The sequence below is a fragment of the Leptospira wolbachii serovar Codice str. CDC genome (genome assembly GCF_000332515.2).
GTDB classification, from domain to species: Bacteria; Spirochaetota; Leptospiria; order Leptospirales; family Leptospiraceae; genus Leptospira_A; species Leptospira_A wolbachii.
Window position 1 is genome coordinate 114,266 of sequence record NZ_AOGZ02000008.1, and the last position, 57,671, is coordinate 171,936.

At 36.4% G+C, this 57,671-nt stretch carries 55 protein-coding genes (2 of these 55 running past the window's edge); 48 read left to right on the forward strand and 7 right to left on the reverse strand.

Annotation, left to right across the window (positions count from 1 at the left end):
• The 4 genes from LEP1GSC195_RS02325 to LEP1GSC195_RS02340 form a co-directional block, all read right to left on the reverse strand.
• Positions 1-652, reverse strand: the 5' portion of a protein-coding gene (locus tag LEP1GSC195_RS02325; RefSeq protein WP_015679838.1) for an NHL repeat-containing protein. It extends 608 nt beyond the left edge of the window; 652 of the gene's 1,260 nt are visible here — the first part of the coding sequence; the start codon lies at positions 650-652; its stop codon lies off the left edge, out of view.
• 143 nt (positions 653-795) lie between these two features.
• Positions 796-1,491: a hypothetical protein gene (locus tag LEP1GSC195_RS02330; RefSeq protein WP_015680087.1), complete on the reverse strand. Its 696-nt coding sequence runs from the start codon at positions 1,489-1,491 to the stop codon at positions 796-798.
• Positions 1,492-1,539: 48 nt separating this feature from the next.
• Positions 1,540-2,913, reverse strand: a complete 1,374-nt coding sequence (locus LEP1GSC195_RS02335) for an Lcl C-terminal domain-containing protein (protein WP_015680133.1) — start codon at positions 2,911-2,913, stop codon at positions 1,540-1,542.
• A 97-nt stretch (positions 2,914-3,010) separates the two neighbouring features.
• On the reverse strand, positions 3,011-5,311 hold the full coding sequence (locus LEP1GSC195_RS02340) for a PP2C family protein-serine/threonine phosphatase (RefSeq protein WP_015680038.1): 2,301 nt from the start codon (positions 5,309-5,311) through the stop codon (positions 3,011-3,013).
• A gap of 136 nt (positions 5,312-5,447) precedes the next feature.
• Between LEP1GSC195_RS02340 and LEP1GSC195_RS02345 the strand changes: the two genes are divergently transcribed.
• Together LEP1GSC195_RS02345 and LEP1GSC195_RS20150 are read left to right on the forward strand one after the other, a co-directional pair.
• Positions 5,448-6,206 (forward strand): SDR family NAD(P)-dependent oxidoreductase, encoded by a 759-nt coding sequence (locus LEP1GSC195_RS02345; RefSeq protein WP_015679840.1) that lies wholly within the window; start codon positions 5,448-5,450, stop codon positions 6,204-6,206.
• A gap of 120 nt (positions 6,207-6,326) precedes the next feature.
• The gene (locus LEP1GSC195_RS20150) at positions 6,327-8,906 is read left to right on the forward strand and encodes a PAS domain-containing protein (protein WP_408605918.1); all 2,580 of its coding nucleotides are present in this window, start codon (positions 6,327-6,329) and stop codon (positions 8,904-8,906) included.
• Here the strand turns inward: LEP1GSC195_RS20150 and LEP1GSC195_RS02355 are convergent.
• Positions 8,903-9,319: a response regulator gene (locus LEP1GSC195_RS02355; RefSeq protein ID WP_015679901.1), complete on the reverse strand. Its 417-nt coding sequence runs from the start codon at positions 9,317-9,319 to the stop codon at positions 8,903-8,905. The two genes, LEP1GSC195_RS20150 and LEP1GSC195_RS02355, sit on opposite strands and share 4 nt — an antisense overlap.
• A gap of 78 nt (positions 9,320-9,397) precedes the next feature.
• Between LEP1GSC195_RS02355 and LEP1GSC195_RS02360 the strand changes: the two genes are divergently transcribed.
• Positions 9,398-11,413, forward strand: a complete 2,016-nt coding sequence (locus LEP1GSC195_RS02360; RefSeq protein ID WP_040506223.1) for an oxidoreductase — start codon at positions 9,398-9,400, stop codon at positions 11,411-11,413.
• An 8-nt stretch (positions 11,414-11,421) separates the two neighbouring features.
• Positions 11,422-12,249, forward strand: coding sequence for a TrmH family RNA methyltransferase (locus LEP1GSC195_RS02365; RefSeq protein ID WP_015680118.1), 828 nt, complete (start codon positions 11,422-11,424; stop codon positions 12,247-12,249).
• Between the two features lie 27 nt (positions 12,250-12,276).
• Here the strand turns inward: LEP1GSC195_RS02365 and LEP1GSC195_RS02370 are convergent, their stop codons facing one another.
• Positions 12,277-12,471: a hypothetical protein gene (locus LEP1GSC195_RS02370; protein ID WP_015680034.1), complete on the reverse strand. Its 195-nt coding sequence runs from the start codon at positions 12,469-12,471 to the stop codon at positions 12,277-12,279.
• Positions 12,458-13,582 carry a lysophospholipid acyltransferase family protein gene (locus LEP1GSC195_RS02375; protein WP_015679875.1) on the reverse strand — a complete coding sequence of 375 codons (1,125 nt, stop codon included), beginning with the start codon at positions 13,580-13,582 and terminating at the stop codon, positions 12,458-12,460. The genes LEP1GSC195_RS02370 and LEP1GSC195_RS02375 overlap by 14 nt, the downstream gene beginning before the upstream one ends.
• Positions 13,583-13,779: 197 nt before the next feature.
• Here LEP1GSC195_RS02375 and LEP1GSC195_RS02380 point away from each other — a divergent pair, with 197 nt between their 5' ends.
• The 44 genes from LEP1GSC195_RS02380 to wecB form a co-directional block, all read left to right on the forward strand.
• Positions 13,780-14,136, forward strand: coding sequence for a MarR family EPS-associated transcriptional regulator (locus LEP1GSC195_RS02380; protein WP_408605913.1), 357 nt, complete (start codon positions 13,780-13,782; stop codon positions 14,134-14,136).
• A gap of 47 nt (positions 14,137-14,183) precedes the next feature.
• Complete coding sequence (fcl, locus tag LEP1GSC195_RS02385; RefSeq protein WP_015680127.1) at positions 14,184-15,134, forward strand: GDP-L-fucose synthase; 951 nt, start codon at positions 14,184-14,186, stop codon at positions 15,132-15,134.
• Between the two features lie 2 nt (positions 15,135-15,136).
• Positions 15,137-16,144, forward strand: coding sequence for a phosphoglycerate dehydrogenase (locus LEP1GSC195_RS02390; protein ID WP_015680039.1), 1,008 nt, complete (start codon positions 15,137-15,139; stop codon positions 16,142-16,144).
• Between the two features lie 34 nt (positions 16,145-16,178).
• On the forward strand, positions 16,179-17,903 hold the full coding sequence (locus LEP1GSC195_RS02395) for an ABC transporter ATP-binding protein (protein WP_015679836.1): 1,725 nt from the start codon (positions 16,179-16,181) through the stop codon (positions 17,901-17,903).
• A gap of 17 nt (positions 17,904-17,920) precedes the next feature.
• Positions 17,921-18,802, forward strand: a complete 882-nt coding sequence (locus tag LEP1GSC195_RS02400) for a hypothetical protein (protein WP_198012756.1) — start codon at positions 17,921-17,923, stop codon at positions 18,800-18,802.
• A gap of 93 nt (positions 18,803-18,895) precedes the next feature.
• Positions 18,896-20,077, forward strand: coding sequence for a UDP-4-amino-4,6-dideoxy-N-acetyl-beta-L-altrosamine transaminase (gene pseC / locus LEP1GSC195_RS02405; protein ID WP_015680062.1), 1,182 nt, complete (start codon positions 18,896-18,898; stop codon positions 20,075-20,077).
• Positions 20,074-20,775 (forward strand): pseudaminic acid cytidylyltransferase, encoded by a 702-nt coding sequence (pseF, locus tag LEP1GSC195_RS02410; RefSeq protein WP_040506224.1) that lies wholly within the window; start codon positions 20,074-20,076, stop codon positions 20,773-20,775. Before pseC ends, pseF begins: the two co-directional genes overlap by 4 nt.
• Positions 20,776-20,831: 56 nt before the next feature.
• Positions 20,832-21,845 (forward strand): methyltransferase domain-containing protein, encoded by a 1,014-nt coding sequence (locus LEP1GSC195_RS02415; RefSeq protein WP_015680041.1) that lies wholly within the window; start codon positions 20,832-20,834, stop codon positions 21,843-21,845.
• A 14-nt stretch (positions 21,846-21,859) separates the two neighbouring features.
• Complete coding sequence (locus LEP1GSC195_RS02420) at positions 21,860-22,990, forward strand: N-acetyl sugar amidotransferase (protein ID WP_040506225.1); 1,131 nt, start codon at positions 21,860-21,862, stop codon at positions 22,988-22,990.
• A gap of 20 nt (positions 22,991-23,010) precedes the next feature.
• Positions 23,011-23,613, forward strand: a complete 603-nt coding sequence (gene hisH, locus LEP1GSC195_RS02425) for an imidazole glycerol phosphate synthase subunit HisH (protein ID WP_269571206.1) — start codon at positions 23,011-23,013, stop codon at positions 23,611-23,613.
• Between the two features lie 3 nt (positions 23,614-23,616).
• Positions 23,617-24,483, forward strand: coding sequence for an imidazole glycerol phosphate synthase subunit HisF (hisF, locus tag LEP1GSC195_RS02430; protein WP_015679958.1), 867 nt, complete (start codon positions 23,617-23,619; stop codon positions 24,481-24,483).
• Complete coding sequence (locus tag LEP1GSC195_RS02435; protein WP_015680178.1) at positions 24,480-25,745, forward strand: N-acetyl sugar amidotransferase; 1,266 nt, start codon at positions 24,480-24,482, stop codon at positions 25,743-25,745. The genes hisF (LEP1GSC195_RS02430) and LEP1GSC195_RS02435 overlap by 4 nt, the downstream gene beginning before the upstream one ends.
• A 64-nt stretch (positions 25,746-25,809) precedes the next feature.
• Positions 25,810-26,958, forward strand: coding sequence for an N-acetyl sugar amidotransferase (locus tag LEP1GSC195_RS02440; RefSeq protein ID WP_015679918.1), 1,149 nt, complete (start codon positions 25,810-25,812; stop codon positions 26,956-26,958).
• Entirely contained in the window at positions 26,955-27,584 is a 630-nt protein-coding gene (gene hisH, locus LEP1GSC195_RS02445) for an imidazole glycerol phosphate synthase subunit HisH (RefSeq protein ID WP_015679984.1), read from the forward strand. The genes LEP1GSC195_RS02440 and hisH (LEP1GSC195_RS02445) overlap by 4 nt, the downstream gene beginning before the upstream one ends.
• The gene (gene hisF, locus LEP1GSC195_RS02450) at positions 27,572-28,348 is read left to right on the forward strand and encodes an imidazole glycerol phosphate synthase subunit HisF (RefSeq protein ID WP_015680032.1); all 777 of its coding nucleotides are present in this window, start codon (positions 27,572-27,574) and stop codon (positions 28,346-28,348) included. Before hisH (LEP1GSC195_RS02445) ends, hisF (LEP1GSC195_RS02450) begins: the two co-directional genes overlap by 13 nt.
• 2 nt (positions 28,349-28,350) lie before the next feature.
• On the forward strand, positions 28,351-29,235 hold the full coding sequence (locus LEP1GSC195_RS02455; protein ID WP_015680107.1) for a hypothetical protein: 885 nt from the start codon (positions 28,351-28,353) through the stop codon (positions 29,233-29,235).
• Positions 29,226-29,687 (forward strand): GNAT family N-acetyltransferase, encoded by a 462-nt coding sequence (locus tag LEP1GSC195_RS02460; RefSeq protein WP_015679980.1) that lies wholly within the window; start codon positions 29,226-29,228, stop codon positions 29,685-29,687. The genes LEP1GSC195_RS02455 and LEP1GSC195_RS02460 overlap by 10 nt, the downstream gene beginning before the upstream one ends.
• Before the next feature lie 37 nt (positions 29,688-29,724).
• A complete protein-coding gene (gene pseI, locus LEP1GSC195_RS02465; protein ID WP_015679806.1) occupies positions 29,725-30,774 on the forward strand; it encodes a pseudaminic acid synthase in 1,050 nt (349 codons plus the stop codon).
• A 16-nt stretch (positions 30,775-30,790) separates the two neighbouring features.
• Positions 30,791-32,545 carry an LIC12162 family transferase gene (locus LEP1GSC195_RS02470; RefSeq protein WP_015679944.1) on the forward strand — a complete coding sequence of 585 codons (1,755 nt, stop codon included), beginning with the start codon at positions 30,791-30,793 and terminating at the stop codon, positions 32,543-32,545.
• Between the two features lie 8 nt (positions 32,546-32,553).
• The gene (pgl, locus tag LEP1GSC195_RS02475; RefSeq protein WP_156827624.1) at positions 32,554-33,213 is read left to right on the forward strand and encodes a 6-phosphogluconolactonase; all 660 of its coding nucleotides are present in this window, start codon (positions 32,554-32,556) and stop codon (positions 33,211-33,213) included.
• Positions 33,210-34,082, forward strand: coding sequence for an NAD-dependent epimerase/dehydratase family protein (locus LEP1GSC195_RS02480; protein WP_015680175.1), 873 nt, complete (start codon positions 33,210-33,212; stop codon positions 34,080-34,082). Before pgl ends, LEP1GSC195_RS02480 begins: the two co-directional genes overlap by 4 nt.
• Positions 34,083-34,094: 12 nt before the next feature.
• Entirely contained in the window at positions 34,095-34,934 is an 840-nt protein-coding gene (locus LEP1GSC195_RS02485) for an FkbM family methyltransferase (RefSeq protein ID WP_040506228.1), read from the forward strand.
• A gap of 30 nt (positions 34,935-34,964) precedes the next feature.
• On the forward strand, positions 34,965-35,573 hold the full coding sequence (locus LEP1GSC195_RS02490; RefSeq protein ID WP_269571207.1) for an HAD family hydrolase: 609 nt from the start codon (positions 34,965-34,967) through the stop codon (positions 35,571-35,573).
• Positions 35,570-36,304, forward strand: a complete 735-nt coding sequence (locus LEP1GSC195_RS02495) for an acylneuraminate cytidylyltransferase family protein (RefSeq protein ID WP_015679985.1) — start codon at positions 35,570-35,572, stop codon at positions 36,302-36,304. Before LEP1GSC195_RS02490 ends, LEP1GSC195_RS02495 begins: the two co-directional genes overlap by 4 nt.
• Positions 36,305-36,309: 5 nt before the next feature.
• A complete protein-coding gene (locus LEP1GSC195_RS02500; RefSeq protein WP_015679899.1) occupies positions 36,310-37,485 on the forward strand; it encodes a radical SAM/SPASM domain-containing protein in 1,176 nt (391 codons plus the stop codon).
• A gap of 56 nt (positions 37,486-37,541) precedes the next feature.
• Positions 37,542-38,552, forward strand: coding sequence for a pyridoxal phosphate-dependent aminotransferase (locus tag LEP1GSC195_RS02505; RefSeq protein ID WP_198012758.1), 1,011 nt, complete (start codon positions 37,542-37,544; stop codon positions 38,550-38,552).
• 3 nt (positions 38,553-38,555) lie between these two features.
• Complete coding sequence (locus LEP1GSC195_RS02510) at positions 38,556-39,305, forward strand: class I SAM-dependent methyltransferase (protein ID WP_015680166.1); 750 nt, start codon at positions 38,556-38,558, stop codon at positions 39,303-39,305.
• A gap of 9 nt (positions 39,306-39,314) precedes the next feature.
• A complete protein-coding gene (locus LEP1GSC195_RS02515; RefSeq protein ID WP_015680045.1) occupies positions 39,315-41,147 on the forward strand; it encodes a hypothetical protein in 1,833 nt (610 codons plus the stop codon).
• A gap of 13 nt (positions 41,148-41,160) precedes the next feature.
• Positions 41,161-42,255, forward strand: coding sequence for a CDP-glucose 4,6-dehydratase (gene rfbG, locus LEP1GSC195_RS02520; RefSeq protein WP_198012763.1), 1,095 nt, complete (start codon positions 41,161-41,163; stop codon positions 42,253-42,255).
• 2 nt (positions 42,256-42,257) lie between these two features.
• Positions 42,258-42,677 (forward strand): dTDP-4-dehydrorhamnose 3,5-epimerase, encoded by a 420-nt coding sequence (locus LEP1GSC195_RS02525; protein ID WP_408605914.1) that lies wholly within the window; start codon positions 42,258-42,260, stop codon positions 42,675-42,677.
• Positions 42,678-42,735: 58 nt separating this feature from the next.
• The gene (locus tag LEP1GSC195_RS02530) at positions 42,736-43,680 is read left to right on the forward strand and encodes an SDR family oxidoreductase (RefSeq protein WP_015679965.1); all 945 of its coding nucleotides are present in this window, start codon (positions 42,736-42,738) and stop codon (positions 43,678-43,680) included.
• A gap of 18 nt (positions 43,681-43,698) precedes the next feature.
• Entirely contained in the window at positions 43,699-44,595 is an 897-nt protein-coding gene (locus LEP1GSC195_RS02535) for a glycosyltransferase family 2 protein (RefSeq protein WP_015679991.1), read from the forward strand.
• Positions 44,596-44,637: 42 nt separating this feature from the next.
• Positions 44,638-45,777, forward strand: coding sequence for a glycosyltransferase (locus tag LEP1GSC195_RS02540; RefSeq protein ID WP_015680017.1), 1,140 nt, complete (start codon positions 44,638-44,640; stop codon positions 45,775-45,777).
• Positions 45,778-45,793: 16 nt separating this feature from the next.
• Entirely contained in the window at positions 45,794-46,828 is a 1,035-nt protein-coding gene (locus tag LEP1GSC195_RS02545; RefSeq protein ID WP_015679926.1) for a polysaccharide biosynthesis protein, read from the forward strand.
• Positions 46,829-46,944: 116 nt separating this feature from the next.
• Positions 46,945-47,928 (forward strand): FkbM family methyltransferase, encoded by a 984-nt coding sequence (locus tag LEP1GSC195_RS02550; protein WP_015679874.1) that lies wholly within the window; start codon positions 46,945-46,947, stop codon positions 47,926-47,928.
• 9 nt (positions 47,929-47,937) lie between these two features.
• Complete coding sequence (locus tag LEP1GSC195_RS02555) at positions 47,938-48,771, forward strand: NAD-dependent epimerase/dehydratase family protein (protein WP_015679810.1); 834 nt, start codon at positions 47,938-47,940, stop codon at positions 48,769-48,771.
• The gene (locus LEP1GSC195_RS02560; protein ID WP_015680028.1) at positions 48,768-49,706 is read left to right on the forward strand and encodes a glycosyltransferase family 2 protein; all 939 of its coding nucleotides are present in this window, start codon (positions 48,768-48,770) and stop codon (positions 49,704-49,706) included. Before LEP1GSC195_RS02555 ends, LEP1GSC195_RS02560 begins: the two co-directional genes overlap by 4 nt.
• 59 nt (positions 49,707-49,765) lie before the next feature.
• The gene (gene rfbF / locus LEP1GSC195_RS02565; protein WP_015679951.1) at positions 49,766-50,539 is read left to right on the forward strand and encodes a glucose-1-phosphate cytidylyltransferase; all 774 of its coding nucleotides are present in this window, start codon (positions 49,766-49,768) and stop codon (positions 50,537-50,539) included.
• A 120-nt stretch (positions 50,540-50,659) separates the two neighbouring features.
• Positions 50,660-51,229, forward strand: a complete 570-nt coding sequence (locus LEP1GSC195_RS02570) for a dTDP-4-dehydrorhamnose 3,5-epimerase family protein (RefSeq protein ID WP_015679885.1) — start codon at positions 50,660-50,662, stop codon at positions 51,227-51,229.
• The gene (locus tag LEP1GSC195_RS02575; RefSeq protein ID WP_015680088.1) at positions 51,226-52,449 is read left to right on the forward strand and encodes a class I SAM-dependent methyltransferase; all 1,224 of its coding nucleotides are present in this window, start codon (positions 51,226-51,228) and stop codon (positions 52,447-52,449) included. The genes LEP1GSC195_RS02570 and LEP1GSC195_RS02575 overlap by 4 nt, the downstream gene beginning before the upstream one ends.
• A gap of 19 nt (positions 52,450-52,468) precedes the next feature.
• Positions 52,469-54,370: a hypothetical protein gene (locus tag LEP1GSC195_RS02580; RefSeq protein WP_015680072.1), complete on the forward strand. Its 1,902-nt coding sequence runs from the start codon at positions 52,469-52,471 to the stop codon at positions 54,368-54,370.
• A gap of 4 nt (positions 54,371-54,374) precedes the next feature.
• Positions 54,375-56,318: an acyltransferase family protein gene (locus LEP1GSC195_RS02585; protein WP_015680001.1), complete on the forward strand. Its 1,944-nt coding sequence runs from the start codon at positions 54,375-54,377 to the stop codon at positions 56,316-56,318.
• 218 nt (positions 56,319-56,536) lie between these two features.
• A complete protein-coding gene (wbjC, locus tag LEP1GSC195_RS02590) occupies positions 56,537-57,646 on the forward strand; it encodes a UDP-2-acetamido-2,6-beta-L-arabino-hexul-4-ose reductase (RefSeq protein ID WP_015680095.1) in 1,110 nt (369 codons plus the stop codon).
• Positions 57,643-57,671: the start of a non-hydrolyzing UDP-N-acetylglucosamine 2-epimerase gene (gene wecB / locus LEP1GSC195_RS02595; protein WP_015680020.1), read on the forward strand. It continues 1,102 nt past the right edge of the window; 29 of the gene's 1,131 nt are visible here — the first part of the coding sequence; the start codon lies at positions 57,643-57,645; its stop codon lies off the right edge, out of view. Before wbjC ends, wecB begins: the two co-directional genes overlap by 4 nt.

Consider the following 57,671-nt stretch of genomic DNA (forward strand, 5'->3'; position numbering starts at 1 on the left):
AACTTGGTACAAAGTATATCTTTCCATTGGGAGCATACATGGCACCATTATAGGCAGCACCTACCAATGTTTTATTCCCAACGATCGACAATGAATTCTGAAATGTATCTAAAGCATAAAAATTTAAATTTTGATGTGGTGAAAAATAAATGATACCCGCAGGGCCGAGAGAACCACCGATAAAGTCAACGGTTCCCGGAACCGTTCCGGCATTAGAATATATTTTAGAACTAGGATTGATGGCTAAAATTTTGGTGGAATCGTAAGGTAAAAAATAGATATCTCCATTGGGAGCATTTAAGGCACCTTGGAAAGCTGGATAGGATGTGCTTATTACAGAAGCCACTGTTTCCGGTCTATATTGAATTAGAGTTTCTGGAGCACCAGATCCCAAAGCAAACTGAGTTTCCATTTCCTTTTTAACAGCAGGCCAATTGGCATCCAAATGGGTTTCTTCGTAAGTCAATTCACAGGCAGGGGGATTGGAATTCAGGCGATACCCGCACTGGTTACTTTTGTCCTTTGAAATGAGCCTAAAAAGAATGTTTGGAAGGAATAGCGAGTTCTCAGCATCGCAAGTGTTGTTTACCTTTGGATCGGCACAGGAAATAAAAATAGTAAAAGCTAAAAAGGAAATTAAGAAACGGTTCATAAATCTTTCGTTATAGATGCTACAAAAAACTGGATGGCAAAAGCAAGTCGAATCTAATTAGGAATGCTACGGAAGAGTCCGTAGCGAAAAGTCGGCGGTTTATTTTTTTGTTCAAAAATCTGTTCAAACTTTATAAATTGAATTTAATCTTTGTTAAAGTGTATGAGCGTTTCTTGTCGGGTTAGGATTTTTTTCCCCGTAGTGGTAATGACTGGAAAAAAGTTTGGATCCCTGTTTGGGTCTGTAAGCAGAAGTTTTACGTCCCGAATTTTTTCGTAACATTCTTTCATAAAGAGTTGGTGGCCACATCCGAGTAGGTGGTATCCTTCATGGATGAGAGTGGATTTGGGACTGGTAAACAAAATTTGGATGGTGGAAATGTATTTTGCTTTGATGTACCCTCTTGTGTTGGTTTGGCCTTCGACGGCTCCTTGGACTTCGAGTTTTAGACCCACTCCCACAAAAAGGCCCAGTGTCAATACTTCAAAGGTTATATCTCCCCAAGTCCTTCCTTTTAGATAAAGCAACCGATCGCAATCTATTGTTAGTTGGCGATCCATCAAATAACCCAGAATGTCTGTTCCCCAAAATCCGGGCCTTTCCATGACATCTAGTAGAATTGGTTCAGCTTTTAGGTTGTAGAGAGAAAGTTCTTCATTCCAGGCAAAAAACAATTCTTCTGTTTCTTTTGGTGTGATGTCAGGTTCCCTAAGAATACAGACTCGAAAATTTGCTTCTGGTCCAAAGGAAATTCCTTCACGAACTTTTGTTTCATGAAAGCCAATGGTCGTACATTGGAAAAGAATAAGGATGAGAAGATAAGGAAAAATTTTTAGCATTTTCAATGGAAAGTTCTACTTTTTAAATTTTCCCTTTTTCGCCAAACCTTAAAAATCGGAGACACATCGAGTTCTGTTTGTATTATTTCCTTTGGCATCGTTTCCACCGCTCGAGCTTCCGAAAATGGCAACAAATGCATTTGCTGGTGTCGATAGTTGGGTGGTGGATGTCCAGTAGTATTCTCCACCTGCAATTGCTGTGTTTGGAAAGTAGATAGGATCAACTCCAGGACTACCGTAAGTGATGTAAAAGTCAATGAGGCTTCTTATTTCGCTCGCATTCGGAAGTCGCCAGGTTTTTCCCGCTAGGTTTAAATTTTGGCAATAACCGAGTGCACCCGACCAATTGCTGAGGAGATCCGTTCCGCCAGCACAAGTACTTAGGTTGGTTTGTCCTGCTGTGCACCTTTGCCAGACAAGAGAGGTGTCTAGGTCCAGAATGGTTCCATCATTGTTATTGATAAGTCGTTTGGCAGTTGTGGGAGGGGAATTGGAAACACAGCGCAAATTATGTAGGTCCCCCACGGAATTGGCTCCAATGGTCGATTCAATAATCGTGGCATAGAAAGCGTTTGCGGCGGATCCACTCAAGGTATTGCTTTTATAATTCCAAGCATCAGTTCCTGGAAAATAAGTTTGGTTGATTGATGGATTGGTAAGTGAATAATCATAAGTACTAATGTATTCCTCTATTTCAGGGACTCTCCAATCGGTGCGATTGGCATATCCAGATCCGGAATTGAGACTGGCACATTCGGTCTGGGCAGACAATAATGTAAACGTTGTTGTACCAGTAGGCGTGCACCCAACTCCTGTTTCTCCTCTTAGACAACTAGTCCAGATAAGTCCCGTAGTTGAGTCGGTTGTGATCTCTACACCAGCGACCGTGTTTGGGCCAGAAAAACTCTGTGCGATCCCTCTCTGGAATTGACCATCTTGCCCGGGAATCGCTGAGCAACTTGGATCCGGAACTGGGGTAGGTGCGGTTGCATCATAACAAGTGGTGCTATTTGTTTTGAGAGGAAGTTTTCCCATCCATGCTGGAGTGTACGAACAACTTGCGGAACCTTTCGGGTTGCTGGCCGTGATGGTGTAAGATTGCCGGTTTGCCTTCCATCCCGAATAACGCCCCTCTAACGATAAAGAAAAGGGAGAAAAGGCAATCCCTTCTGGGAGTGGGGGATTTGCGGACAAACTCAAACGGTCACCATCGGATTCGAAATTTTCTAGAAAGAAATTTCCATTCAACTGCGGTTTCAAAGGAGGACAGTTTAAATAGCTCGGCGGGGTTACTTTTAAGACCAGTCCACAGTGCGGAGATTCATCAAAATTTATATAACGAACGAGAAGGCTTTCTAAGTAGGAATTAGATTTGGGATCACAAAGATTATTGAAATCAGATCTCCGACAATAAGATGACACAAAAAGAACCCAAAAAATACATATAGCGTTGAAGGTTCTGGGTCGCATAGATTCTGATTCTCAGATCAGATGATCCTTCCTCTGATTCTTTAGGGATTTAATCAAGAACTTTCTTTCGTAGGTCGTCGATCTGTATTTTAAAGTTTTCCATACGTTTGAAATCGGAGGTAAGTAAGGAAGCAAGGGCCAGAGTTTTTTCTGCTTTAGGCAAATTGTTTACTAAGAGGTAAAGTTGCACAAGACGTATTAGGTTGGATAAATGCCCTGGGTTTCTCAATCGGATCCTTTCTGCCATATCGATGGCTTTCCCGTATTCTTTTGTTTGTTTGTAAGTGAAGGATGCTAAATAAATGAGATCGGTATCACCGGGAAATTCTTCAATATAGGAATTGAATTTTTCAGAAGCGGATTGGTAGTCTTTCATTCTCACTAATAGGCGGATTAGAGCTTTTAGGATCTCTTGATTTTCAGGGTTAATTTTGTTTGCCTCTAATAAATTGTTTTTTGCTTTCTCTAATTGGTTTTCTTTTATATTCGACCTTGCCTTTCTCATCAGTTCATAGGATTCTTTTCGGATCGATCTTGGCGGTTGGGTTAAGTGTTCTTTAAAAGAAATCCGCATCAAACTCAAATCATCTGTAAGTTCTCCTGTTTCTAAAATGGATTGGTAAATTGCCTTTAAGTCCCCATTTCCTTTTTCTACATGATGTAAAAATAATTCTTCGTCGTGATTTATTTTTCTATAATCCGTTTGGGTAACAAATTCAATGTCATCACGACCATCAGATCCTAATATCAAAATATCACCAGTTTGCAGTTGTAAGGTGGATATTTCTAGAGCGTTTTCTTTTACAGGAGTTCCTAGTTTTCTAAGTTCCGAGTTGGTTTTAATGAATTCTGATTTTCCATTCCGAAATAAAACGGACCAAGGATGTTCTGCATTGAGATAATATACTAAACCTGTTTCATCATCGATGAGACCCATCACCATAGATACTAACATAGAACAATCGAAACTTTCGAAAATATGGTGGAGTTCTTGGAATGAATTTTTAATCCATCGTTCCGCATAAAGTAGTTTCACAGACTGCACCGCGAGAGACCTCTCTAAAATGGACTGTACGGCAGCACCCAGAACCAAAACACCACCGGCTCCTTGCAAGGACTTCCCCATAGCATCTGCGTTGAGAAAAAAAGTATAATCCTTACCACGTAAGGAAACAGTTCTTGTGATACAGATATCACCACCAATTTCGTTTTCTCTACCATGGAATGTGAAAGTCTTCTTTTGTTTGATAAAAAAATCTGTTTTGACATTGGTCCCAAGGGTTTTATTCAAACTTAAAGGTTTTATAAGTAGAGATGTAAGGAAATAATCCCCATCTTGTTGTTTTTTTAGGAATTCTACAGTTTCTAAACTGTTCCTTAACTCGGATGTTTTTGCTTCGACTAATTCTTGTAAGTTTTCGCGAATTCTTCCGACTTCTCTAGTGGCTTTTTCGAAGTTTTCTGCAAACTGAATGAATTCCTTATCGATCGATAGGATTGGAAGAGAACCCCTCCCTCCACTTGCTAAACTATTTGCCGATTCATTTATTTGTTCTAATGTTAAATTGATTGATTGGAAAAACATAAAGATGAGTATAACCGCTTCAAAAAAAGTCATAGTAATGAAGGCAGAAATTTTGATTAAACTGGCGTTTCCAAATGAGATAAAAATTGCAAGGACACTAAGTGAGAGCAAAATGAGAATTAGTAAAAAGATAAACTTACCTTTCAAACTCATAATCCCATGATTTTTGTGAATGGTCACATCACGATAGGATAGAATTTTTTTGATCTCCACCCGTTTGGCACCGGTAAAATAATCAGAGATAATATAAGAAAAACCCCCGTAAACAAAAGCAGCGGCAAGCCATCCAACAAAAATCAGAGATAATTCATACAACGGATGTTCGTAGATCAAATATGTGATGGATACAGAAATGAAGATAAAAATCGCATACCGAAAGGCGGCATACATATTCTCTTTTGGAAAATTGATAATCGTGTTTAACAAACTCTCTAATTCCAAAATATCTTTATGTCGGATCGTTTCGTTGGGTTTTAGGTTTGCATTGAGTTTTTTTGTATCGGAACGAAAGCCCATAATACCGAGAGGGGTTAGAATTCCGAATTCGACACTATGACCAATAGCAGCAAGAGCTGTGGTAATTACGAACACCCAAACTACTTGTGGGTGGTTTTCGATGGTGAATTCCGGGATTAGGGCAGATCCGAAGAAATAGGCGTAGAAGGCTCCAAAAAAGGCACCGAGAAGTGAAAAGAAGACGATGGCAAAACTATAGGAAATATACTTATAGAAGAATTTGAAAATACGTTCAAAAATGCTGCTCATCCGGATTCTCCTTTGGGAGACAAAGACTAAAGGCAAAATAGACTCAGTAAAGATTTTTATAGAATTATTCCAAAAAAAGTTAGATATCTTATTAAAAAGAACTTTATTCGGAATCTCTCCTATTTAGGTTTCACCCATGGAACTAAAAAACAAGAGAATCGTAATCACCGGTGCAGGCTCTGGAATCGGAAAAGAAACCGTTTTGCAAGCGTTAAAGCATGAGGGGGTAAAGATTCTTGCCTGTGATTTAAATGAAAAAAACATTCTAGTTCATCCGAATGTAATTCCTTACAAATGCGATGTATCCAAAAAAGAGAATTTGGATAAACTACTGAAAGATGCAGATAAAAAATTAGGTGGAATCGATATTTTTTATGCCAACGCAGGTTTTGCGTATTATGAAGTCATCGCAAATGCAGATTGGGATCGCATCGATCGAATCTATCGAACCAATGTTTACTCACCTTTGTACTGTTTGATTGCCCTCAATCTTACAAGAAAAGAGCCTTTTTTATTTATCGTTACGGCTTCTGCTATGAGTCATTTATCACTTCCTGGGTATGCTCAGTACTCCTCGACAAAAGCTGCAGTCCGTTCTTTTATTGATGCCTACAGGTATGAATTGAAACCAGGGAACCGAGTTATGGTTGTTTATCCCATTGCCACAAGAACGCAGTTCTTTGATGCCGCAGGGAAAAAAGTTCCTGTTCCTTTTCCAAGCCAATCAGCGGAGACTGTGGCAAAAAAGGTGATAAGTGGGATTGAGTCGAATGCAAAGGAAGTGTATCCATCCCTTCTTTTCCGTTTCATTCAAGTTTTGGATCGGTTTTTGTTTTTCATTCTACCGATTTACCAAAAAATCGAAGCGATGAAATTGGATTCTATAAAAAAATAAGTCTACTGGGGAGTGGATTCTAATTTAGAAAAGGGCGATGCAAAGGATAATGGAAAGCCGGTAGGACGCCGTCTTTCCGCTGAGGAAAAGTTTGTCGAAGCAGAGCTTCTGACAACCATAATGAATGTCAGCTCCACTGCTATGATGGTACTCAATCCATTAGGCCAGATTCTCTATGCGAACCCAGCTTCCGAGTCTGTTCTTGGGATCAAACTAAATGACATTTTGGTAAGGACCTATGATGCTCCAGAATGGAAAAATTCCTCGCTTGATGGTGGACCTTGGAGAGAAGAAGACCAACCATTTAATATAGTTTTAAAAACCAAAAAACCAGTCACCGACATTCGCCATGCCATAGAAGATTCTTCAGGTAATAAAAAATACCTGTCTATCAATGGCTCACCTGTCTTCAGCCAACTCGGTGAAATTTCTTACCTTGTATTTCTTATCACAGATATAACCGAAAATGTTTTAAAACAAAAAGCACTTGAGTATAACGAAATCAAGTATCGAACTATCACCGAATTATCGTTGAGTATGGTTTATGATTTGGAGATAAAAACCGGTGAGAATCATTGGGGAGGAGCCATCCAAGAAATTACCGGATACTCACCGAGTGAATACCAACAATTTGGATATCAGGAATGGTTGAATGCGATTCATCCGGACGATAGAGAGATTACCTTGCAATTGTTTGATGAAGCACTTGCAAATCACAGGAAATTTTCTGTAGAATATCGATACAAAACTAAAGCGAATGACTACGTTTATATAGAAGATAACGGTATATTTTTATACGATGAAATGGGTGAGGCCTATCGAATGTTTGGTGCCATGATCAACAGGACCAAACAAATGGAAGCAAGCCTAGCTCTTCGCGAATCGGAATCGCGATTGGTTTTGGCGCTTGATGCAGCCAAGATGGGAATTTGGAGTTGGGATATTGAAACAAGAACGATCTATTGGTCTCCTCAAACCTATAACATTTATGGATTTCCGGGTGCGAACTTTGAAGTTACGGAAGAAAAATTCATTGAATTAACTTATCAAGAAGACTGGGGTTTGTTATCGAATGAAACAAATCTTTTGATGGGTGATTTAAATCGTTCGGAGTATCGGATTCGGAATCGAATTAATCATTCCGATGGTAAATTACATTGGATTGAAGCTCGGGGAAAACTGACTCGTTCCAAGGAAGGAAAACCATTAGTACTTATGGGTACGGTTTTGGACATCACCGAAATCAAGTTAAGTGAAGAGGCTCTTCGCAAATCAGATGAACGTTTTGAAGCATTTTACCAGTTTTCTACAGAGGCCTTCCTTATTTTTGATGAAAATGGGCTGACTGTAAAAGATTCCAATTTTGCCTTCCAAAAGCTTTTTGGTTACGAATTGGCCGACATTCCGAGATTGAAAATCCGTAACCTTCTCACCGCAGAAACCCTTCGTAAAATCCGAAAGTCAATTCGCGTGAATGCAAATGACTCTTTAGAAATTGTTTGTAAAAAGAAAAATGGGGATTTGTTTCCAGCACTTGTTTCGGTGAAACGATTTCTATATAAAGACACCAATTCGATTGGTTATAGTATCTTTGATTTGAGCCCTTTAAAAGAAGTGGAAGAGTTGCGTCTTATCAATTCAGAGATCCGCGATAAAAATAAACTCATTGAAAAACAAAAGCTGGAATTGGAAGTTGCTTTCGAAAATTTAAAACGAACTCAAGAACAATTGATTCAATCAGAAAAACTTGCCGCCTTGGGACAGTTAATTGCTGGGATTGCTCATGAAATCAATAACCCAATTGGAGCCGTAAAAGCTTCCAACCAAAATATGTTGGATTGGCAAAAACGTTATGGACTTGCATCACAACTTTTTCGAGAAGCAATTCTTTCCGTCCCTGTCCCAGAACAGAAGATCGTAAAAACAATACTTTCAAACTTGGACCAACCGATAGAATTTTACACAGGAAAGGAGGAACGACTTCGTAAAAAAAGAAATAAGGAAGTGTTTTTTACCCATGGGTTTGAACTGGACTTAGCTGAAGAATTTGCTGAAGCTTGGGTAGAACTTGGGATTGGGGAAATTGATCCGAATTATTTGCCTTTATTTCATTCGCATTATATAAAAGTTTTTTTAGACTATTTGGCTTTGGAAATCCAATTTCGAAGGAACACAAGATCCATCCAACTCGCAGTAGATCGAATTTCCAAAATTATGTATGCGTTGAAGAACTTTTCTCGTTTTGATGCCACTGGCAAAAAAAACAAAGCCTCGATACCAGAGACAATTGAAACAGTCCTTACCATCTATCAAAACCAATTAAAACGTGGGATAAACTTAGTAAAGGATTTTGATGAAGTGGAACCTATTGAATGTTATCCGGATGATTTGTTGCACGTATGGACAAACTTAATTTATAATTCCTTACAAGCGATGTCGTTTGTCGGTGATTTGGAGATTGCGGTTAAGGATCGGGGAGAAAATATCCTTGTTTCCTTAAAGGATTCTGGTCCTGGTATTCCCAAAGAAATTCAATCAAAAATTTTCGAACCTTTTTTTACTACGAAAGCTCCCGGGGAAGGAAGTGGGCTTGGCCTTGATATAGTGAATAAAATTGTCAAACGTCATGGTGGTAGAATCGAAATGACTTCCGTACCAGGAGAAACTATTTTTTATATTTATCTGCCTAAACACAGTTAATTGTGCATAGCATGGGAAATTGTTGAGATGAGTTCTTCTTCGTCCCAAGGTTTTTTTAAACAAGAGATAGGGCCAATTTCTGAATTTAGATCTTCGATAGACTTTTGGTCCGCAAATCCTGTAATGATTACTTTTTCAATCTGTGGATAGGACTTATGAACCTTTCTTAAAAACTCATCCCCATTCATTCCAGGCATGGACCAGTCGGAGATAATGATAGAAACTGAGTTTCCTTCCTCTTCTAATTCTTGTATTAGGTCCCATGCTTCTTTTGCATTGTCAGCGGTAAGATATTTATATTGTTCACCGAAATGTTGTCTGACTTGTGATTTCATGCTCATTAAGATAATGGATTCATCATCCACAAAAAGAATTGCATTTTTCCTATTTTTATTTTCGGTTAGAATTTCCACAGGGGATTGTTATACCGGTTCTTTACTAAATTGCAAGTAAATCTTGCCAAAATCTTCCATTTTCTATTCTTGTAGCTTATGACATCTTATCCAAATCTTTTGTCCCCTTTATCTCTCGGATTCACCACGTTAAGAAATAGAACCATTATGGGCTCCATGCATACCGGCTTAGAGGAAGCCCCCAATGGATATGAACGAATGGCTGCTTTTTATGGAGAAAGAGCAAAAGGCGGAGTGGCATTGATTGTGACTGGTGGAATTGCCCCAAACGAAGCGGGTCGTGTATCTCGAGGTGGTGGGGTTATGGATACCGAAGAGGAAGCCAAACACCACCGTGTAGTCACGGAAGCTGTACACAAAGAAGGTGGAAAAATCGCCTTGCAGATCCTCCACACAGGTCGGTATGGATACCACGATAAAATTGTGGGGGCATCGAATCTAAGAGCTCCGATTAATATGTTCAAACCTCATCCTCTCACTGAAGAGGAAATTTTACAAACCATCGAAGATTTTGCACGCTGTTCCGAATTAGCAAAGTTAGCTGGTTATGATGGTGTGGAGATTATGGGTAGTGAAGGTTATCTTATCAACCAATTCATTGCCAAACGAACTAATAACCGAACCGATGATTGGGGCGGGAGTTTTGAAAACCGAATCAAGTTTCCGATTGAAATCATAAAAGCAGTTCGCAAACGAGTGGGGACTGATTTTATCATCATCTATCGTTTGTCCATGTTAGATCTTGTGGAAGATGGTGGAAATATTGACGAAGTTCTTATCTTAGCCAAAGAAATTGAAAAAGCAGGAGCTACCATCATCAATACTGGAATTGGTTGGCACGAAGCAAGGATTCCTACCATTGCGATGATGGTTCCGAGAGCTGCGTTTACTTGGGTCACTGCCAAAGTCAAAGGCCACGTAAACATTCCTCTTGTGACATCGAATCGAATCAATACTCCTGATATTGCTGAGTCAGTTCTTGCCGCGGGAGATGCAGATTTAGTTTCTATGGCAAGACCCTTCCTTGCAGATTCTTTTTTTGTCAATAAAGCTGCTGCAGGAAAAGCAGAGGAGATCAATACTTGTATTGCTTGTAACCAGGCTTGTTTAGACCATATCTTTCAAGGAAAGATATGCAGTTGTTTGGTGAATCCAAGAGCGTGCCATGAAACAGATTTAATCATAGAGAAAACAACAAAACCAAAAAAAGTAGCCGTTGTTGGTGCAGGTCCTGGCGGGATGTCTTGTTCCACAACTCTTGCAGAACGCGGACATTCGGTAACTTTGTTTGATGCCCAGGGGGAACTCGGAGGTCAATTGAACATTGCACGTCGCATTCCTGGCAAAGAAGAATTTAAAGAAACCATTCGTTACTTTGGAGAAATGGTTAAAAAACATGGAGTCCAGTTAAAACTGAACACTTATGTGTCTGCGGAAGAACTCATCAAACAAGGGTTTGATGAGGTTGTATTGGCGACAGGTGTCACACCAAGAACTCCAGAGATTCCAGGAATAGATGGAGCAAACGTTCTTAGTTATGTGGATGTTGTCCTCAAAGGTAAACCAGTGGGTAAACGAGCAGTGGTTATGGGTGCTGGTGGAATTGGTTACGATGTAAGTCTACTCTTGACGGATGCAGGCCATTCCTTTACGAAGGAAAATTATCTAAAAGAGTGGGGAATTAACCAAGAGATCACAAAAAATGGTGGCTTAGGAACTAAAGACACTCCGCGTTCGGACAGAGAAGTGACGATGCTCAAACGTTCTAATAGCAAATTTGGTGCTACCCTTGGTAAAACAACAGGTTGGATTCATAAAACTACATTAGAGGATCGTAAAGTAACACAAATTTCCGGTGTAATATACAAAGCCATCGAAGCCGATGGAATTGTGATCGAAGTGAAGGGAGAAACAAAAAAAATTCCATGCGATACTGTAGTAGTATGTGCTGGCCAAGATCCTAACCGTTCACTACTCGAACCATTGCAAAAAGCCAATATTCCTGTACATTTGATTGGTGGTGCAGATTTAGCATCCGAACTGGATGCCAAAAGGGCCATTGACCAAGGAACGAGGTTAGCAGTTACCATCTAGCCTTTGTTATGGGATTGAAACGACCTCTTAAAATCAGTGTTAAAAATGCCGAATATCAGGTTTTGCTCGCTTTGCGAACGAACCGATCCAAACGAAGCCAAGAAAAGGAAGTTTTTGTAGAAGGAACGGAAGGCATCAAACAACTGATAGAGGCTCGTTGGGAAGTCACTCGCATCCTGTATCGGGATGGTGTGACATTATCCCAATGGGGCAAATCGGTCTTAAAAAATTTCACCAAAGCAAAACAATTTGAAGTCGCACCCAATTTGTATGCGGAACTTTCTGAAAAGGAAAATCCTTCTGAGTTAATTGTTACAGCAAAAATTTACACACATTCGCTGGCTGAACTAACTTCGGTAGAGAAACCAAATCCGTTTTATGTACTCTTTGACAGACCTAGTGATTTAGGAAATTTTGGATCTCTTTTACGATCGGCCGACGCTTTTCAAGTGGATGTCGTTTTTGTTTTGGGACACTCCATTGATGTTTATGATCCCAAGGTCATTCGCTCAAGTCTAGGAAGTGTATTCCATATAAAATTGGTATTTCTGGAGTCACTTACTCAATTGGAAACGTTTCTGAAAGATGAAAAGGAAAGATGTGGGTTAACGGTGGTAGGAACTGATTCAGAGGGCTCTCAATCTTTAATGGTTCAAAATTTAAATTCTCCCATTATGATTATTTTGGGGAACGAAGCCAAAGGGATGAGTGTTCATTTACAATCCCTTTGCGATTTTATAGTCAATATTCCCATGTTAGGTGTTGTTAATTCACTAAATGTTTCCTGTGCTGGCTCTATCCTACTTTGGGAAGTGGCAAAGAACCGAGGCAAATAGCACACAGTTTAACCATGTAATTCTTTTTTATCGGCAAGTAGCAATAGTTCCGTCGGGATTGTATTTTACGCTGGCTCCCGATGTGAACTGGATGTATTTGACCCCATCCACACAAACCTCGTCATAACCGAAATATTTGGCGCAACCACGAGATATGGTTCCGCATCCCACAAAAAATAAACTAAAAAACAACAAAATACGAATGGGTTTAAGTGGTTTCATTTGGCACTCCTTGGGTTGTGAAAATTCCATTCCAGACTTCTTCTAAGTGAGTTAGATGAGCAGTGAGTTGGTTTTTATGGTACATGACAATATTCGATTTCTTTAAATTGTGAACGGATTTTGGTATGTGATAAAGGATTTCTTTCGTGTGAACGGTTTCTTCTTCCCAATCAATGAGTTTAAATTGTTTTAGTTTTGCAAATATAGATTCAAGTTGGGTGTGAAAACTTTCTTTGCGCAGTTCAGAGGCAACCGCAATTTCTGGGAATGTTGATTCAATTTGTTTTTTGAGTTTTATAAGAAGGTCAATGAATTGGTTTTTTTTGATTTTAGTTTCTTTCCCAAATTTTAATAATACATAAGAAGTTAGATTTCCCAGTGTGATGGTATAATTTTTACCAAGTTTATCTCCCACAAGACGAATCACTTGATCCGCAGTTTGGTTTGAATCAATTTGAAAAGGTTTCCCGTATTTAATGTATAGTTTCGTTTTTTGATAGGAAAGATGGTCATACGTTAGCGTGAAGCTATTGAAATGGAGATTATCGATTTTGGATTTGATATAGTAAGCTCCACGTTTGATTTGGTTTAAAAAACCGTCATGGCTATAAGTTCCTTCCGGAAACATAAATAAATCGCGCCCTCTTTTGATATTGGCTACAAGTTCGGTCCACTCACTATCTACTTTGTCTCTTAGTTCGCCTGATTTGATCAGCTCTCTTGCATTATCGCGAAAAGGTCGTTTGATGGGAACGGCCCCAATGTAACGTAACAAAAAAGGAATGATTTTTGTGGCATCAATGAATTGGAAAATCCATTTGATAATTCCTTTTGCTCGAAATTCTTTTTGCAGAAACCCCGATTGTAACATGTCTTCTCTTGCGGGAATGATCATCTTGATTTTTGGTTGGAGTCTGCGATAGACCATAGATAGAGACACAACGTCCGCTTCCGATACATGGTTGCATAGTAAGGCTGAAGGGTAGGGGGTTTCAAAATGATCCAAGTTACCTGAAAAGTTTTCTTCTATGGAATGGAAAACCACTCCTTTGCCCAAACTGACTAATTTGATTAGAAAATCATAGAGAACCGTATGTTTTTTTGGTTTCATTGCGAATGGTATGGCCCTGTTGGTCATCGGAGTCAATTGGAAAAACGGCCATCCCTCCCGGCCTGGATCTGACAAAACGAAAAAACCTGCGATTCTGACTTGACCTTGTTCAAATACTGAACACATTTTGTAAAATGAATGGGACTCAGGGGGCGAAGCTACGCCTAGTGGGTCGCATCGAGCCGCTTTGGGGATTTTTGTCCCATCCTCCTATGAAAGATAATTATCAATACAATGACCACCACCTGAAGCTCTTACAATTGCTTCAAGAAAACCCACATTTATCTCAACGGGATGCCTCCGATGTCATGGGTTTGAGTCTTGGTAAGGTAAACTATATTCTAAAAGCATTTTTAGATAAAGGCCTGATAAAAATGAATAACTTTCGAAATAATAAAAATAAACTTTCTTATACCTATTTACTAACACCTAGGGGCATTGAAGAAAAGGCTCGTATGACTCTCCATTTTTATGAAGTGAAAAAAAGAGAGTATGAGGCACTTCGTGCGGAAGTAGAAAAGTTAGGTGATAGTTTGGAAAGTTTGGAAGCTTAGGCACTAGTGCATATACAGTGGTTACTTTTCTTTAAGGTAGGAATCAATTGAATCAAGATTCAAAAATATATATAGCAGGCCACAAAGGATTGGTAGGATCAGCTTTAGTTCGCCTCCTAAATCAATCAGGATTTAAAAATGTAATCGGAAGGACCCGTGCGGAAATGGACCTAGCGGATCAAACCAAAGTTTACGATTTTTTTGCCAAAGAAAAACCAGAGTATGTTTTTTTAGCGGCGGCCAAAGTTGGTGGGATTTTTGCGAACAATACGTATCCTGCTGAATTTATTTTTTCTAACTTACAAATTCAGAACAATATCATTGATGCCGCTTATAGAAACGGTGTTAAAAAATTATGTTTTTTGGGTTCATCTTGTATTTACCCAAAATTCGCAAAACAACCAATGGATGAAGGACAATTGTTGGATGGAAAATTGGAACCAACAAACGAGCCTTATGCGGTGGCGAAAATTGCCGGAATTGTGATGTGCCAATCCTACAATCGTCAGTATGGCACTAATTATATTTCTGTAATGCCTACTAATTTATATGGACCTGGTGACAACTACCATCCTGAAAATTCCCATGTTTTGCCTGCTCTCCTTCGTCGTTTTCATGAAGCCAAAATACAAAATTTGCCTGAAGTTGTGATCTGGGGTACGGGAAAACCATTACGTGAATTTTTATATTCCGAGGACATGGCGCGGGCCTGCATTTTTCTCATGCAAAATTATGATGTTACCACTGATCCGAAAGGTGGGGAACATGTAAATGTTGGATCTGGAATTGAAGTGAGCATCAAAGAATTAGCCGAAACGATTAAGAGTGTAGTGGGGTACGAAGGTAATTTAACTTTTGATCTTACGAAACCGGATGGAACTCCGAGAAAACTATTAGATGTCTCGAAACTCCATAAAATGGGCTGGAAACACGAGGTTGAATTAAAAGACGGAGTACGTGCTGCCTATACTGATTTTCTAGAAAACGGGAAACTCTAACATTGGCTAAGGTATTTGTTTCCACTTTCCCTTTTTGTAGAACTAGTAATGCTGCGTTAAAGATTTTGGAATCTAGCGGGCATAAGGTGGAGATCAATCCCTTGGGCCGTAAAATGAAGCCGAGCGAGGTTGTCGAATTTGCCCGTAACTTCGATGCCTTAATTGCGGGCACAGAAGATCTCACAGATCTTGTAACAGAATCTAAATCACTGAAATTGATCTCTAGAGTCGGTGTGGGGCTCGATAGTGTTCCCTTGGATCTGTGTAGAGAAAAAGAGGTTTCTGTGGCTTATACACCAGATGCTGTTTCTCCTGCTGTCTCCGAACTTGCTGTTTGTTTGATCGTGGATGGGATGCGAAAGGTATCCTTTGCCGATAGAGAGATTAGATCGGGTCAGTGGACAAGACCTTATGGGGAAAGAATCGGTGGGTCAACAATAGGAATTTTAGGTTTCGGTAGAATCGGCAAACGAGTTGCCTCTCATTTACTCGGGTATCTTCCGAAAGAGATTTTAGTTTGTGATTTGATAGACCAGAAAGAATCTATCACACAGTTTCTTGGAGTATCCACTAACATTCATAAAATGAATGAAACACTGGGGAAAAACTGGGGAAAAACTACGATTAAACAAGTTGATTTAGATACCTTGTTAAAAACATCCGATGCCATTACCATCCATGTTCCTCTAACGAATGAGACTAAAAATTTGCTAAATTTTGAGAACCTCTCACGTATGAAGCGGAATGCAGTTTTAGTCAACACGGCTAGGGGTGGAATTGTTAATGAAAATGATTTATACAAAGTAATAAAGGAAAACTTAATATCCTCTGCGGCCATGGATGTGTTTGAGGAAGAGCCATACAACGGCCCTTTACGTGAATTGGAAAATGTGATTTTGACCCAGCATATGGGTTCTTGTTCCAATGATTGCCGAGAAGATATGGAAAGAGAAGCGGCAGAAAATGTTGTTGGATTTTTTAGTGGTGGGCGTTGGGAGAGGGTAGTTTAGGTGAAAGTTTTTGAATCGGGGATTCAACTTTAATATGTTGTCTACCTTTATAAAGATATTAAATTACCTGCATCCGAGAAGGAAGGTTCAATTTATTGGATTGGGTATTCTGATTTTAATCTCATCAGTTTCTGAGATCGTTAGCATAGGTGCCATTGTCCCATTTTTAGGTGTAGTTACCAATCCAGAGTCAGCTGTAGAATATTTTAATAAGATTAGTTTTGTTCGGGGTTTATTCCAAACACTTGCGCCAAGTGATTTAGTCTTATTCTTCACGATTGCTTTTGGTGCTGCTGCTCTTATTTCAGGTGTGATCCGCTTGGTTCTTCTTTATGCAACGATTCGGTTATCAAACTCAACCGGTGCCGAACTCAGTGTTGATTTGTATAAAAAAACTTTATACCAACCTTACAAAGTGCATATATCGAGAAATACAAGTGAAATCATATCTGGCATCACTCAAAAAGTAGCTTCTGCCAGTGGGGTTTTGATTTCCCTTGTTACAGTCGCTTCTTCTTTTTTTATATTTTTATCCATCATTGTATCGTTAGTTTATATCGATCCAATTTTGACTATTATGTCTGGCATTGTTTTTTCAGGCTTTTACTTAGTAATCGCTAAAGTGACCAGATCCAAAGTTTCCTTAAACGGTCAAATTATAGCCAAGGAGCAGACGGGCATTGTTAGGTCGCTGCAAGAAGGGTTAGGTGGAATTCGAGATATCATCTTAGATAATAGCCATGAATTGTATTGTCATATTTACCGAACATCCTTGTTTCGATTGACTAAGTCCAATTCCGAAAATACATTTTTGAACCAATCACCACGATTTGCATTAGAGGCAATTGGATTGGTTTTGATTTCTTTTTTAGCCTATTGGGCAACCTTAGAAAATGGAAGTTTGCAATCGGCAATACCAGCTCTTGGTGCCCTGGGGATGGGAGCGCAGAGGCTTCTACCTTTATTGCAACAGTGGTATGGAAACTGGAGTAACTATGTTTCCCTAAAACCTGCATTATCGGAGGTTTTTTTACTTTTGGATCAAAAAATTCCAGAGGAATATATATCTACAATTCCCTTAGAACCCCTCAGATTTGAGAAGGAAATCAAGATAGTTGATCTTGGTTTTTCTTATCCGGGAACCAATAAGAAGGTATTAAATTCAGTAAATTTATCAATCCCAGTTGGTGCAAGAATTGGAATCATTGGAGAAACGGGGAGTGGAAAATCTACCCTTATGGATCTTCTTATGGGTTTAGTGGAACCTACTTCTGGGAAGATATTCATCGATAACAATGAATTAAATTCTATTAATTATTTGCAATGGCGGAAAACAATCGCACATGTACCGCAGTCCATCTTTCTTGCTGATACTACGATTGCTGAGAACATTGCGTTTGGTGAAAGTCAGGAAAAAATAAATTTTGCCCAACTCGAAAAGGCCATCGAAGTCTCTCAGCTAACTACCTTTATAAAATCTTTGCCCAACGGAATTAATACCAGTGTCGGAGAGAGGGGAGTTCGATTGTCTGGTGGTCAAAGGCAACGGATAGGAATTGCACGAGCCATCTATAAAAATGCAAAGGTTATCTTTTTTGATGAGGCGACAAGTGCGCTCGATGGAGAAACAGAGCAGTCGGTTATAGCATCGATTGAATCATTGGATCGAAACCTGACGGTTGTTATGATTGCACACAGGCTCTCTACATTAAAAAATTGTGATAGGATATTTGAATTTGTCGGTGGAAAAATTACATAATGAGATTGTTGCATTTATTGAAACGTAAATTATTTACTCTTCCGTATAACTTTGTACGAAAGGCTTTGGTGTTATTCTGGAGTTCTCATCGTTTTATAATCAAGAAAAATCAGGTTTTTAAAGATAAACATATCGGTGAGACTTGTATTCTTTTGGGTAATGGTGGTTCCATTAAATATTACGATATTTCTAAATTACCTAAAGATATGCCAATTATATCCTGCTCCTATGCACTAATTGATAAGAGACTTGAAGGTTTAAATGTAAAATACAATGTTTTAACCGATACGTATTTACTATATAGAATTTTGTTTAATACATACGGGTTTATGCGGAAATTCCAAGTGAACCAAGTGCGGTCAATTTTTGAGCGATTGATTTCTCGAAATCCGCAAGTTCATTTTTTTACCAGTATCACAAACTTTTATTCTACAATCGCGCGCTCAAAGAACGTAAGTTTTTTTTATCATTTTGGTGAAAAAGAGACTTATAAACACGATCTTGCCGGAGTCTTTTCAAATTGTGCTGCTGCGGCAGATGTAATGATGGCAACAGCAAAATATTTAGGCTTTAAAAAAGCCATTATCATTGGTTGTGATTATTTCGGTGTTCCACCTATGCTCGGTCATTTTTATGCCAACTATAAACCCTTCGAGTATAACGAGGCAAATTATTCTGAATACAGAGCAAGAGTTTTGAAAGCATCTGCTGGATTGGATGTATTGGTTATTTTGCCAAAGGGAATCAAATCTCCTGATTTTAAGTATGATTCTTATGAAAGCTATTTCGGACTTCAAAGAAATTATCAAGAGAATACAGAAATTATTGATAGGGAATATATCGATAGTTTTAGTAAGGCAGCAGATTCTATTCAGACTATAATGGATTTGGATCAATAGCAATCTTTTCTGAAATCCTCTTTCAATTTATAAGAAATGATTTCGACTTTTTGACTTCACAGTAAGTAAGTTTAATTTTAGGAACGTATAAAAATGAAACAGATCCCTTATGGAAGACACTCTATCAATCAATCTGATATCGATAGCGTTTTAGATGTTTTAAATTCTGATTTCCTCACCCAAGGCCCCCAAGTGGCAGCTTTCGAGAAAGCAGTCTGTGAATATGTATCTTGTAAATATGCAGTCGCTGTGAATAGTGCAACGTCTGCTTTACATTTAGCATGCCTTGCCCTTGGCGTAAAAGAAGGTGACTTTGTTTGGACAAGTCCTATTTCATTTGTTGCTAGTTCCAATTGTGCTTTGTATTGTGGGGCGGATGTTGATTTTGTAGATATTGACCCGATCTCATATAATATGAGCGTAGACAGTTTAAGAGAGAAGCTGATAAGGGCAGAGAAAGAGGGTAAACTTCCCAAAGTTGTCATTCCAGTCCATTTAGCTGGGCTAAGCTGTGATATGCAAAAAATTTCTGAATTGGGAAAGGAATTTGGATTTAGAATCATTGAGGATGCCTCACATTCGATTGGTGGAGAATATCAGGGTAGGAAAGTAGGATCTTGTCAATTTAGTGACATTACTGTTTTTAGCTTTCATCCGGTGAAAATCATCACAACTGGAGAGGGTGGTATGTGTACTACAAATGATGCTGAACTTGAGAATACAATGTATCGGTTAAGAAGTCACGGGATCACTCGTAATCCAAAAGAGATGACAGAAGCCCCAGATGGACCTTGGTTTTACCAGCAGTTAGATCTTGGCTATAATTATAGGATGAATGATATACAAGCAGCTCTTGGTATTTCTCAAATGAAACGATTGGATCAAATTGTGAAGAGAAGGCATGAGATTAAAGATTATTATAATCAAATTCTTGCAGATTTACCGTTAAAACTTCCGCAGGAATCACTTGATTCAAAGTCATCATTTCACCTTTATATCATTCAAGTATTAGAAAAGAACCTAAAGGCTGACAGAAAGGAAATTTTTGAAAGATTGAGAGTATCAGGAATTTTAGTTAACGTTCATTATATTCCAATTTACCATCAGCCGTATTATCAAAAAAGATATAACTATTCTTATAGCAGTTTCCCCGAAGCAGAAAATTATTATAAGAATGTAATCAGTTTGCCTATTTTCCCAGAGTTGAGTACGGAAGATCAGGATAGAGTGAAAGAAGCTATCATAAAACCAATTGGTCACCAGGTATTATTTTGAGTCAGATTTGTGTGATTCCGGCAAGGGGAGGTAGTAAAAGGATACCAAGAAAAAATATAAAAACTTTTTCTGGTAAGCCGATGATTGCGCATTCCATTCATGCCGCAAAAGAAAGTCAGTTGTTTGAACGTGTCATTGTATCCACGGATGACGAAGAAATTGCCCATATTTCGCGATCCTTGGGAGCAGAGGTTCCTTTTTTACGTTCAGAGGAATTATCTAATGACTATGCGACTACAACCCAAGTGATCTCACATGCCATTGAATGGTTGATAGAGATTGGCGAAAAACCAAGTTCAGTGTGTTGTATTTACGCAACCGCTCCCTTAATACAGGTTAGCGATTTACTAAAAGCCTATGAAAAATTTTCCACAGGCAATTGGGAATTTGTCTTTGCAGCGACCTCTTTTGGTTTCCCAATATTTAGATCATTTCGTAAAGACAAAGACGATGGTGTTGAGATGTTTTTTCCTGAACATTTCAACACACGTTCGCAGGATTTGCCAGAGGCATACCATGATGCAGGCCAATTTTATATTGGAAAAGCTAGTTCTTGGTTGGAGGGGAAACGTATTTTTGAGCCTTGGTCGACAATCGTTGAACTCCCTCGATGGCGGGTTCAAGATATTGATACGTTGGAAGATTGGAAAAGAGCAGAAGTGCTATTCCAGTTGGTAAACCAAACTATTGAATCTTAGATAAGGAATTATTATGCATTTCGTTCAATTATTTAATTTAAAAAAGGATAGAGAAGATGACAAATAATAGAAAGCTCAATGAAAATGAGATAAGACCGTCTTCGCTTATGGCAGATCAAAAAATTGCCGTTTTGAAAGATGTGGCAATGCTTCTTGGTGATAGAGACAAGTTCGTTTCGGTCAATTGCCCCGCTTGCGATTCATCTGATTATCGAAAGAAATTTATTAAGTATGGTTTAGATTACTTGGAATGTATCCATTGTGATACGTTTTACATTTCTCCTCGACCAACTGACGAAACTTTAGGAAAGTTTTATGCGAATTCAGTAAACTATGAGTATTGGAATAAATATATTTTCCCTGCATCTGAAGAGAGTCGCAGGCAGAAGATATTTTTGCCAAGGGTTGATGCAGTCATAGAGTATTGTAAAAAATATAATGTCGAACCTAATTCCATATTGGAAGTTGGTGCAGCTTTTGGTACGTTCTGTTCAGAAATGCTGTCACGAAATTATTTTAAAAAAGTAGTTGGGATTGAGCCCACCCCAAATTTAGCACAAACTTGTCGGGATAAAGGAATAACCGTAATAGAGAAGCCCATTGAACAAGTCACTTTTAATGAGGACGAAAAGTTCGATGTAGTCGTAAATTTTGAAGTCATTGAACATTTATTTTCTCCGATGGATTTTATAACTAAATGTAAAAAACTTCTTAGAAAAGGTGGTTTATTTATTGTTACATGTCCTAATGGAAAGGGTTTTGATATCTCTGTGCTAGGGAATGTATCTGATACAGTTGATCATGAGCATTTAAATTATTTTAACCCTGAATCACTCGGTAATTTGTTAAAGAATTGTGGTTTTGAGATTCTTGATGTAAAGACACCAGGAAAACTTGACGCTGAACTGGTTAGGAACAAATGTTTAAGTGGTGATTTCTCTTTAGAGAATCAGCCTTTTTTAAAAGAAGTGTTGATTGATGAGTGGGATAGAGTGGGAGAAATGTTCCAAAATTTTATTCGGGAATCTGGAATGTCTTCCAATATGTGGATTATCGCAAAAAATCTGTAAAACAGTGAAATACTTTGAAATACTGTAAAACTTGCCTTCAACCTGATACGCGACCAAATTCTGTCTTTCACAATGATGGAATATGTCCTGCATGTAAATACCATGCATCTCTCAAAGAAGTTAATTGGGATGAAAGAAAGAAAGAATTACTAAAGATAGTTGAGTTTGGAAGAGCTAACAATCGTTCGGGCTACGATTGTATTATCGGAGTGAGCGGTGGTAAAGATAGTTTACGCCAAGCGCTATTCGTAAAAGAGATTTTGAAGATGAGACCACTCCTCGTATCACTTGGTTATCCCCCGGAGCAAGTGACAGAACGTGGTGTTCAAAATATATCAAATATGATCTCTCATGGTTTTGATTGTATCACTATTAATCCTGCGCCTGGAATCTGGAAAGATCTAAAACGAAAAGGATTCAAACAATATACCAATAGTTTTCGATCTACAGAGCTTGCCCTGTTCAGTAGTGTTCCCAAGTTGGCAATTGCCTATCAAATCCCACTTATTTGGTGGGGAGAAAATTCTGCCCTTCAGGTTGGCGAAACAGCGATAATGGGTAAATCTGGCAGTGATGGCAATAATCTTAGGAAAATGAATACTCTTAATGGTGGAGACATTACTTGGCTGCTTAGCGATGAAATAAAGAAAAATCAGATTTTACAATACTGCTATCCATCACCTGAGGAAATGGAGCAAGCAAATCTTCGAATCACATTTTTGGGTTATTTTTGGAAAGACTGGTCTTTGTTAAACAATGGAATATATTCAATTTTACGAGGATTGGACATTCGTGATGAAAAACCTTGGGAGATAGGCGATCCATACGGCATTACTTCTTTGGATGAAGATTTTGTTACTTTTAATCAAATGATAAAATATTTGAAATATGGATTCGGTAGAATTACGGATTACGTAAACGAAGATATTCGAAATGGTATTATGACTAGAGAGGATGGGGTTCAGTTAGTTAAAAAATATGATGGAACTTGTTCACCGAAATACATTGAAAAATTTGCTAATTATATAGGTATTACTGTAGAAGAATTTTGGGAACAGGTGGATCAGTCTGTAAACTCTGAACTATTTGAAAAAATTGGGTTAGGAAAATATAAACCAAAATTTGTTGTAGGAGTTGGTCTCTGAACGATACACAAAGAATTGGCATTGTTGACTATGGGGTGGGTAATACATTTTCGATACAAAATGCACTCACATACTTAGGTTATTCTAAAGTTTATATAACTTCGGACGAGACGGAAATAAAATCAATGGATGCATTGATTTTCCCTGGCGTTGGGGCGTTTGATGAGGCTTGTAAACAACTTGCAGCTCGAAATTTGGACAAAATTCTCACGGAAGAAGTCATCGGACGAAAAAAACCAATACTCGGTATTTGTTTAGGTATGCAGCTTTTTGCTTCTAGCTCAGAGGAAAATGGATTGCACCAAGGTCTTAACTGGATACCAGGAAAGGTTGTAAAAATAGTAACTTCTTCTCATTTGCCGGTTCCTCATGTTGGCTGGAATGATATAACAATTCAAAAAACCGATCCTTTGTTTAATAAAAATTCAAATCACGTTAACTTTTATTTTGATCATAGTTTCCATTTTGAATGTGAACCTGCGTTTGTATCATCATGGTGCGAATATGGAATTCGCCTCACAGCGTCAGTACAAAAAGAAAATGTTTTTGGGGTTCAGTTTCATCCAGAAAAAAGCCATATCAGTGGACTTAAATTATTTAGAAGTTTTTTGACTTCTGTGTAGTGTATGTTAAAGAAAAGAATTATTGCAGTTATACTGGTTAAAGATGGAGTCGTTGTCCAAAGTATTGGTTTTAGAAAGTTTTTACCGATTGGAAGACCTGAAATCGCATTGGAATTTTTAACATCTTGGGGAATTGATGAGATTATTTATTTAGATATATCAGCATCTAAAGAGGATTTATCACCTAATTACGATTTGATTCGAAAATCGGCTAGAAAATGTTATGTGCCATTAACCGTTGGCGGAGGAATCCGGAACACAAGTCAAGTAAGTGAATTAATGAATGCGGGTGCAGACAAGGTTTCGGTCAACCAAGCCTCTTTAAATGATATCAAATTGATTTCAAAAATAGCTTCCTTGTATGGAAATCAATGTGTCGTGGCATCAGTTGATGTTGTCAAAACTGAAAATGGATACAAAGTCTACGATTATGTCAATAAAAAATCAACTACTGAGTCGCCAATAGACTTCGCAAAAAAATTATCAGATAGTGGCGCAGGTGAAATTTTTCTGAATTCAGTGGACAGAGATGGATCTTACAAAGGATATGATATCGAACTCATCTGCAGCATTAGTGATGCAGTGAATATTCCTGTGATATGCTGCGGCGGCGCAAAAAATGGAAAAGATATTGAAACGGTTTTTGAGAAATCAAATGTTTCGGCAGCCGCAGCAGGTAATTTTTTCCATTTTACTGAACATAGTGTAAACATAACAAAATCAGTGGTATCAAAAAAAGAAAATATACGTTTGGAAACTTATGCAGATTATATTGACTCGAAATTTGATTCAGATCTTAGGTTAGCAAAAAAAGCTGATCGCGATTTGGAAGAAATGCTGTTTCTACGTATCGAGAAAGAAGTTATATGAAAATATGCAATCGTTGTCTCTATTCTGATTTGCATCCATTAAATATTACCTTTGATGAGGAAGGGGTTTGTAGTGGATGTCGAGTTCATGAGGAAAAGGATACAATTAATTGGAAATCAAGATTTGAAAAGCTAAAAGTAATAACGGACGCTTATCGAAACCAGTCTGGGAATAACTATGACTGCATAGTTCCTGTTAGTGGGGCTAGAGATTCTTATTTTATAGTTCATACCGTTAAAAACGTTCTTGGGTTAAATCCTCTGCTTGTAACTTATAATAAGCAGTATAATACGGATCGCGGTATTCGGAACCTAGCAAATTTAAGAGTTCAGTTTAATTGTGATATAATGACGCTTACTGTAAATCCAGATACAGTTAAAAAGATTACAAGAGCAACTTTAAGAAAGTTAGGTAGTATCTATTGGCATTGTATTGCAGGACAAACCGTTTATCCTGTACAGGTAGCTGTAAAATTTAAAATTCCATTAATCATTTGGGGTGCTCATCAAGGTATCGATCAAGTAGGTATGTATTCCCATTTCGATGAGGTGGAAATGACCCGCAAATATAGAAAAGAACATGATTTGATGGGATATGAAGCTGAAGATCTAGTAGATGATTTTGATAGTATTGAAGAGGCAGATATCGTTCAATATGCATATCCTCATGATAAGGAAATTGAGCGGATTGGAGTTAGGGGAATATATTTAAATAATTATATTCGATGGGATAGTAAGGCTCAACATGAAAAAATGATTGGTTTGTATGGTTATGAAAGTGCAGAGCAAACGCGGACGTTTGATACATACAATGATGTCGATTGTTTTAATTATTCAGATGTTCATGACTATATTAAATTCCTGAAACATGGTTATGGGAAGATAACGGATCATGTTTGTCGAGAAATCCGATTAAGAAGATTGATCAGGGAAGAAGGAATCGTTTTAATAAAGAAATATGCTAAAGAATCACCTAAACAACTTAAACTTTTTTTAGATTGGATTGGTATGACGGAGACAGGATTTAACTTTATTCTTGATCAACATAGAAATCCGAAAATTTGGTTCCGCAACGACAATTGGGAGTGGGAATTAAAAAACCCAGATCCATTTTTTAGTGAATCATTAAGTGAACGATTAATCGATAAAGTCAAATTGGAACGTGTCGAGGATCGTTGTGAGTTTAGAATATCAAAAAATAAAAGACCGGATTACAAAGACGATCATTACATTCTTATAGGTAAAGGTTGGCCTGGTAATTAATCTATCAGCTTTGATCCATTTATCAAAAGTTATATAATTGTAAGTGTATTTAGAGGACTAGGAAATGATAAAATATTGTATTCGATGCGTAATGCCCCACACAAAGCCAGACCTACATATTGACGAAGAAGGAGTCTGCAATGCGTGTAGATCCTATGAAAAACGGGTAGAAGTAGATTGGGTAGCTAGAAGGAAAGAACTTGATATCATAGTTGATAAATATCGAAGTAAAGGATCTAATTGGGATTGTATTATTCCAGTGAGTGGTGGTAAAGATAGTACTTATCAAGTTGTAAGAATGTTACAATTAGGTCTAACTCCCCTTTGTGTTACCGCAACGACCTGTGATTTATCTGATATTGGTCGGAAAAACATAGAAAATATTAAAAAATTAGGCGTCGACCTGGTTGAATTTTCTCCAAATCCAATTGTTCGTGCGCAATTGAATAAAATCGGGCTAACTGAGGTAGGCGATATCGCTTGGCCAGAGCATGTTGGTATTTTTACAATTCCCGTACGTGCTGCCGTGCAATTTAATATTCCTTTGGTAGTATGGGGTGAAAATTCACAAAATGAGTATGGTGGTCCTGCAGCAGCTGCGGAAAATAATGTTTTAACTCGGAGATGGTTGGAGGAGTTCGGAGGATTGTTAGGTTTAAGAGTATCTGACTTATCTGCTACATATGGTATTAGTGAAAGAAATTTAATTCCATATCAGTATCCAACAGATGAAGAATTAAAACGAGTTGGTGTTACTGGATTATTTTTAGGACACTATCTTCCTTGGGATGGATTAGCGAATGTTTTGATTGCGCAAGCGAATGGGTTCCATTCATATGGCGAACCTTGTGAAGGCTCTATGGTTGATTATGAAAATTTAGATAACAATTTGCACGGCATTCACGATTATTTTAAATTTTTAAAGTATGGATTTGCTAGAGCAACAGACCAAGCATCTTTACATATCCGACGAGGTAGAATTACTCGAAAAGATGGAATGGAAGTAGTTAGAAAAAGAGACGGAAAATTTCCTTGGACATATTTAGGCAAACCGTTAGAAAAAATGTTGGAAAGAATCGACGTTTCACTTCCTGAGTTTCAAAAAATATGTGATAGGTTCACAAATAAGAAAATTTTTGTTAAAGATTCTAGTGGTGAGCTTTTAAGGGACAAATACGGAAATCTAACAAAAGTTAACTACGATAACGTATGAAAGTTGGAGTAATTAACTATGGAATGGGAAATCTAGGTTCCGTAGTCAAAGCGGTCGAAGATATTGGATTCACTTGCAAAATATTAAACCATCCAAAAGATATTTGGGACTGCGCAAGAGTGATTCTTCCTGGAGTAGGTTCTTTCTTTGATGGAATGTCGAGGCTAAAAGAAGAAGGTTGGAATTCCGAACTTCATCGATATGTATTAGAAGATAAAAATGCCTTACTTGGAATTTGTCTTGGTATGCAGATGTTAGCCACTTTTGGTGAAGAAGGTGGTGGTCACGAGGGGTTAGGTTTGATTCCAGGTCGAGTAGAGCGATTTGACAAACTAGGATGTTCTGAGCGGATTCCCCATGTTGGATGGAATGAGATTGAAGAAAAGCATTCTGATCCTTTGTTTGCTAAAATTCCCGATCAAACTGATTTTTACTTTGTACATAGCTTTGTATTTAATTGTGAAAAACCAGAAAATATAACCTCAACATGTTTGTATGGAATTCATTTTCCTTCTTCAGTTCGAAATGGAAATGTTATGGGAGTTCAATTTCATCCAGAGAAAAGTTCCAAAGCGGGAAGACAGTTGTTACTTAATTTTTTAGAGCAAAAAGAATGGTCAAAGTAAGAATTATTCCAACGTTACTTTGGAAAGATTTGGGTCTGGTGAAGGGAGTTGGCTTTAATAGTTGGAGAAGAATTGGATCATTACTTCCTGCTATTAAAGTTTTTAATGCAAGAGATGTGGATGAGTTAATTCTAAATGATATCTCGGCAAGTGTCTCTGGCCAATCGCCCGACTTCGATACTTTAGAAGGTGTTTCTAATGAGTCTTATGTTCCGTTCACTGTAGGTGGCGGAATTCAATCTGTTGAAGATATAACGAAAGTTTTGCGTTATGGTGCAGATAAAGTTAGTATAAATTCTTCTGCATACACTAACCCTCGTATCATTGAAGAATCAGCTAAAAAATTTGGTTCTCAGTGTGTAGTCGCCTCGGTCGATGTAAAACATAGTCCTGATGGATATTTGTGCTATAGTCATTCTGGAACCAAAAATACTGATCGAAAAGTTATCGATTGGGTTAAGGAATTGGAATCCAGGGGTGCAGGTGAGATCCTATTAACGTCTATTGACCGCGACGGTACAATGGAAGGTTACGATTTAGAGTTAATCAGTTTAGTTACATCTAATGTAAAGATTCCTGTCATTGCTTCTGGTGGTGCGGGTAGTTATCAAGATATGGTGGATGCTATAATAATTGGGAAAGCTTCTGCCGTTGCCGCCGCAAGTATATTTCAATTCACGGATCAAACACCAGCAGAGGCAAAGAAATATTTGTACAAAGCAGGTGTTTCCGTACGTAAAAACTTCGAAATCGGAATTTCCTAATATTGATACTTATATTTACGGAAGCACTGGTCTCTACTGGGCTTGGACACTTAGGTCGCTGTACTGCTCTTGCAGAAAAATTAATAGAGAATGGAAAAAATGTTCGTTTGGTCGTCCATACTGATGAAAGTTTTCCGAATTGGGATTTTCCATGTAAAATTTTAAAGAAGGTTTGGACTAGTGAAACAGATCTGAATGGTTTTCTTAAAAGCCTTCCTGATAAACGCCAGACTTTCTATGTAGATTCCTATTTAGCTCCTTTGAATATATATAATATTCTTAAGTCTTATTGTTTAGAGCTAATTTGTATAGATGATGACAATCGTCTCAAGTATCCGGCTGGATCGACAATCTTGAATCCAGGTTACCCTGGCCTCTTTTTAGGATATGATAAAGAAAAATATAAGATAGTTACCGGTAAGGACCAAGTCCTTTTGCGAAAACCATTCCGGAAAGTTCTACCCATTCAACAGAAAAAGAAACCGCCTGAAAAAATTCTAATTACTCTCGGTGGTTCGGATCCAAACAATTTTTCTTCGAAAATTTTAGAAATATTAGTTAATAAATTTTCCCAAATGGAAAAACATTTTGTGATTGGTCCCGGCTTTGCAAATGCTCTTGAATTGAAAAATTTGGCAGATCAGAAAACATATTTCTATAAAAACTTAAATGCTGAAAAGATGTGTGAGCTAATGTTGAATGTCGATTTTGCTATCACTGCTGGCGGGCAAACAATGTATGAATTGGATGCCTGCAGTGTTCCGATGATTGTTATAGAAACCGCGGAAAATCAAAGAAATAACATTCGGGGATTTGTTGAATTTCAAGGAATTCAGGAGATTCAAAAAGAAAAATTAGATTCTATTGGAGAATATCTTTGCATCTGAGTGTTCGACGAGCGACAGAAGATGATTGTAAGCTTGTATTTGATTGGGCCAATGAACCAGAAGTGAGAAAGGCCTCATTTAACACCGAAAAAATCGAATGGTCCGACCATTCAAACTGGTACTTTCAAAAATTAAAAAATCCTAATTCGTTGATTTTAATTTTAGAGGTCGATGGTTTTCCTGCGGGGCAAATTCGTTTTGATCGGGATATAGAACAAAACTATTTTTTAATTAGTTTTCTATTGGATGCGAAGTTTCGAGGAATGTCGCTCGGAACAACTTTGATTTCGAAGGGTGTGGAATATTTATCATCAGCACAGAAGGGGTCTATTGTTTGTGTCGGTTTTGTAAAAAAAGAGAATGTTGCCTCTCAACGTGCATTTCAAAAAAATGAATTTCTTTTAGAGTCAGAGTCTAATGACAATTTAAAGTTTGTGAAAACAATAGAGTAATCCTCTTCGCATCATTTGTTCTTTTAAGGATAAAAATATGAATACTATAACTATCGATAACCGAGAAATTAGTAACAGCCATCCCCCATATATCATCGCAGAATTATCTGCAAATCACAACGGTAAAATCGAACGAGCGTTAGAGACAATTCGTCTCGCCAAAGAATCAGGGGCTGATGCCATTAAGATTCAAACCTATACGGCTGACACAATGACCATTGATTGCGATTTGGAAGATTTCCAAATTCATGGTGGTTTGTGGGATGGATACAAATTGTATGATCTTTATAAATGGGCTGAAACGCCTTTTGAATGGCACAAAGAAATTTTTGATTACGCAAAGAAAATAGGAATCACCTTATTTTGCACACCATTTGATGAAACGGCAGTAGATTTACTTGAAGGTTTAAATACTCCTGCGTATAAGGTGGCTTCTTTTGAAGCTACAGACCTTCCTCTCATTCGATACATAGCTTCCACAAAAAAACCTATGATCATGTCCACTGGAATGGCGAACTTGGCTGAGATTGAAGAAATGGTGGATGCAGCTAAGACTGCCGGTTGTAAGGATTTGATATTGTTACATTGTATCAGTAGTTATCCGGCTCCAGTGGACCAATCCAATCTGCTTACGATTCCGGATATGCGAAATAAGTTTGGAGTGCAAGTTGGATTATCTGATCATACAATTACCAATACTGCCTCAATCGCCTCCGTAGTCTTAGGTGCCACTGTCATTGAGAAACATTTTATTTTGGATAGGGCAGAAAAAGGACCAGATTCCGAATTTTCCATTACACCTGAGGAGTTGAGATTACTTTGTCGTGATACAAAGGATGCTTGGCGTGCGTTAGGCCAAGCAGGGTATGAAAGAAAACCAGCCGAAGAGGCCAATGCCAAATTTAGACGATCTTTGTATTTTGTAGAAGATCTAAAAGCTGGGCAAGTAATAGAGCAAAAACATATCAGAAGGATTCGGCCCGGATTTGGGCTACCTCCCAAATTTGAAATGAATGTCATTGGGAAAAAAGTCAGTGTCGACATCGCAAGAGGAACGCCTGTTACCTGGGATTTGCTAAGGACTTGATTATTTTGCAATTTTAATGAGTAAAAAAGTATTAATAACAACAGCCTTGGAGAGTACTTGGTTTAGTGAATCTTCTGTGGTCTTTCTCGGAGAGTGGTGTAAATTATATCATCGAAAGCGTGAGTGGGAAAAATTAGATTTTGAGGTTATTCCTTATCATTGGAGAGATAGGTCTAAGCTAGGAATAGATCACGATTATTTAAAAGAGTTCTATGAGAGAATCTTAATTGCTTTGGTTCAAAAATTAAACATTTGGCATGGACTAGAAGAAGAAGAAAAATTTTGGCGTATTCTGATTGGTCCTTGGTTATTGACATATGTTTCTGTCATTTGGGACCGTTGGGAAAATTTGCGCATAGCTTTTCAAAAAGAAGATAGCTATCATACTGCTGTGAGTTTAAATTCTTTGAATTTCGCCGAACCGAGCGACTATTCAGAGTTTTTACAGTTTATCGGAAGCGATCTTTGGAATTTCCGTAAATATCAAGAAATACTTTTGTTTCAATATAAAGAAAAAATTAATCCTTTGTCGATAGAAGAATTATTTGTATTTCAAGAGCAATCATATCGAGAATTAAAGAAAGTCGGATTAAAGCAGAAGCTAGTAAACCTGGTTGATAAAATAGGATCCTTATTCGATTCGAAAACTAAGAAAGTCCTGTTTTTTCATTCTTATTTTAACAGAAAAAATTTTTACCTTTTGAATTTTTTTCTCAACCAATTGCCACGTTCTTATGCCAGCGAATTTGAATTTGAGATTGGCGCTCATGAGAAGTCTTTGTTTAGGTTAGAGAGTATTCCTTTTGATCCGAAGAATTCATTTGAAGATTTCGTTTTGTATGATATTCTTAAAGAAATTCCTCAATCTTATTTGGAATCATTTTCGGATTTGTACTATGCTGTGAGGAAAATCAAGTACCAGCCTAAAATTATTTTTACTGCCAATGCTCATTTTTGGCATGAACCTTTCAAACTGTGGATGGCACAGGCTAGCAAAGAAAATACGAAGTTGGTAATTTCTTCGCATGGAGGATCAATCCCACCGAAAATGTCTATGTTTAATCACGAGGAAGACATTTCGAATTGTATGGTTACTTGGTTTAAAGCAGCAAACCTGAAACAAAGACAATTGCCGCCTAGTAAGATTATCGAAAAAAGAATTTCGAGACGTGGACGATACTGCACTATGATAGGGATGGAGTTGCTTCGTTATGCTTACCGAGCAGAAGCGGCTCCGATGTCGAGCCTTGTGATAGATCATTTTGATGATACTGTGACTTTTTGTAACTCGTTAAGTGATACTGTGAGTAAGGATTTACAGATTTGGCCCTACCCAAATCAGGGTTGGGATACGAAAAATCGTTATACCGATATATTTGGCAGGGAAAAAATTTCTTTAAGTAAATCATATCAACATATCTATTCTGATTCTCGATTTATCGTTTGCACTTACCCGCAAACAACTTTTTCAGAGGCGATGGCATCTGGCAGGCCAACAATACTGCTTTTAATGGATTTTTTCGAAACTGATCCGGTTGCTGATGAATTGCTAGAAATTTTGAAATTGAATAAAATCATTTTTACTGATCCAATTTTGGCCGCCAATCATGTATCCTCCGTTTGGGACGATCTTGATAGCTGGTGGGAAAGCGATTCAGTTAAAATAGCGCGCGAGAAATTTAATGAAGTTGCGTTGGGTGGTCTCTCAAATAATTGGTTATTCCGTTGGAGTAAGTTTTTTAATCAGCTAATTATAGAAAGTAAAAGTTAGTATTGCCAGTGGGAAATCCGACATTATTTAAGTTTAGTGTAAAATCTATTTTAGAGAAAATTGAATCTTATTTGATTCAATATGATAAGGAAGAGAAAATTCATATTCTGCTTTCCGGTGGAAATACGCCGCTTCCCATTTACAGAAAATTTGCAGATTTGAATGTTCCTTGGACAAAAGTTAATTTTTGGTTAGCTGATGAGCGATCTTATCCCAAGGGCCATTCGGATCGAAATGAAACGATGGTCAAAGAAGCTTTGGGATCTAGTATATTAAAGTTGTCAAAATTTCATTCTTTCTCTTCGGACAATCCAGAAGAAATGTTCAAAGAATATGAAACACACCTAATGGATGTTTCTATGTTTCATTTAGCAATTCTAGGTATTGGTGAAGATGGACATACGGCAAGTTTATTTCCTGGAAATGATTTAGGAGAATCTGAATCGGCACCAAATGCAATACCTGTTTTTAATTCTCCGAAACCACCTTCTAGTAGAGTATCTCTTTCCATTAAAAGAATCAATCAATCCGATCATATTTTGTTTCTAGTTTCAGGGGACACAAAACAAAGAATTGTGGATAGAGTTCTAAAGGGAGATGATCTTCCTGCAACAAAAGTGAAAGGATTGAAAACCACAGAATTATTTTATTTAACGGAAAATCAATGAAGGTATTAGTATTTGGTGGGTCAGGTTTTCTTGGATCTCATGTAGCAGATGCATTGAGCGATGCAAGTCATGAAGTAACTATTTTTGATTTGTTAAAATCTCCTTGGTTGCGTTCGGATCAAAAGTTTGTTTCTGGCGATCTATTGGATGAAAAGATTGTTTCCGAAATAGTAGCTGGATTTGATATCGTTTACAATTTTGCAGCACTTGCTGATTTAAACCAAGCTTTAGATAAACCAGTGGATACAATTCGTATCAATGTACTAGGAAATACGTACATTTTGGAAGCTTGTAGAAAACATAAGATCAAACGCTTCCTATACGCAAGTACAGTGTATGTATATAGCCGTGAAGGTGGTTTCTACAGGTGTAGCAAACAAGCATCAGAAAGTTATATTGAGGAATATCAAAAGTGTTTTGGTTTGGATTTTACGATTCTAAGGTATGGGTCCTTGTATGGACCAAGGTCTGATGATTCAAATGGGCTTTATCGTATTGTAAAATCTGCTTTAGAAACAGGGCGGATTACATATGAGGGGAGTGCTGACAGTTTAAGAGAATACATCCATGTGGAGGACGCAGCTCGGGCAAGTGTCGTCGCAATGGGGGATGAGTTTAAAAACCAAAGTGTTGTTTTAACTGGGCAAGAACCTATGAGAGTTATCGAGCTACTTAAGATGCTCGCAGAAATCCTAGGAAGGCCCGATTCAGTAGAATTTTTAGAAGGTGATCAAGTAGGGCATTATGTGAGAACACCTTATGCTTACCAACCAAAGTTAGGAAGAAAATACATTCCTCCTATGCATGTGGATCTTGGTCAGGGGTTATTGCAATTGATTGATGAAATCAAGAATATCACAAATAAGTAGAGTGGGTGAAAAGTGAAGAAAGCTATATTAAGATTGTTAAAGAAAGTTTTTAAGTTAATTTATAATGTCCTAATTCGAATTAGGATCGGTAGAGAGTTTTTCGATATTATTTTGAGAAATTCTTGGCAAGAAGTTTTGCGAGTTAATCACAATGGATTGGATTTACAATTTGTTGTCCCAAATTCTCTCAATAGATTCCGCGCACTTACATTTTCTACCAAAGAACCTGAAACATTGGAGTGGATCGACGGATTAGCACAAGGTTCTGTATTTTGGGATATTGGGGCTAACGTAGGTCTTTATTCTTGTTATGCAGCAAAAGCAAGAAATTGTAAAGTCTTTGCATTTGAACCGTCTGTCTTTAATTTAGAATTATTATCTAGGAATATCTTTAACAACGATTTATCAGATAAAATTGTAGTTTTACCGATCCCGTTATCGGATAGGCTTTCTATTAGTAAATTAAATATGACTAGTACTGATTGGGGGGGGGCACTTTCTACATTTGGAAAAGACTACGGTCATGATGGAAAGGCGCTAAAGAAGGCATTTGAATATCAACTTGTTGGACTATCCATTGATGAGGTCATCGAATATCTAAAAATCCCTGCACCTGATTATATTAAAATGGATGTTGATGGAATTGAACAATTGATTCTTGCTGGAGCCAAGGCTACTTTAAAAAAAGTAAAAAGCATTAGTATTGAAATTAATGAAGATTTTACCGAGCAGCATCGCAATTCTGAAAAACTATTAGTTTCTGCTGGATTAAAATTTAAGGAGAAACGACATGCAGAAATGTTTAATGATAGTGTTTTTAAAAATACGTATAACCAGGTATGGGTTAGATAGATTATAAATTCATTAAAAAAATTCAAACTCATCTTTTGGGATTTTGATGGAGTCATTAAAGATTCGGTCGATGTAAAAACAGATGCTTATCTTGCTTTGTTTCCTAAGGCACCCAAAAATATTTTAGAGAAAATTAAATCACACCATCTAGAATATGGAGGGATCTCTCGGTTGGAGAAAATTCCGCTCTATTTGGATTGGGTTGGTATACATCCAACGGAGCAGGTGATCAGTCAATATCTAGATCAGTTTGCAAATTTAGTGGTTCAAAAAGTAATTTCTTCTCCTTGGGTTCCTGGGGTAGAACAATTGTTAAATCAAAAACGAAATCATCAAAAGTTTGTTATTGTTACCGGAACACCACAAAAAGAAATCGAAGAAATTTTGCTTCAATTGAAAATCGTCTCACTCTTTGATCATATTTTTGGTGCGCCCACGAAAAAACCGAATGCAATCCAGTGGACATTACAAAACCACGATATCATAAAAGAAGATTCTATTTTGATCGGGGATAGTAAAACTGATTGGTTGGCTGCTAACGAAACGGGAATCCAGTTTATCCTTCGGGAAACAGATAATAGTGATTTTTCAGTTCAGTATTCAGGAAATAAATTAAAGGATTTTATAGGATTTATATGATCGTAGCACTTCTTCTTGGAAGAAAAGGTAGTATTGGATTTCCAGGTAAAAATACATTTCCCATTATGGGAAAACCATTGGCCTGGTACCCAATGAATATTGCGAAACGGACCAAAGAGATCGATAAGGTCTATTTGTCTACTGACGATCCAGACCTAAAAAATTTGGCAATCGCGGAGGGGGTTGAGGTAATTGATCGGCCACCTCACCTTGCAACCAAAGAAGCATTAGGTGAACATGCTTATCAACATGGATTCTCGGTGATTCAGGAAAGGAATCCTGGGCAGACGATTGAATTAGTTGTATTACTCTTTTGTAATGCAGCCACAGTTACTTCTGATACTATATCTGAAGGCATCAAACAATTACGGGAAAATAAAGACGCAGATTCTGCGGTTACCGTATCAAAATACAATATGTGGTCACCACTGCGTGCTCGTAAAAAAGATTCCAATGGTTTTCTTCAGCCATTCGTTCCCTTTGAAACTTTTGGAGACCCTAAAACTTTGAATTGTGATCGGGATTCCCAAGGTGATGTATTATTTGCAGATATGGGAGTTTCCATTGTTCGTCCCAAAAATTTACTGCATTTGGAAGATGGAATGCTTCCGCAAAAGTGGATGGGACAGAAAATTTTACCTCTTTATCAAGAGGCCGGCTGCGATGTTGACTATGAATGGCAAATCCCTGTGGTCGAGTGGTGGTTAAAAAAATACGGTGAGTTTAGGTAACTAGTATGAAAGAAATTGATCCAAAAGTTTATAAGAAACATCACAGTTTCCAGGATTTTAAAAGCCATAAAACGGGAATCATAGAATACCAAAAGGGTAGAGCCGTTCGTGTCTTAAATGAATGGTCTATGGGAACTCTTGTAACTAACCATCCCGTTCAAGAGAAGGAAAATTTTAAGGATACCTTAAATCGGGTTTTATCTGATTTAACCTCTACATCTGAGGAAGTTTTATTTAAAATTACTCCTTTTATCGCGGAGGAGATGTATACATATAGTGATGAAGAACTTCTTCGTTTCTTTTATCATAGATACAGATATGATGTATTTCCGCAATTAGAGATGTTAGATCATTATCCTCCGTATTTGCAAATTGAACCATCTTCCATTTGTAATTATCGTTGTGTGTTCTGTTATCAAACAGATCTCAATTTCTTTAAAAAAACAACTCCCGGTATGGGACAAATGAGTTTGGAACTTTTTAAAGAGATTGTTGACCAAGCAACAAATAATATTGAATTTCTTTCGCTTGCTTCCCGAGGAGAACCGCTACTCGCAAAAGAGATAGAAGGTATGTTAGTATATGCTAAGGATAAATTTCTTAATCTGAAAGTAAATACCAATGCATCTTTGTTAACAGAATCAAAAGTTCATGCCCTTCTTGCGGGAGGTGTAAAAACGGTAGTATTTTCCGCCGATGCAGCTGAGGAGCCATTATACAGTCAGTTAAGAGTGAATGGTAAACTCGATAAGGTTCTGAAGAATATAGAAATGTTTCAAAATATACGGCAGAAAGAATATTCTTCAGTTCCCATCATCACAAGAGTGTCAGGTGTAAAAGTAACTGAAAAACAGGATATGGATTCTATGGAGAAAGTTTGGGGTAATCTTGTAGACCAAGTAGCGTTTGTTAACTACAATCCTTGGGAAAACATCTACGAAGCAAAACCCAATGGTCAAACGAAAGCATGTTCTGATTTGTTTCGTAGAATGTTTATCTGGCAAGACGGATTAACGAATCCATGTGACAGCGATTACCGATCGACTTTACAAATGGGAAAATTTCCGGAAAAATCCATATCGGAATTATGGAGAATGGAAAGATACGAAGGTTTACGGGCGGCTCATAAATCTGGAAACAGGCAAATTGTAAATCCATGTAAAGGATGTGCGGTAGTATAAAAATGCTAACGAAATATCGAAAACACATTGATGCCGTATATCGATTACGAGGTGAGTTGATTACTCGTCTGGGAAAGTTAAGGTTAGATAAAAATGAACGGATAAATCGTTTTCCAACGGATGTGTTAGAATTTTTAAAAAATAAAATCGATTCAGATTTAATAACTGCCTATCCGGAAACAGAGCCTCTTTATTTGAAACTAAGTAAATATCATAATGCGAAACCAGAGAATTTTTTAATCACAACTGGTGCAGATGGTGGAATTCGGTATTGTTTTGATACATTTGTAAATGAGGGAGATGAAATTGTTTTTTTATCACCCACTTTTGCAATGGTAGATATTTATGCAACTTTATGGAAAACGAATAAAAAGATAATTACCTATGCTGATGATCTATCTATCCAAGTTTATGATATTACTAGTTCAATTTCTGATAAAACTTCTTTGGTAATCCTCGCAAATCCTAATAGCCCTACCGGGAATTCACTCCCTTCCAATTCGATTCAACAAATTATAAGCAGAGCAAAGCAATTTAATGTTCCGATATTAATTGATGAAGCTTATTTTGGGTTTTCTGATACAACGGCCGAACCTTTTTTAAAAGATTATGATAATTTGATTATTGCCAGAACCTTTTCTAAGGCTTTTGGACTAGCGGGCTTAAGGATAGGCTATTTGTATTCTAATGAATCATTAATCTCAAAAATGTATAAATTTAGGCCAATGTATGAAGTGACATCTGTTTCATTGCTATTTGCCGATTATTTATTAGAAAATCCTGGCATAGTTACTGAATATATAAAGTCAACCAGGGATGGATTATCTTATCTGACTGGTGTTTTGGATCGATTAGGACTGTCTTATATACCAACTGATACAAATTTTATCCATGTAAATTTTGGCGGTAAAAAAGATTCTGCCGTAAAAATATTCGAAAAGAATTCTCTCTTAGTTCGGGGAGGTTTGCCCTTTAAAGGTTATGAAAATTTCCTTAGATTAACTATCGGTCCCAAAGAGCAGATGATGATCCTTGAGAATAGTTTAAATGAAATTGTAGGCTCTTAATTGATGAGTGAAAGCATTAAATATACTTCAAAAAATATCGCTGAGTTCTATTCCAAGAATCGAATTAAATGGGATGATTTCTATAATTCGGAGAAGGCTATTTTTGAAAATTCTATAGTCGATAATAAAATTTCTGTTTTAGACCTTGGGTGTGGTTGCGGAGGACTTGGGATAGCCCTTAAGGAAAGGTTTGGTGTGGAAGATTACACGGGAATCGATATTCAAAATGAAGCGATTGAACTTGGTAAGTCATTGCAACCTCATGCAAATCTTTATGTTGATGATATCTTCAATTTACAAAATGAAAGTATCAAATCTCGCAAATTTGATTTAGTCGTTTCATTGAGTTGTATCGATTGGAATTTAAATTTTGATCAAACTTTGGGATCCGCTTGGAATTTAGTTAAGGATGGTGGGGTTTTTATTTCTACATTTCGCCTAACGAATGCTGCTACAGTTGATGATATAAAGAAGTCATACCAGTATATTAATTTTGAAGGAAAATTTGAGGGAGAAATTGCGCCTTACGTAGTTTTAAATGTAAATGATTTGTTAGGCAAGTTAGCTTCTCTTGACCCCGTTGAGTTAAATGCAAACGGTTATTGGGGACAACCTTCAAAATCTGCTAAAACTGTATATGAATCTTTATGTTTTTCGGCATTTGCTATTAGAAAGAAAAGGTTTAATGAGGGTTCAGACTTTGAGATGTCATTAAAGCTCCCTCTTGATTTATTTCGCTCCAATTGTACTTAGAATCAGGTTTTGAAAGTAAAAATTCTTCTATATCCTAAGTTTGGTTCAACAAATATCCAAGCACCCTGGCTTTATTTTGGATCTAACATCCAATTTTTCCAAATAGTTCAGTCGCAAACGAACTGGGTGGCACTTTCTCTAGCTGAGAGCATTCAATTTCAAAAAGAATATTTAATTCCGAAAGTTTTAAAGTTTGTTAAAGAACTTGGATTGCTAAATAAAAATTCGTTGTCCTGGGAAATGACCCAACTTGCGGGCAGGAATAACTTAGAGAGTCCTTTTTTTCTATCTGTTGTACAATTATCCGCAATCATTCAATTTATATTAAAGTATAACGTTGAATCTACTAATGAACTCGTCGTTGTTTGTGAGGATTGTTTTTTAGCAAAATCACTTAGCCAGTCACTTAAAGCAAAGAAAGTAAAAGTTGGTTTTCCTTTCTTTGCTTACTTCTTGGATCAGTTGTTTGAAGTTGTATATTCGATTGCCTATTTTTTATTTCAATTAGGTAGACAAGTCAGAAATCAATTCAAGTATTCTTGGCAGGCCAAGTTAACTAGAAATCAAAAGAGAGATTTTTCGAATGATAAAGAAGTATTGTTATTTCACCTTTGTTTAACGGAAAAGAATATACTTTCTGATGGCAAACTGACATGTAATTACTTTACGAGTCTTCTTGATTATTTAGAAAGCAAAGGAAAAAACATTGTAAGGATTCCGTGGCTTTTTTCAGTAAAAAGAATTCCTCTTCAAGTGACATTTGCGAAACTTCGTGAAAGTGGTTCCTGGATTCCAGAAGATTATTTAGGCTTATTTGATTATCTTTCTTCGTTTATGCGTAGTATCTTTTCAAGTTTTAGTTTGTTAAAAAGAACAAAATTTGATGGTTTGAATGTTACTGCCTTACTTGATCGAGAGTTTTGGTTGCATTTTCGGTCTTCGCCAAATTTAAATTCTTTTTATAAATATTACTTTGCACTTAAAGAGTCGTTTCCTAGCGCAAAACTTATACGTTCGTACGATCATTTTGAGAATATGCCTTTTGAGAAGGTGATTCCCTTTTATTTCAGATCGCAAAAAGGTTTGGATTTTTTGCAAATTGGTTATCATCATACTTTAGTATCTAACGATTTTTTTGGTTACCATCTTTTTGACGGGGAAGAATATTATAAACATTTCCCCGACTTTATCATAACAAATGGTTCAATCGATACTTCTAGATACCACCAAAAACCAATTGAAAAGAAACGAATTATTAATGGTCCATCATTACGTCAGAAATTTGCCTCAAAGGAAAGATTGTTACATAAGCGAAAGGAACAACTTGCGATTCTTCTGTCTATGGATATTGGAGCAAGTATTGAAATCCTGACTTATTTATCCAAATTAGACTCCTACTTTGTAGAGAAAGGAATTCAGGTTATCTTAAGAACTCATCCTTTATTGCCATTGGAAGTTTTGGAAAAAAAGTTTGCGAATTTTAAGATTCCTGAACATTGGAAGGTTTCAAAACGAGACTTATATGATGATCTATTCGAGAGTAAGTTTGCTGCAGTAATGGCTTCCGCTAGTATCATTGATGCTGTTCTTGCTGGTTGTATTCCAATACCTGTGAGTCGACTATTAGACTTTGATTGGAATGGACTCGATTTTCTTTCGGATAAACATCGAATACTACATTCAGTTAGCGGCGAAAAATTAAAGGATCATTTTTTATATTTAGATTCTATGAATCCTGTTGAACTAGAGAAAGAAATTAAGTCTGTATTGAATAGTTTGTATACAGGGATTAATACCGACGAGAAAAAATTAAAGGATAAGTTTCTAATTAATATTAATTGAAGAAAACTATATGATAACAAAATCAACATTCAAAGATAAAAAAGTAATTGTTACCGGACACACCGGTTTTAAGGGATCCTGGCTAAGTTTATGGTTGCTGAGCCTAGGGGCTAAGGTCGTAGGCATTTCCGATGTGATTCCAACAAATCCTTCTAATTTTGAAGTTCTAGATATTGCAAAGGACATAACTGATATTCGGTTAGACATTCGTGATGCTGATGCATTGAAAAAAGTCATTCTAAAAGAGAAACCAGATTTTTTATTCCATCTAGCCGCCCAGCCTCTGGTAAGATTATCCTATAAGGATCCACTTTTAACTTATACTTCTAACGTAATTGGCACTGCCAACGTTCTTGAAGCATTGAGAGAATATGACAAACCGTGTAGCGTTGTTATGATCACAAGTGATAAGGCCTATGACAATGTGGAGTGGGTTTGGGGTTATAGAGAAAATGATGCCTTAGGTGGATCTGACCCATACAGTGCTTCCAAAGGCGCAGCTGAACTGGTGATTAAATCCTATATAAAATCTTTTTTCAAAGGAAAAGATTCGAATATAAAAATTGGAGTCGCTCGTGCAGGGAACGTGATTGGTGGGGGGGACTGGGCCCTTGATAGAATTGTTCCGGATGCAGTGACTGCTTGGTCAAGGGGAGAAACTGTCCAACTCAGAAACCCGAATGCAACGAGGCCCTGGCAACATGTTTTAGAACCTCTCGGTGGATATTTGAATTTAGCCATGACATTGGTTTCTGATGATAGAGTGCAGGGAGAGGCTTTTAATTTTGGACCTCCAGCCGAAAATAACCATTCGGTAATCGAATTAGTAAAAGAAATGAGTCTTTATTGGGATAAGGTTAAGTATGAAGACATATCTGAAAGTTATGTGGGACCACATGAAGCAGGACTGTTGAAGCTAAACTGCGATAAGGCTTTGGTTTATCTCCAATGGAAAGCAGTGCTTGGATTTAAAGAGACGGTTCAGTTTACTGCAGAGTGGTATAAAACTTATTATACGAATTCAATTGAAATCTTAAAGACTACCATTGCACAAATTCAGCAATACCAAGATATTGCAAAAATCAGGGGATTGGAGTGGGCTCAGTGATTTTGACAAATATTGAAGTTACACCATTAAAAAATATTCAAACGGCCGGTGGTAATGTTATGCATGGCTTAAGGAGCTCAGATAAGAGCTTTTCTGGATTTGGTGAAGCATACTTTTCATGGGTCGATGCCGGCGCAATAAAGGCTTGGAAACGCCATAACAAAATGATTATGAATCTGATCGTTCCAGTGGGCGATGTTAAATTTGTTTTCTATGATTCCCATTCCGACCAGTTTCTTGTTCATGTTATCGGAGAGAGCAATTACAGTCGAATTACGGTTCCAACAGGGATTTGGTTTGGGTTTCAGGGTTTAGGCACTACAAAAAATTTGGTGTTAGATATTGCTAGTATCGAGCATGATCCATTAGAAACCGATAGATTAGATCTTACGGAGATCAAGTATAATTGGACGGAAATGTGAATCATTGTTTTTTTGATTTCGATTTAATTTGTTTAACTTCTGTTATGGAAAATAAAATTTGAGCAGCATACTAATTACGGGTGGATTCGGTCTATTGGGAGGACGAATTGCACGACATCTATCAGCGAATGGTAGCCAGGTAATTTTAGGATCGAGATTCAAAAAAGAAGTTCCTGATTGGCTTGAAACCGCAGAAGTACAACAAATGAATTGGAATGACTTAAGTCAGTTGAGTGCAATTTGTGATAATGTTGATATCATCGTTCATTCTGCTGGGATGAGTGCTGAAGAATGTGCAGAAAATCCTTTAGCAGCATTTGAATTTAATACATTGGGAACCATGAAGCTCATTGAAGCTTCTAAAAAGTCAAAAAAGGTTAAAAAGTTCATTTACCTTTCAACAGTTCATGTTTATAAAAGTCCTCTTGAGGGTTTGATATCTGAAGAGACTTGCCCTAATAATCTACACCCTTATGCATCTTCCCATCGGTCTGCTGAATTCGGTGTGTTGTATGCAAATTCTGCGAAAGTCTTTCGTGGATATAATCTGAGGCTATCCAATGGATTTGGAGCTCCGACTCATCCTGATGTCAAATGTTGGAAACTTCTAGTGAATGATCTTTGCCGACAAGCCGTTGAAAATGGTGTAATAAAATTAAATTCCACTGGAATTCAAAAGAGAGATTTTATTCCGATAAAAAATATCACTTCTATCATCGGAAAATTAGTATTGAAAGAGAATGATGGTGCTTCCGGGCTACTAAATGTTGGTTCTGGTACTGGCATGACTATTTTAGAAATGTCACACCAGATTCAGAAGCGTTGTCATGTTTTGTTTGGATATACACCTGAATTAAAAGTACCAAAGTCAGAAATTAATGAAACAGAAAAAGTTTTTGAATATAGTATTGATCGATTAAGAAGTTTAAGCTTAGCCGAATTTTGCAATATCGACGAAGAATTGGATGAACTATTACTTTTTTGTAAAAAAAACTTTGGTTGAGTAAAATAGGATACAACTATGTCTGATGATCAACCTTTAGTTTCCATTGTTGTTCCGACTTATAATAACGGACATTTGATTTATCGGGCAATTGACTCAATTATTAGCCAGACATTTAAAAATTGGGAGATAATAATTATTGATAACTATTCAACGGACAATACCATCTCTTTGGTTGAAGAGTATCGTGGAATCTGTAATATCAAGTTCTTTCAAATACATAATGGCGGTGTCATAGCAAAATCGAGAAATCTCGGAATTCAAAATTCTTCGGGTGATTATATTGCCTTTCTCGATTCAGATGACTGGTGGTTACCTACAAAACTTGAAAAATCGATAAATTATTTGAAATCCGGTAGTGATATAGTTTATCATGATCTTCGTTTGTTCGGGAAGAATGGTGAATTTGTTTTCTTTAATAAAGCAAAGACAAGAAATCTAAAAAAGCCTGTAAGTCACGATCTTATTTTCAATGGGAATGGGATCAATAACTCTAGCGTTGTCGTGAGAAAATCTATCCTTGAACGAGTTGGATTTCTTTCGGAGGAAGCTGATTTATTTGCTTGGGAAGATTTCGATTATTGGATCCGAATTTCAAAAATAACCGAAAACTTTGGAAGGATACCTGAATGTTTGGGTTTCTATTGGGTTGGTGGAGGCAATGTATCCAATCCGAAAAGAACTATAAAGATTCTCGAAATGATCAAATCAAAATTTAGTTCGGAGTATGGTTCGTTTTATGGCAAATTCAATAAATATCCAAGTTGGATTGAATATAACATGCTAGTTGCGAAAATTGAATTAGAAGAGCTGACCTTTTTGGATCTTGTTAAAAGTTTTAAATTAATAACTTTTGATTTTAAACTAAAGATTGGAATCAAATTTTTACTAGATTTAATTACTGGAAAATCCTGATAGCCCGATTCAGATTTTAAAAAGCTCAAATCATCAGATTAAATGAAACTCGCAATTGAAGCCTCGAATATTGTTGATGGTGGTGGTCTTAATCATTTAAGGGAGCTGTTAGATAAACCAGATCTTCCGTCGAATGAGATTACGCAAATAATCATTTGGTCGAGTCAGAAGACCCTTGATTCGATTCCTGATTCATCAGAAATCATAAAGAAGACAAATTCCTGGCTTAATTCTGGAAAACTGAAAAGATTTGTTTGGCAAATATTATGGTCAAACGGAGAATTCCGAAAAAATTCAATCGATTTGGTATTTGTCCCCGGGGGAATTTATTTAGGTAGTTATGCGATTCCAGTAATCTCCATGAGCCAGAATATGCTTTTGTACGAATGGCGAGAAATGGCTCGGTATGGGTTTTCGGGTGGATTCTTTCGGTTGTTTTTTTTATTTTTTTTGCAGTCCTATACTTTCAGAAAATCAGCATCCGTTTTGTTTTTAACGAATTATGCAAAAGATACTATCACTAGAAAACTAAAATTGGACCCTTCAAAATCGGCAGTGATTCCACATGGAATTAATGAAAGATTTTCGGTGAATCATCTACGAAACAAGAGATCGATTAAGACAGGGGATTGTATCCATTTACTGTATGTTTCTTTTATTGGAATGTACAAACACCAATGGAAAGTTATCGAAGCTGTTGCTTACGCCCGAGACATGGGTTACGATTTGAAACTGACCTTGGTAGGAAAAGTGGTAGATAAAAAAGCAGGTCTTCTTTTGCAGTCTGCCATATCGAAATTTGACCCTGATAATAAATTTGTTATCCATAAGATAAATGTCGACTATGATATGGTCCATAGGGAATACAAGGATGCGGATATTTTTATCTATGCTTCCTCTTGTGAGAATATGCCAATGATTCTTATGGAGGCGATGAGATCTTCTCTACCGATAATTAGTTCGAATTTTGGACCCATGCCTGAGATTCTGGCTGATGCAGGAGAATATTTCGATCCGACTAATGCTAAGGACTTGGCAAAAAAAATAGATTCGATTGTAAAGAATCAGAATAGGTTGTGTGAAATGGCGGATATGGCCTATCAGAAATCTCTGCCGTTTACTTGGAAAAATACGCAAAAGCTTACGTTCTCATATTTTAAGAAAGTTTATAAAGAATTTTAACAAAGAGGATTTCCGTTTGTTTAATAATAAGACATTACTAATTACAGGGGGGACTGGTTCTTTCGGGAAAGCAGTTCTTAATCGTTTTTTAAGTTCTGATATCAAAGAGATCCGAATTTTTAGCCGAGACGAAAAAAAACAAGATGACCTTCGCAAAAAATACAACAATCCGAAAATTAAGTTTTTTTTGGGTGATGTACGCGATGCATCATCGCTAACAGGTGCCTTCTCTGGCGTGGATTATATTTTTCATGCGGCAGCATTAAAACAAGTTCCTTCTTGTGAATTTTTCCCAATGGAAGCTTTCAAGACAAATGTTATTGGAACGGAAAATGTTTTGCAGGTAGCTTACGATTTGGGTGTCAAAAAGGTAATTTGTCTAAGTACTGACAAAGCTGTTTACCCTATCAATGCCATGGGAATATCCAAAGCAATGATGGAAAAGGTGATGGTTGCAAAAACTAGAAATTTTGATGAATCGCGTATGATTGTTTGTGGTACTCGCTACGGTAATGTGATGGCGTCACGCGGTTCTGTAATTCCACTTTTTATTGAACAACTTCTGAAGAAACAAGCATTTACTATTACAGATCCCAATATGACTCGTTTTATGATGACCTTGGATGATGCCGTAGAACTCGTATTATATGCCTTTGAAAACGGAAATAATGGTGATATTTTTGTTCAAAAATCGCCTGCTGCAACAATTGAAATTTTGGCAAAAGCAATATTGGAACTTTTTAATAAACAAGACCATCAAATTAAAATCATTGGAACTAGACATGGTGAGAAGTTGTACGAAACTCTATTGAGTAGGGAAGAAATAACTTCAGCTGAAGATCGTGGTGACTATTTCAGAATTCCACCTGATTTAAGAGATTTGAATTATGACAAATTTGTCGAACAAGGTGAAGGCAAAATTTCAATCACTGAGGATTACAATTCTCATAATACGAATCGATTGAATTTGGATGAAATGAAAGCACTGTTACTAAAACTATCGTTCATTAGAGACATTCTTGCAGGAAAAGAAGCTGAAACTTGGGACTGATATCTCTTTGTAGAAATGTTTTGAAGAAATATATTTTTTATACACTCAATGGCAATGGCGAAAACAAATAAGGAATTAAGAAACTATGGATAAGTTAAGGGAAAGTTTAAAACTAATTGGAAACAAACCTGAATTACAAAGGTGTAGGAAGTGTGAGAGACGATGTAACAAAATATCTTGTGGACGCACTTTTTGAAAAAGATGACTTTAAAGTTAAAGCTACTAAGGATGGAATTAAATTTAAGTTTCCGGTTGGGGTAGGGTCTAAAGTTTCCCGAGAGTTTTTACTTTCAACACCGGAAATCCCTGAATTTGCCTGGGAGCCGCAGACGACCAGGTTACTTTTACATTTAGCAAAAAATTCGAAAAATGTAATTGTAGGCGGAGCTTATTTCGGTGATCAAAGTATCCCTATTGCTAAATTGATTGAAAAAAACAATGGAGTGGTTCATGCATTTGACTTGAACGAAATGCAATGTAATACTTTGCAAGAAAATGCAAGTCTGAACCATTTGAAGAATATTAAGTCTGTTCATAGTGGATTATGGAATGATTCAAATACATATTTAAATCTTTCAGACACTGATGACTTGGCCTTTGCTACTCCTTCTTCAGATATTAATAAATCGAATACAATTACTATTGATGAATATGTAGAGAAAAACTCATTAGGCTCTGTTGATTTGATTATGTTGGATATTGAAGGATCTGAGTTTAATGTTTTACTTGGTGCCAAGAAACAATTAGGTCGCCCAGTAGAGGATAGCCCAAATATTATTTTTGAAATTCATAGTAGCTATGTAAATTGGGACAAGGGACTAGAAGAGACCGAAATTGTTAAATATTTGAGATCTATCGGGTATGAGATGTTTTCTATAAGAGATTTTCAAGGAAATTACGACTTATCAAATAAGAAGATTGAATTGATTCCACTTATTTCTACAGTTCTGGAAGGACCTAAACATGGATTCAATATTGTAGCTGTAAAAAATAAGGAATTGCTGCAAGATGATATGTTTCGGTATTGTGAAAATGTTAGTCCTAAGTATATTGTTCATAAATCACCGGCTTTGCACCATCCTATCGACGGACTAAAGTAATATTTATTTATGATTACTCTTCTTGGGGCGACGGGGTTTGTTGGATCAGAAATTCAGCAAACTCTAGATAGTCGAAAAATTCCATCTTATGTACCAGCAAGAAATGATAAATTAATTGGGAAAGAGCTTGGAGATATAATTTACTGTATTGGGCTAACTTCCGATTTTCGATCGCGTCCGCACGATACTGTTACTGCACATGTTTCTTACTTAAACGATTTGATTAGAGAAAATGAGTTTAATTCGCTAACTTATTTGTCTTCAACCCGTGTCTATATCCACAATGAATCCACTTTGGAAGATTCTCCAATTTCAATAGATCCAAAGGATCCTTTTGATTTGTTTAATACCTCAAAACTTACTGGAGAGCTTCTTGCTCTTAACAGTGGTCGGAAAAATATTAAAATTGCCAGATTGTCTAATGTATATGGACCAGACTTTAGCTCCGACAATTTTCTAACATCGATTATTCGTGATGCAATAGTAAAAAAGAAAATAGAGTTTCGTACAACTCCTGATTCCTCCAAAGATTATATTAGTATTACGGATGTAGTCGAAATTCTAATTCAACTTGCTAAATTGAATAAAACTGGAATTTATAATGTTGCGTTTGGCTCCAATCTAACAAATGAAGAAATCTCAAGTAAAATTGCAAGTTTAACTGGTTGTTCGATTCAAACTGATCAGGATGCAACTAAGATTGTTTTTCCTGAAATTTCAATTTCTAAAATTATAGAAGATATTGCTTATAAGCCGAAAAAGAATTTGGTCAATGAACTTGAATCTTTGATAGAGAATTTCAAAATGCACTTTGGGAATGAATCCAAAACTGAGGAAAAATGAAAAAAAAGTTAATTAGTGTAGTGACACCTTGTTTTAATGAAGAAGCAAATATTGAAGAGTTGTATTTGAGAGTAAAGGATGTATTTGCAAAATTAAATAAATACGATTACGAACATATATTTATAGATAATGATTCTAAGGATAATACTGTATCCATTCTTAAAGAAATCGCGAAAGCTGATAAACGTGTAAAAATTGTTTTAAATAGTCGAAATTTTGGGGTTGTTCGATCCTCTTTTTATGGTTTGTTGCAGGGCCGTGGAGATGCTACAATTTTAATCTTTGCTGATTTGCAAGAACCACCATCTTTATTGATAGACTTTTTGGAAAAATGGGAAGAAGGAAATTTTGTAGTACAGGGTGTAAAGAAACGAAGTGAAGAAGGTTTCGTTCTCTTTAATATTAAGAAGTTCTATTATTTTATTATTAATAAAATTTCTGAGGTAGAGTTGATTAGAGATGCTAGTTGTTTTAGTTTATACGACAAACGGGTCATTGAAGAGTTTCGCAAAATTGATGATATATACCCTTACTTAAAAGGGTTAGTCTCTGAATTAGGTTTTAAAACAGCTATTGTTGAGTATCATCAAGCTGCTCGAAAAAAGGGAGTAAGTGCTACTAAGTTGTACATAGCATACGATTTTGCGATGTTAGGAATCACAAGTCACTCAAAAGTGCCATTAAGGCTCGCCACAATATTAGGTTTCTTTATGTCAATAATGAGCCTAATCCTTGCTTTTAGTTTTTTTATAGGGAAAATTTTCTTTTGGAATCTGTTCCCCGTCGGGATTGCTTCTATCATTGTTGGTATGTTTTTCTTCTCTTCTATTCAGCTTTTTTTTATCGGAATTATAGGTGAATATATCGGTTTGATGAATATGCGTATGTTGAAACGACCATTGGTTATTGAAAAAGATCGGATCAATTTCAAATAACATTTGTCAAAAAGATTTTATAGAAATTTATTACAGTTTACTTCGGAAAATAGGTTCTAATGAAAGCAATTATATTAGCAGGTGGTCTCGGCACACGATTAAGTGAAGAGACAAATTTGAAACCAAAGCCAATGGTCGAAATTGGCGGCAGACCCATCCTTTGGCATATTATGAAGTTGTATTCATACTATGGGATTAACGACTTTATTATTTGTTGTGGTTACAAAGGATATGTAATCAAAGAATACTTTGCAAATTATTTTTTACATATGTCTGATATTACTTTTGACATTCGAAATAATTCGATGGAAGTACATCAGAGGTATGCGGAACCATGGAAAGTGACTCTTGTAGATACTGGTGAAGAAACGCAAACGGGTGGCCGACTGAAGAGAGTAAAAGATTTTGTTAAAGATGATGAAGCATTTTGTTTTACTTATGGTGATGGTGTAGCTGATATAAATATAAAGGATACTATTGACTTTCACTTTTCACATCAGAAGATGGCGACCGTTTCATCGGTTCAACCTCCTGGTCGATTTGGGTCCTTAGCTTTGGAAGGACATTTCGTAAAAGGATTCACTGAAAAACCTAAAGGTGATGGAGCTTGGATTAATGGTGGTTTTTTTGTACTATCGCCCAAGGTCTTTGAATACATTGATAGAGACTCTACAAGTTGGGAGCAGGAACCATTAATGAAACTAGCAAAGGAAAATGAATTAGCGGCATTTTTTCATTCTGGCTTTTGGCAAGCGATGGACACACTTCGCGATCGATATCATTTAGAGGAATTGTGGAAATCAGGTAAGGCACCTTGGAAAAAGTGGGATTAAATAGTCCTAAACTTTGTTAAGTCGATATTTTTTCTTTCCTTTTGAAAAAGGAAGTCTATTGATACAATTCAATATAAAAATATTGTTTAATCCCTCTATTTCAAAATATGAGCTGCCTTCGTGAACCAGAAAAAGTTTATTATACATGAAACTCCTATTTCTGAGTTATTTTGGATTACTCGCACATTAATTGAAGACAATCGCGGTAGTTTTTCTCGATTGTTTTGTAGTGAGGAACTTAAAAGTGTCGGTTTTGATTTGCCAATTGCCCAAGTAAATATTACCAAGACCGAAAAAAAGGGAATAATTCGAGGATTGCATTTTCAACTACCTCCATACTCGGAACATAAGATAATTTATTGTTTAAAAGGTGAGGTGTTTGACATTGCGTTAGATTTACGCCGCAGTTCACCTACGTTTTTAAAATATCATTCAATTATTCTCAGTGAAAGTGAGAATAATGCATATTCAATCCCTCAAGGTTTTGCGCATGGATTTCAATCCTTGACTGATGACGTAGAGATGGTTTATTTCCACTCGCACCCATATAGGAAGCAATTTGAGACGGGTGTAAATCCATTTGATCCTATGGTAAATGTTAAGTGGCCCTTACCTGTAACCGGAATTTCTGAACGAGATAGATCATTCTTATTATTAGACAATAATTATACTGGAGTAAAAATTAAATGAAATGTAGGCACTGTTCCGCTGAATTACAAAAAAGTTTCTTGGACCTGGATTTTTCTCCACCATCAAATGCATATCTAACTAAAGAAGATTTAAACAAGCCGGAAATGCACTATCCCCTTCGTGTTTTAATGTGTGATAGTTGTAAATTGGTCCAAACTGAGGACTATACTGATAAAGATTTATTGTTTAGTTCAGATTATGCTTATTTTTCAAGTACATCAACTAGCTGGCTTAAACATGCGGAGTTATTTGTGAATAAGGTGATTGATCGATTTTCCTTATCAAAAGAGTCATTTGTAATAGAAGTAGCGTCTAACGATGGTTATTTGCTTAGAAATTTTGTTAAACATAGTATTCCCTGTTTAGGAATTGAGCCAACTGTAAGCACCGCTGAAATATCAATAAGTTTGGGGATTCCAAACCTTCTAGAATTTCTTTCTGAAAATGTTGCGCTGAATTTATCGAATCAAGGGAAAAAAGCAGATTTAATTATTGGGAACAATGTTTACGCCCATGTGCCAAATATAAATGATTTTACAAAGTCTTTGAAGATTCTTTTGAAGCCAAACGGAGTTATTTCTTTAGAATTTCCTCATTTATTGAACTTAGTGAAGTTTTCTCAATTTGACACAATTTATCACGAACATTTTTCTTATCTTTCTCTTCGTTCTGTCGAAACTATTTTTAATTCGGTTGGATTGAAAGTATTTGACGTAGAAGAGTTAGAAACTCACGGAGGAAGTCTAAGAGTTTTTGGCACCCACCTTGAAAATAATATCGATATATCTGAGAACGTTAAAGCGGTATTGCAGAAAGAAATTGATTTTAACCTTTTTGATGATAAGACTATTGAGGATTTGGGAGACAGAGTTAATAAAATAAAATATGATTTCCTTGATTTCTTGTTAGAACAGAAAATTAAAGGAAAAAAAGTGATAGGTTATGGGGCGCCTGCTAAAGCAAATACTTTACTGAACTTTTTCGGAATAAAAAGGGACTTAATACCATTTGTTTGTGACGCTTCTAAATCAAAGCAAAATAAATTCCTTCCTGGAAGCCATATACCAGTTTTTCATCCTGACCAAATTAAACATTTTAAACCCGATTATATTATTATATTTCCTTGGAATTTACAAATAGAAATTGAAAGTTTACTCCAATATACAAAAGAGTGGGGTTGTAAGTTGATCGTTTTGCTTCCTGAATTTCGCATTATATGAGCATATTTGAATATTTAAAATGACTAAATTAGCAGAAAACATATACACAGTAGTATGGGCATTCCCCTTGGTAAGTTTACCATTTTTGATATTGGCTTGTTACGACCAACAGTTTTATCATGTTGATTTAATTTTCAAAATTTCTTTACATAATCTTGGTTTTACAATTCTAGTTTCTTTTTTCTATAGGAAATCAGGAGTTTTCGGAACCGCTGTAATTTTACCTTTGCTATTAATTGCTAGTTTTAGTTTTAACAAATTACAGATCTTAAATTTAGTTTATTTTTTACTAACACTCGGATTATTGTTTTATGAAATTCCCTTTTTATTAAGAAGAATAAATTGGTACAAATTTGCTGATATCCTTGTCGTTTCCTCGCTGCTTATTCTATTGTTAGTTCCCTTTTTTAGTAATGTTTATTCTCAACCAGATTCTTTAAATCGGCTATACAATTCAAATCTTAATAATGACACCTTGTATCATTTATCTATGTCTGCAATTTGGAAGAATTATCACGTAGTGAGCCATGGTTTGCATGGATTGGGTGAATTGAAATACCACTTTGGTTCCCACCTTTTTTTAGCAGGCAGTAGCTCTCTATTGGACATTTCATCTCTGGAATCTTATTCACACTTCTTTGGTTTCTTTGTAATTCCAGTGCTATTTCTCTCCATTCTTTGTCTTTCCGAAGAATTATTTCCATCTACTACTAGAACAAAATTTTATTGGAAATTATTGTTATTGGCCACTTTAATTCTTGGATCGGGGGTATTGGTTTCAGGAAGTTTATTAGATAGATATCGTTTAGACGCTAGTTATTATCAATCTGAAAGTTATTCGATTTCGCTTATTTTTTTTCTGTGTTTCATTTCTATGCTAGTTCAACCTTCGAAATCTAGATTTAAAGTAAGATTTTTATTGATTATACTAGCTTTATCGTTTCTTACGGTCACCAAGGTTTCTTCTGGTTTTTTTGGTTTGTCAACATTGGCATTTTGGATTTTTTTTTTAGAGGAGAGAAAAAGCGAAACTAAAAAAAAGTATTATTGGCTTTTTTTCTTTATTACCGCAGTTACATTGCTAGTTATTGTTAGATTTATAAATCCTACTAATGGTGATGGTGGTTTTTCCCCCTTTCATTATATAAATACTTATGTTACTTCTGATCTTCCGTTAGCAATTAAACTTTTTATTTTTTTAATAATACATTTTCTTTTCCCAAATTTAGTTGTTTTGATTTATTTTTTTCTCAAAGTTAGAACACCGTATGCATTGATTATTCCTGATTGGATTTTATTTAATGTTATATTTTCAATTCTTATTGGGATTGCAGTTACTTTAACATTGCAAATTCATGGTGGTTCAGCCTATTATGTATCGAATGTTTCTATGTTTATTGCACTACCGATCTTAATTTCTCTCCCAGTGTTTTTTGCGAGATACTGGAATATTGGATTGCAATTTGTTTCATTTGGAATAGTCCTTTTACTTTTAGTCTTCTATGCTCCAGAAGTTCTATCTAATGGTTTGAGAAATTTTCGTCATGAAATTAGTAAGCCTCTGACACTCAATGTGAAAATCGGCCATTACATTGAAGAACTAAATAATATTAGAAAAGATAAAAGCACTTTGCGAAGCTTAATTTATATACCACGTTATGAGGTAGATTTTTGGAAATCTACGATCGATTGCAGGAGTCATGGCTTTCTAATTACGGGAATATCGGAACGTCCCGCAATTTATAGTTGGCCTTCTTATGAATGCTACCCATTGTTATGTAGTGAGAGATTTGAATCAAATGGTCTTTGTGGAAAATCAGAAGAAATATTTAGTGAAAATGAGATATTAGAGGAATCACTGAAATTAGGTTTTTCTGAAGTATTAGTAATAACATCACGCGGGATAAGAAAGATAAAATAGGTATATGAAATTTTCAGTCAAAACAGAAAAGTTTTACAGGAAAGATATTGATGGTTTGCGAGCCGTAGCCATCCTCCTTGTGGTTTTTTACCATCTGTTCCCCGATACTATCAGAGGGGGCTTTGTTGGTGTCGATATTTTTTTTGTTATTTCTGGATATATTATAACAACGAACATACTATCTGATTTGGAAATAGGAAAATTTTCATATAGTGTTTTTCTATTTAAACGGATTCGCAGACTATATCCTGCACTTCTGTTAGTTTTAGGTTTAGGTTATACATTTGGTCTAATATTTCTTATGCCAAAAGAGTTTGCTGGTTTAGCTAAACACATTGTGAGTTCATTGGCATTTGTTCAAAATTTTATCCTTTGGAGAGAAGTCGGTTATTTTGATGATCTACCGCAATTAAAGCCGCTGTTGCATTTGTGGTCTTTGTCAATTGAAGAGCAGTTTTATATAATCTGGCCTTTGTTATTGATTTTTATTCATCGTCAAAAAAAAGCTAGGATACCAATCTTAACAGTTTTCCTTTTTTTATCCTTCATGATGAATATTGCTTCTGTGGGTGTTAATCAAGATTTTGCATTTTACTGGCCATTTACTAGATTTTGGGAAATTTTAAGTGGGTGTTTATTGGCGATATTGCATAAGGAGGAAAAGATTGTCTGGGATGGAAAGGCACTTTCAATAGTTATGTCTGGCATAGGATTTCTGATGATTCTTTTTGCAGGTTTTTCTTTTTCTAGGTTTACTCAATTTCCTGGTTTTGCTGCGGTTCTTCCTGTTTTTGGAGCCTCGTTAGTAATTTTTTTTCATGAGAATGGTTTTAACCGACAAATTCTTTCTTTTAAAGTTTTTACGTTTCTTGGTTTAATCAGCTATCCTCTGTATCTTTGGCATTGGATACTAATCTCTTTTGATTATTATTATTTCGGTCAGTTCAATCTATTATCTAATAAGTTTATCCTACTAATATTGAGTATATTGTTGGGTTTTATAACTTTCCGATTTGTTGAAACTCCTATACGAAAAAGCAAAAATTTTCCTTTTGTCTCTAAGCGCCTTCTTGGTATTTCATTTCTGTTAGTCATACTTGCATTTATAACATTTAAGTTGAAGGGGTTCCCGCTTTTGAAAGAAAGGGAGCTTCCGAGTGAGGCAAGATCATTACTTGATCCTGAATTTGGCGGAAATCTTGCTGCAAATTGGAGGGAGCACTCATGTTTTCTTTATAAAGAAGATAGGTTCGAGCGTTTTGAACGATCTTGTGGTAATGAGGGTGGGAATGTCAATGTAATGCTTTGGGGTGACTCACATGCAGCTGCATTATATACTGGATTTAAAGCAATTCAGAGCAAAAATAGAACTTTTGGGTTATGGCAATATACTACAAGTCTCTGTCCTCCAATATTAGATTTTGACTATGAGATGAATCAAAATTGTCGAATTAACAATGCTTTTGTCTTTAACCGTTTATCCAATCATAAACCTGATATCTTGATATTGCAGGCCTCATGGGATTGGGGAAGATACGAAGTTAAGAGAAATATAAAATATCTAGAAAAAACATTTGTGAAATTAAACTCTAAGAAAATCCCTCGGGTAATTTTATTTGGTCAGTCACCTACTTGGATGCGTAAACTTCCCACCAATATTGTTACTTATCACAAAGTTTTTGGAAGGTTGCCAAGTTCATATACAAGTTTTGGTTTGTTCCAAATAGAGGAGACAAGACTTTTGGAAGAAGAATTAAAAAAGACTGCAATAAAATACAATATTGAGTTTATATCGATGATAGATATATTGTGCCCAAATAATGAATGTTTACTTTATGTCGGAGATTCCGTTCAAAATGTAACAAGTTTGGATCAAGGACATCTATCTGACCTAGGTGCAAGTTACGTGGTTCAAGCTGCTGAAAAGAAGATCTTTCCTGGCAATTAAATCAAATGGTTAGTTCATCGCAATACGACTGAAGGACCAGTCCCCGTATAGCTGTATTTCTTTCAGTGTTGTCTCTTTTGTTTTTTGATTGGAAAAAGAATGCTTTCCCCGAGATATAAAAAAAGTATGCCTGAAAGCCACCATTCCCATTGTTACAATAGCTCGAAAAATATCTTTGTTTCATATTATAGTTTCATGTCTTTAGGATTAGCAATTAAATGAAAATACTCATTACCGGAGCCGATGGATTTATTGCCCGCAATCTTAAAATCCATATTTCTGAAAATAAAAATCATGAAGTGCTTTTGCATACTAGAAATTCGACGGACAATGAGTTATCTACTTTCTTAAAAGATGCTGATTTTATCTTTCATTTAGCAGGTGTAAATCGACCCATTTCAGAGGACCAATTTTTTATTGGCAATGCAGATTTAACCAAACAAATAATCTTGCGTTTACAGGAGTTAGGTAAAAAAACTCCCATTGCATTTTCCTCTTCGATTCAGGCTTCGCTTGAGAATCCTTACGGAAGATCCAAAAAACAAGGTGAAGACATTATAATAGACTACGGTAACAACACTGGAGCTCCCATTTTTATCTACAGACTACCTAACGTATTTGGAAAATTCTCAAAGCCGAATTATAATTCTGCTATTGCAACATTTTGTTACAATATCTCTAGGTCATTGCCAATTGTCGTCAATGATGCATCTCGAGAGATGAATCTATGTTATGTTGATGATTTGATTGCAATTTTTTTGAGTACCTTGGAAGGTAAATTTCAGGCTGGATTTGTTAATGTTGAACCAACTTATACAATTTCACTTGGCGAACTTGTAAATTTAATTACTGGTTTTAGAGATAATCGGGATAAACTGTTTATTGAAAATGTTGGTCATGGTTTAATAAGAGCTCTTTATTCTACCTATATAAGTTTTCTCCCAATCAGTTCCTGTAGTTATTCGATACCGAAATATGAAGATCCTAGAGGATCTTTTGTTGAGATGTTGAAAACAAAAGAATCGGGACAAATGTCCTTTTTTACGGCACTTCCTGGTGTGACTCGAGGAAGACATTACCATCATTCTAAAACAGAAAAATTTTTGATCATTAGAGGGAAGGCTCTGTTTCGATTCCAACACTTAATCACAAAAGAATACTTTGAGTTAGAAGTGAATGACCAGGAGCCAACGATAGTAGATACGATTCCTGGTTGGACTCATGATATAACAAATATCGGAGATAGCGAACTAATAGTAATGCTTTGGGCCAATGAAGTTTTTAATAGAGAACTACCTGATACTATTTCAGCAGATATAACAAAATGAAAAAATTAAAAGTTTTTACTGTGAT

What these genes read in the sequence shown, in the direction of transcription:
- wbjC (WP_015680095.1), top strand. Translation starts at nt 56,537, where the DNA reads ATGAAAATACTCATTACCGGAGCCGATGGATTTATTGCCCGCAATCTT.
- LEP1GSC195_RS02345 (WP_015679840.1), top strand. Translation starts at nt 5,448, where the DNA reads ATGGAACTAAAAAACAAGAGAATCGTAATCACCGGTGCAGGCTCTGGA.
- LEP1GSC195_RS02415 (WP_015680041.1), top strand. Translation starts at nt 20,832, where the DNA reads ATGACAAATAATAGAAAGCTCAATGAAAATGAGATAAGACCGTCTTCG.
- hisH (WP_015679984.1), top strand. Translation starts at nt 26,955, where the DNA reads ATGAAAGTTGGAGTAATTAACTATGGAATGGGAAATCTAGGTTCCGTA.
- LEP1GSC195_RS02395 (WP_015679836.1), top strand. Translation starts at nt 16,179, where the DNA reads ATGTTGTCTACCTTTATAAAGATATTAAATTACCTGCATCCGAGAAGG.
- LEP1GSC195_RS02360 (WP_040506223.1), top strand. Translation starts at nt 9,398, where the DNA reads ATGACATCTTATCCAAATCTTTTGTCCCCTTTATCTCTCGGATTCACC.
- pseI (WP_015679806.1), top strand. Translation starts at nt 29,725, where the DNA reads ATGAATACTATAACTATCGATAACCGAGAAATTAGTAACAGCCATCCC.
- rfbF (WP_015679951.1), top strand. Translation starts at nt 49,766, where the DNA reads ATGAAAGCAATTATATTAGCAGGTGGTCTCGGCACACGATTAAGTGAA.
- LEP1GSC195_RS20150 (WP_408605918.1), top strand. Translation starts at nt 6,327, where the DNA reads ATGAATGTCAGCTCCACTGCTATGATGGTACTCAATCCATTAGGCCAG.
- LEP1GSC195_RS02510 (WP_015680166.1), top strand. Translation starts at nt 38,556, where the DNA reads ATGAGTGAAAGCATTAAATATACTTCAAAAAATATCGCTGAGTTCTAT.
- LEP1GSC195_RS02365 (WP_015680118.1), top strand. Translation starts at nt 11,422, where the DNA reads ATGGGATTGAAACGACCTCTTAAAATCAGTGTTAAAAATGCCGAATAT.
- LEP1GSC195_RS02375 (WP_015679875.1), bottom strand. Translation starts at nt 13,582, where the DNA reads ATGAAACCAAAAAAACATACGGTTCTCTATGATTTTCTAATCAAATTA.
- LEP1GSC195_RS02535 (WP_015679991.1), top strand. Translation starts at nt 43,699, where the DNA reads ATGTCTGATGATCAACCTTTAGTTTCCATTGTTGTTCCGACTTATAAT.
- hisF (WP_015680032.1), top strand. Translation starts at nt 27,572, where the DNA reads ATGGTCAAAGTAAGAATTATTCCAACGTTACTTTGGAAAGATTTGGGT.
- LEP1GSC195_RS02500 (WP_015679899.1), top strand. Translation starts at nt 36,310, where the DNA reads ATGAAAGAAATTGATCCAAAAGTTTATAAGAAACATCACAGTTTCCAG.
- hisF (WP_015679958.1), top strand. Translation starts at nt 23,617, where the DNA reads ATGTTAAAGAAAAGAATTATTGCAGTTATACTGGTTAAAGATGGAGTC.
- LEP1GSC195_RS02370 (WP_015680034.1), bottom strand. Translation starts at nt 12,471, where the DNA reads ATGAAACCACTTAAACCCATTCGTATTTTGTTGTTTTTTAGTTTATTT.
- LEP1GSC195_RS02340 (WP_015680038.1), bottom strand. Translation starts at nt 5,311, where the DNA reads ATGAGCAGCATTTTTGAACGTATTTTCAAATTCTTCTATAAGTATATT.
- LEP1GSC195_RS02470 (WP_015679944.1), top strand. Translation starts at nt 30,791, where the DNA reads ATGAGTAAAAAAGTATTAATAACAACAGCCTTGGAGAGTACTTGGTTT.
- LEP1GSC195_RS02575 (WP_015680088.1), top strand. Translation starts at nt 51,226, where the DNA reads ATGAAATGTAGGCACTGTTCCGCTGAATTACAAAAAAGTTTCTTGGAC.
- LEP1GSC195_RS02555 (WP_015679810.1), top strand. Translation starts at nt 47,938, where the DNA reads ATGATTACTCTTCTTGGGGCGACGGGGTTTGTTGGATCAGAAATTCAG.
- LEP1GSC195_RS02580 (WP_015680072.1), top strand. Translation starts at nt 52,469, where the DNA reads ATGACTAAATTAGCAGAAAACATATACACAGTAGTATGGGCATTCCCC.
- LEP1GSC195_RS02540 (WP_015680017.1), top strand. Translation starts at nt 44,638, where the DNA reads ATGAAACTCGCAATTGAAGCCTCGAATATTGTTGATGGTGGTGGTCTT.
- LEP1GSC195_RS02330 (WP_015680087.1), bottom strand. Translation starts at nt 1,491, where the DNA reads ATGCTAAAAATTTTTCCTTATCTTCTCATCCTTATTCTTTTCCAATGT.
- LEP1GSC195_RS02480 (WP_015680175.1), top strand. Translation starts at nt 33,210, where the DNA reads ATGAAGGTATTAGTATTTGGTGGGTCAGGTTTTCTTGGATCTCATGTA.
- LEP1GSC195_RS02495 (WP_015679985.1), top strand. Translation starts at nt 35,570, where the DNA reads ATGATCGTAGCACTTCTTCTTGGAAGAAAAGGTAGTATTGGATTTCCA.
- pseC (WP_015680062.1), top strand. Translation starts at nt 18,896, where the DNA reads ATGAAACAGATCCCTTATGGAAGACACTCTATCAATCAATCTGATATC.
- LEP1GSC195_RS02435 (WP_015680178.1), top strand. Translation starts at nt 24,480, where the DNA reads ATGAAAATATGCAATCGTTGTCTCTATTCTGATTTGCATCCATTAAAT.
- LEP1GSC195_RS02585 (WP_015680001.1), top strand. Translation starts at nt 54,375, where the DNA reads ATGAAATTTTCAGTCAAAACAGAAAAGTTTTACAGGAAAGATATTGAT.
- LEP1GSC195_RS02560 (WP_015680028.1), top strand. Translation starts at nt 48,768, where the DNA reads ATGAAAAAAAAGTTAATTAGTGTAGTGACACCTTGTTTTAATGAAGAA.
- LEP1GSC195_RS02440 (WP_015679918.1), top strand. Translation starts at nt 25,810, where the DNA reads ATGATAAAATATTGTATTCGATGCGTAATGCCCCACACAAAGCCAGAC.